At 65.4% G+C, this 57523-nt stretch carries 49 protein-coding genes and 4 tRNA genes (2 of these 53 cut by a window edge); 13 read left to right on the top strand and 40 right to left on the bottom strand.

Features of this window, described 5'->3' with window-relative positions:
• The 29 genes from mce to RHOSA_RS0113680 all read right to left on the bottom strand — a co-directional run.
• Nucleotides 1-194, bottom strand: the 5' portion of a protein-coding gene (gene mce, locus RHOSA_RS0113540; RefSeq protein ID WP_027289090.1) for a methylmalonyl-CoA epimerase. Its footprint begins 211 nt before the window's first position; 194 of the gene's 405 nt are visible here — the first part of the coding sequence; the start codon lies at nt 192-194; the stop codon falls past the left edge of the window.
• 179 nt (nt 195-373) lie between these two features.
• Complete coding sequence (locus RHOSA_RS0113545) at nt 374-2050, bottom strand: ribonuclease J (RefSeq protein WP_027289091.1); 1677 nt, start codon at nt 2048-2050, stop codon at nt 374-376.
• A gap of 24 nt (nt 2051-2074) precedes the next feature.
• A complete protein-coding gene (locus RHOSA_RS0113550; RefSeq protein ID WP_027289092.1) occupies nt 2075-2869 on the bottom strand; it encodes a type III pantothenate kinase in 795 nt (264 codons plus the stop codon).
• Nucleotides 2870-2875: 6 nt separating this feature from the next.
• Nucleotides 2876-3664, bottom strand: a complete 789-nt coding sequence (locus RHOSA_RS0113555; RefSeq protein ID WP_027289093.1) for a biotin--[acetyl-CoA-carboxylase] ligase — start codon at nt 3662-3664, stop codon at nt 2876-2878.
• Entirely contained in the window at nt 3661-5115 is a 1455-nt protein-coding gene (gene nuoN, locus RHOSA_RS0113560; RefSeq protein WP_027289094.1) for an NADH-quinone oxidoreductase subunit NuoN, read from the bottom strand. Before nuoN ends, RHOSA_RS0113555 begins: the two co-directional genes overlap by 4 nt.
• A gap of 34 nt (nt 5116-5149) precedes the next feature.
• Complete coding sequence (locus RHOSA_RS0113565) at nt 5150-6679, bottom strand: NADH-quinone oxidoreductase subunit M (protein ID WP_027289095.1); 1530 nt, start codon at nt 6677-6679, stop codon at nt 5150-5152.
• 5 nt (nt 6680-6684) lie between these two features.
• Nucleotides 6685-8613 carry an NADH-quinone oxidoreductase subunit L gene (gene nuoL, locus RHOSA_RS0113570; protein ID WP_027289096.1) on the bottom strand — a complete coding sequence of 643 codons (1929 nt, stop codon included), beginning with the start codon at nt 8611-8613 and terminating at the stop codon, nt 6685-6687.
• A gap of 7 nt (nt 8614-8620) precedes the next feature.
• A complete protein-coding gene (gene nuoK / locus RHOSA_RS0113575; protein ID WP_027289097.1) occupies nt 8621-8929 on the bottom strand; it encodes an NADH-quinone oxidoreductase subunit NuoK in 309 nt (102 codons plus the stop codon).
• 2 nt (nt 8930-8931) lie between these two features.
• On the bottom strand, nt 8932-9546 hold the full coding sequence (locus RHOSA_RS0113580) for an NADH-quinone oxidoreductase subunit J (protein ID WP_027289098.1): 615 nt from the start codon (nt 9544-9546) through the stop codon (nt 8932-8934).
• Nucleotides 9547-9764: 218 nt separating this feature from the next.
• Nucleotides 9765-10253, bottom strand: a complete 489-nt coding sequence (gene nuoI, locus RHOSA_RS0113585; protein WP_027289099.1) for an NADH-quinone oxidoreductase subunit NuoI — start codon at nt 10251-10253, stop codon at nt 9765-9767.
• Nucleotides 10254-10419: 166 nt separating this feature from the next.
• Nucleotides 10420-11430 carry an NADH-quinone oxidoreductase subunit NuoH gene (gene nuoH / locus RHOSA_RS0113590; RefSeq protein ID WP_027289100.1) on the bottom strand — a complete coding sequence of 337 codons (1011 nt, stop codon included), beginning with the start codon at nt 11428-11430 and terminating at the stop codon, nt 10420-10422.
• Entirely contained in the window at nt 11423-13486 is a 2064-nt protein-coding gene (nuoG, locus tag RHOSA_RS0113595; protein ID WP_027289101.1) for an NADH-quinone oxidoreductase subunit NuoG, read from the bottom strand. Before nuoG ends, nuoH begins: the two co-directional genes overlap by 8 nt.
• Before the next feature lie 10 nt (nt 13487-13496).
• Nucleotides 13497-14804, bottom strand: coding sequence for an NADH-quinone oxidoreductase subunit NuoF (gene nuoF / locus RHOSA_RS0113600; RefSeq protein ID WP_027289102.1), 1308 nt, complete (start codon nt 14802-14804; stop codon nt 13497-13499).
• Nucleotides 14805-14807: 3 nt separating this feature from the next.
• Nucleotides 14808-15560, bottom strand: coding sequence for a complex I 24 kDa subunit family protein (locus RHOSA_RS22545; protein ID WP_081728726.1), 753 nt, complete (start codon nt 15558-15560; stop codon nt 14808-14810).
• Nucleotides 15557-16735, bottom strand: a complete 1179-nt coding sequence (locus RHOSA_RS0113610; RefSeq protein WP_027289103.1) for an NADH-quinone oxidoreductase subunit D — start codon at nt 16733-16735, stop codon at nt 15557-15559. The genes RHOSA_RS22545 and RHOSA_RS0113610 overlap by 4 nt, the downstream gene beginning before the upstream one ends.
• The gene (locus tag RHOSA_RS0113615; RefSeq protein ID WP_027289104.1) at nt 16735-17361 is read right to left on the bottom strand and encodes an NADH-quinone oxidoreductase subunit C; all 627 of its coding nucleotides are present in this window, start codon (nt 17359-17361) and stop codon (nt 16735-16737) included. Before RHOSA_RS0113615 ends, RHOSA_RS0113610 begins: the two co-directional genes overlap by 1 nt.
• Nucleotides 17362-17462: 101 nt before the next feature.
• Nucleotides 17463-18047 carry a NuoB/complex I 20 kDa subunit family protein gene (locus RHOSA_RS0113620; protein ID WP_027289105.1) on the bottom strand — a complete coding sequence of 195 codons (585 nt, stop codon included), beginning with the start codon at nt 18045-18047 and terminating at the stop codon, nt 17463-17465.
• Nucleotides 18038-18403, bottom strand: a complete 366-nt coding sequence (locus RHOSA_RS0113625) for an NADH-quinone oxidoreductase subunit A (protein WP_027289106.1) — start codon at nt 18401-18403, stop codon at nt 18038-18040. The genes RHOSA_RS0113620 and RHOSA_RS0113625 overlap by 10 nt, the downstream gene beginning before the upstream one ends.
• 474 nt (nt 18404-18877) lie before the next feature.
• Nucleotides 18878-18954, bottom strand: a tRNA-Asp gene (locus RHOSA_RS0113630).
• A gap of 223 nt (nt 18955-19177) precedes the next feature.
• The gene (locus RHOSA_RS0113635; protein ID WP_027289107.1) at nt 19178-20116 is read right to left on the bottom strand and encodes an AEC family transporter; all 939 of its coding nucleotides are present in this window, start codon (nt 20114-20116) and stop codon (nt 19178-19180) included.
• 201 nt (nt 20117-20317) lie between these two features.
• Nucleotides 20318-20392, bottom strand: a tRNA-Val gene (locus tag RHOSA_RS0113640).
• Between the two features lie 95 nt (nt 20393-20487).
• Entirely contained in the window at nt 20488-20760 is a 273-nt protein-coding gene (locus tag RHOSA_RS0113645) for an HU family DNA-binding protein (protein WP_027289108.1), read from the bottom strand.
• Nucleotides 20761-20934: 174 nt separating this feature from the next.
• Complete coding sequence (gene lon, locus RHOSA_RS22550; protein ID WP_051432144.1) at nt 20935-23343, bottom strand: endopeptidase La; 2409 nt, start codon at nt 23341-23343, stop codon at nt 20935-20937.
• A 200-nt stretch (nt 23344-23543) separates the two neighbouring features.
• Nucleotides 23544-24809 carry an ATP-dependent Clp protease ATP-binding subunit ClpX gene (gene clpX, locus RHOSA_RS0113655; RefSeq protein ID WP_027289109.1) on the bottom strand — a complete coding sequence of 422 codons (1266 nt, stop codon included), beginning with the start codon at nt 24807-24809 and terminating at the stop codon, nt 23544-23546.
• Between the two features lie 231 nt (nt 24810-25040).
• Nucleotides 25041-25676, bottom strand: a complete 636-nt coding sequence (gene clpP, locus RHOSA_RS0113660) for an ATP-dependent Clp endopeptidase proteolytic subunit ClpP (protein ID WP_027289110.1) — start codon at nt 25674-25676, stop codon at nt 25041-25043.
• Nucleotides 25677-25772: 96 nt separating this feature from the next.
• Nucleotides 25773-27416 carry a trigger factor gene (gene tig / locus RHOSA_RS22555; protein WP_081728728.1) on the bottom strand — a complete coding sequence of 548 codons (1644 nt, stop codon included), beginning with the start codon at nt 27414-27416 and terminating at the stop codon, nt 25773-25775.
• Between the two features lie 153 nt (nt 27417-27569).
• A tRNA-Leu gene (locus RHOSA_RS0113670) sits at nt 27570-27656 on the bottom strand.
• A gap of 168 nt (nt 27657-27824) precedes the next feature.
• Entirely contained in the window at nt 27825-30284 is a 2460-nt protein-coding gene (locus RHOSA_RS0113675; RefSeq protein ID WP_081728729.1) for a thiamine pyrophosphate-binding protein, read from the bottom strand.
• A 258-nt stretch (nt 30285-30542) separates the two neighbouring features.
• Nucleotides 30543-30800, bottom strand: coding sequence for a hypothetical protein (locus RHOSA_RS0113680; RefSeq protein ID WP_027289112.1), 258 nt, complete (start codon nt 30798-30800; stop codon nt 30543-30545).
• A gap of 208 nt (nt 30801-31008) precedes the next feature.
• Here RHOSA_RS0113680 and RHOSA_RS22560 point away from each other — a divergent pair, with 208 nt between their 5' ends.
• Nucleotides 31009-31536 (top strand): hypothetical protein, encoded by a 528-nt coding sequence (locus RHOSA_RS22560; protein ID WP_051432145.1) that lies wholly within the window; start codon nt 31009-31011, stop codon nt 31534-31536.
• Between the two features lie 54 nt (nt 31537-31590).
• Here the strand turns inward: RHOSA_RS22560 and RHOSA_RS0113690 are convergent, their stop codons facing one another.
• The 5 genes from RHOSA_RS0113690 to RHOSA_RS0113710 all read right to left on the bottom strand — a co-directional run bounded on the left by RHOSA_RS0113690 (nt 31591) and on the right by RHOSA_RS0113710 (nt 36686).
• On the bottom strand, nt 31591-33078 hold the full coding sequence (locus tag RHOSA_RS0113690) for a bifunctional ADP-dependent NAD(P)H-hydrate dehydratase/NAD(P)H-hydrate epimerase (protein WP_027289113.1): 1488 nt from the start codon (nt 33076-33078) through the stop codon (nt 31591-31593).
• Nucleotides 33079-33109: 31 nt separating this feature from the next.
• On the bottom strand, nt 33110-33907 hold the full coding sequence (locus tag RHOSA_RS22565) for an HpcH/HpaI aldolase family protein (protein WP_051432146.1): 798 nt from the start codon (nt 33905-33907) through the stop codon (nt 33110-33112).
• A 65-nt stretch (nt 33908-33972) separates the two neighbouring features.
• The gene (locus tag RHOSA_RS0113700) at nt 33973-34950 is read right to left on the bottom strand and encodes a zinc metalloprotease HtpX (RefSeq protein ID WP_051432147.1); all 978 of its coding nucleotides are present in this window, start codon (nt 34948-34950) and stop codon (nt 33973-33975) included.
• A 72-nt stretch (nt 34951-35022) separates the two neighbouring features.
• Nucleotides 35023-36507 (bottom strand): AMP nucleosidase, encoded by a 1485-nt coding sequence (locus RHOSA_RS0113705; RefSeq protein ID WP_027289115.1) that lies wholly within the window; start codon nt 36505-36507, stop codon nt 35023-35025.
• A 102-nt stretch (nt 36508-36609) separates the two neighbouring features.
• A tRNA-His gene (locus RHOSA_RS0113710) sits at nt 36610-36686 on the bottom strand.
• 190 nt (nt 36687-36876) lie between these two features.
• On the opposite strand from RHOSA_RS0113710, the gene RHOSA_RS0113715 reads away from it, so the two are divergent.
• The 4 genes from RHOSA_RS0113715 (at nt 36877) to RHOSA_RS22570 (ending at nt 42276) form a co-directional block, all read left to right on the top strand.
• The gene (locus RHOSA_RS0113715) at nt 36877-38055 is read left to right on the top strand and encodes a pyridoxal phosphate-dependent aminotransferase (protein WP_027289116.1); all 1179 of its coding nucleotides are present in this window, start codon (nt 36877-36879) and stop codon (nt 38053-38055) included.
• Nucleotides 38056-38429: 374 nt separating this feature from the next.
• A complete protein-coding gene (locus RHOSA_RS0113720; RefSeq protein ID WP_027289117.1) occupies nt 38430-38768 on the top strand; it encodes a P-II family nitrogen regulator in 339 nt (112 codons plus the stop codon).
• A gap of 140 nt (nt 38769-38908) precedes the next feature.
• On the top strand, nt 38909-40318 hold the full coding sequence (gene glnA, locus RHOSA_RS0113725) for a type I glutamate--ammonia ligase (protein WP_027289118.1): 1410 nt from the start codon (nt 38909-38911) through the stop codon (nt 40316-40318).
• A gap of 302 nt (nt 40319-40620) precedes the next feature.
• The gene (locus tag RHOSA_RS22570; RefSeq protein WP_200372016.1) at nt 40621-42276 is read left to right on the top strand and encodes an FAD-dependent oxidoreductase; all 1656 of its coding nucleotides are present in this window, start codon (nt 40621-40623) and stop codon (nt 42274-42276) included.
• 56 nt (nt 42277-42332) lie between these two features.
• Here RHOSA_RS22570 and RHOSA_RS0113735 read toward each other — a convergent pair whose 3' ends face one another.
• Together RHOSA_RS0113735 and RHOSA_RS0113740 are read right to left on the bottom strand one after the other, a co-directional pair.
• Nucleotides 42333-42701 (bottom strand): hypothetical protein, encoded by a 369-nt coding sequence (locus RHOSA_RS0113735; RefSeq protein WP_027289119.1) that lies wholly within the window; start codon nt 42699-42701, stop codon nt 42333-42335.
• Nucleotides 42702-42777: 76 nt separating this feature from the next.
• Nucleotides 42778-43200 (bottom strand): acyl-CoA thioesterase, encoded by a 423-nt coding sequence (locus RHOSA_RS0113740; protein ID WP_027289120.1) that lies wholly within the window; start codon nt 43198-43200, stop codon nt 42778-42780.
• Between the two features lie 120 nt (nt 43201-43320).
• Between RHOSA_RS0113740 and parE the strand changes: the two genes are divergently transcribed.
• Complete coding sequence (gene parE, locus RHOSA_RS0113745; RefSeq protein WP_027289121.1) at nt 43321-45339, top strand: DNA topoisomerase IV subunit B; 2019 nt, start codon at nt 43321-43323, stop codon at nt 45337-45339.
• Nucleotides 45340-45402: 63 nt separating this feature from the next.
• Here parE and RHOSA_RS0113750 read toward each other — a convergent pair whose 3' ends face one another.
• Nucleotides 45403-46293, bottom strand: a complete 891-nt coding sequence (locus tag RHOSA_RS0113750; protein WP_027289122.1) for a LysR family transcriptional regulator — start codon at nt 46291-46293, stop codon at nt 45403-45405.
• A 93-nt stretch (nt 46294-46386) separates the two neighbouring features.
• On the opposite strand from RHOSA_RS0113750, the gene RHOSA_RS22575 reads away from it, so the two are divergent.
• Genes RHOSA_RS22575 through RHOSA_RS22585 form a run of 4 tightly spaced genes read left to right on the top strand, consistent with a single transcriptional unit; the run spans nt 46387 to nt 51008 of the window.
• Entirely contained in the window at nt 46387-47766 is a 1380-nt protein-coding gene (locus tag RHOSA_RS22575) for an acyclic terpene utilization AtuA family protein (RefSeq protein WP_051432148.1), read from the top strand.
• Nucleotides 47759-48118 carry an AtuA-related protein gene (locus RHOSA_RS22580; RefSeq protein WP_037256353.1) on the top strand — a complete coding sequence of 120 codons (360 nt, stop codon included), beginning with the start codon at nt 47759-47761 and terminating at the stop codon, nt 48116-48118. Before RHOSA_RS22575 ends, RHOSA_RS22580 begins: the two co-directional genes overlap by 8 nt.
• The gene (locus RHOSA_RS0113765; protein WP_027289123.1) at nt 48115-49086 is read left to right on the top strand and encodes a TAXI family TRAP transporter solute-binding subunit; all 972 of its coding nucleotides are present in this window, start codon (nt 48115-48117) and stop codon (nt 49084-49086) included. The genes RHOSA_RS22580 and RHOSA_RS0113765 overlap by 4 nt, the downstream gene beginning before the upstream one ends.
• An 8-nt stretch (nt 49087-49094) precedes the next feature.
• Nucleotides 49095-51008 (top strand): TRAP transporter permease, encoded by a 1914-nt coding sequence (locus RHOSA_RS22585; RefSeq protein ID WP_037256356.1) that lies wholly within the window; start codon nt 49095-49097, stop codon nt 51006-51008.
• Nucleotides 51009-51119: 111 nt separating this feature from the next.
• On the opposite strand, the gene RHOSA_RS0113775 is transcribed toward RHOSA_RS22585, so the two are convergent.
• Complete coding sequence (locus tag RHOSA_RS0113775) at nt 51120-51500, bottom strand: DUF6746 family protein (protein WP_027289124.1); 381 nt, start codon at nt 51498-51500, stop codon at nt 51120-51122.
• A gap of 79 nt (nt 51501-51579) precedes the next feature.
• Nucleotides 51580-52032: a pseudoazurin gene (locus RHOSA_RS0113780; protein ID WP_027289125.1), complete on the bottom strand. Its 453-nt coding sequence runs from the start codon at nt 52030-52032 to the stop codon at nt 51580-51582.
• A 441-nt stretch (nt 52033-52473) separates the two neighbouring features.
• On the opposite strand from RHOSA_RS0113780, the gene RHOSA_RS22590 reads away from it, so the two are divergent.
• A complete protein-coding gene (locus tag RHOSA_RS22590) occupies nt 52474-53586 on the top strand; it encodes a porin family protein (protein ID WP_156092738.1) in 1113 nt (370 codons plus the stop codon).
• Between the two features lie 828 nt (nt 53587-54414).
• Here the strand turns inward: RHOSA_RS22590 and RHOSA_RS0113795 are convergent.
• Nucleotides 54415-56133 carry a hypothetical protein gene (locus tag RHOSA_RS0113795; protein ID WP_027289126.1) on the bottom strand — a complete coding sequence of 573 codons (1719 nt, stop codon included), beginning with the start codon at nt 56131-56133 and terminating at the stop codon, nt 54415-54417.
• A 482-nt stretch (nt 56134-56615) separates the two neighbouring features.
• Here RHOSA_RS0113795 and RHOSA_RS0113800 point away from each other — a divergent pair, with 482 nt between their 5' ends.
• Nucleotides 56616-57122, top strand: coding sequence for a DUF4262 domain-containing protein (locus RHOSA_RS0113800; protein ID WP_027289127.1), 507 nt, complete (start codon nt 56616-56618; stop codon nt 57120-57122).
• Nucleotides 57123-57332: 210 nt separating this feature from the next.
• Nucleotides 57333-57523, top strand: the start of a protein-coding gene (locus RHOSA_RS0113805; RefSeq protein WP_037256364.1) for an alcohol dehydrogenase family protein. It continues 955 nt past the right edge of the window; only the first 191 of its 1146 coding nucleotides appear in the window; its start codon is at nt 57333-57335; its stop codon lies beyond the right edge, outside the window.

Genomic DNA, 57523 nt, shown 5'->3' on the forward strand with positions numbered 1-57523 from the left:
ATCGGGCTGTCTTCCCCCATCGGCTGCAGCAATTCGATCTTGGTGTTGTCGAGTTCGACGAACACCACGCTCACGCCGTGATCCGGTTCGTCGACCGGATCGGAAACCTTGGCCATCAACGCCTCGCGATACTGCGCGCTGGCGGCTTCCAGATCCGGCACGGCGATGGCGACGTGGTTCAGGCGACCGATCATGGCAGCATTCCTCCCGAAAGCTGGCCTCAAAGCCTACAGCTTCCGGTTTAACGCACCAACCGCGCACGCCCAAATACCGGATGACGCGGCGCAGCATCCGGAGGGCGCGCCGGCTCATCCGAATGCGAGCTGTGCAGAGAGGGAAATCCGCTGAGGCGTCATGCACAGCAGCCCGTCACCTACTCCAGGCGGACGAGATGCACCTCGGTGTGCGGCTTGCGGCCGGTTTCGCGCTGCAGAAAACGGCGCAAAGCCAGCCGGGCGGTCTCCTGGACGATCTCGTCGCGCCGGCGGTCGGCGGGACGCAGCTTTTGGACGGCCGCCTCAACGGCGTCGATCGCCGCATCGATCGCGTCGTCATCGGCTTCTTCCTCGCCGAACAAGCCAAAGGCGGAGAGTTGTGGGTCGTCCTCCAACTGGCCATCCGCATCGACCACCAGGGTCAGCACCGCCACGCCGGCGAAGCCCATCTTGCGGCGCTCGCGGATGCTGCCGCTGTCAGTGGGGAGGATCTTGGTGCCGTCGAGGGCCATCCGCCCAACCGGGACGTGATCGATGATCTCCGGCACATTGCCCGGGGCCAGACGGATCATCGACCCATCCGAGGGCACGATCGAGTGCGGCACCTGAAGACTGTCCGCCAGGCGCGCATGCGCCAGCAGGTGGCGCGGCTCGCCGTGCATCGGCACGGCGATCTTCGGGCGCACCCATTGGTACATCTGGGTCAGCTCATCCCGGCACGGATGGCCGGAGACGTGAACGAAATGGTCCTCCTCCGTCAGCACCTCGATGCCGCGCTGGACCAGGCGGTTCTGCAGGCTGTGGATCGCCTTCTCGTTGCCCGGGATGACGCGGGAGGAGAAGATCACGTGGTCGCCCGCTTCCAGCACCACGTTGGGATGCTCCTCGCGCGCGGTACGCGCCAGGGCGGAACGGCTTTCCCCCTGGCTGCCGGTCATCAGCAGCATGACATGGTCGCGCGGGAGGCTATCGAGGTCCCGCTCGGCCACCATGTCGGGCAAATCCTGCAAGTAGCCGCACTCTTGCGCCGCACGAACCATGTTGTGCATCGACCGGCCGACCAGACACAGGCTGCGCCCGGTGGCGATCGCGACCTCCGCAGCCGTCTGCAAACGGGCAACGTTGGTGGCGAAGCAGGTCATCACCACACGGTTGTCGAGCGAGCCGACCAGCTCCTTGAGCGCCGTGCGCACATCGACCTCGGAACCGGAGTGACCCGGCGCCATGGCGTTCGTGGAATCGCCGATCAACGCCAGGATATTGTCGTCCTTCAGACGTTCCAGGCGTTTCTGATCGAAGTTCGCGCCGACCAGTGGGGCGGGGTCCAGCTTCCAGTCGCCGGTGTGCAGCAGGTTGCCCATCGGCGTGCGGATCAGGATCGAACTGGGCTCCAGGATGGAGTGGGTGATGGTGATGAATTCGAGGTCGAACGGCCCGACCGTCGTCTGCCCACCAACCGGGATCTCATGCACAGGGACCTCGTCCTCCAGGCCATGCTCCGCCAACTTGCGGCGCAGCACGGAGCAGGTAAACGGCGTGCCGTAGACTGGCGCGCCCAACCGCCGCCAGAGGTAGGGCACAGCGCCCACATGATCCTCGTGCGCATGGGTGATCACGATGCCGGCCAGGCTGTCCTTGCGCTCGGCGATCCAGCGCACGTCCGGCAACAGCAGGTCGACCCCCGGGGTCGTCTCGTCGGCGAAGGAGATGCCGCAATCGACCATCATCCACTGGCCGGCGTGGCCGTAGAGGTAGAGGTTCAGGCCAACCTCGCCGGTGCCGCCCAGCGGGCAGAAGAGCAGTTCGTCGGCGCCCGGCGCCGATTCCGCGTCCATGTGTAGGGCCAAGCCTTTCTTGTATCAGGTGTCCGCGCGCGTGCGATCCGCGCCGCGATTGAGGTCGTGGACCATCTTGAGACCCCGCAGGGTCAGGTCCCGGTCGACATGGTGGATGGCGGCCGTCTCCGCTTCGAACAACGGAGCCAGACCGCCGGTGGCGATCACGGTCAACGGCTGACCGTAGTCCCGTTCGATGCGCGCCAGAAGCCCTTCGATCAGCCCGACATAGCCCCAGAAGACGCCGGAGCGCATCGCCGTCACCGTATCCTTGCCGATCGGCGACGGCGGCTTTTCCACCCCCACACGCGGCAGCTTCGCCGCGGCGTTGGTCAGCGCGTCCATCGAGCCGTGGATACCGGGCGAGATCGAGCCGCCCTCATAGGCGCCTTCGGCGCTAACGACGTCGATCGTGGTGGCCGTGCCGAAGTCGACGATGGCGAGCGGCCCGCCAAAGCGCGCATGCCCGGCGAGCGCGTTGACCAGCCGATCGGCGCCGACCTGATCGGGCCGGTCGATGTTCACCGGAACGCCGGTGATCACGCCGGGCTCGCCGATCACCAACGGCGTCCCGTTAAAGTAGCGCGAACACAGCGTCTTCAAGGCATAGGTGGCCTGCGGCACCACGTTGGCCAGCACGCTGCCCGTGATGTCCGCCGGCTTCAGGCCATCGAGCGCCATCAGTTGGCTGAGCCAGACGGCATATTCGTCCGCCGTGCGTCGCGGATCGGTGGAAGCACGCCAGCGGCCGACGATCTCCGCGCCGTCATAGACCGCGAAGACGGCGTTCGTGTTCCCGGAATCGATCACCAGCAGCATCGCCGCCTACCCCTGCGCGCCTTCGGGCGCGGCGAAGAAGACGTCGCCAACGCTCAAGCGCTCCCGCCCTCCGGCAGTATCGATGAGCAACGCGCCCGTTTCGTCCATGTCCTGGAACGTGCCATGAACCTCCCGGTTCGGCAGGCGCACGCGCAGGGGCTGGCCCGGCTGGTGGGCATAGGTCAGCCACTGCCGGCGCAGCGGGGCGAAACCATCGTCCAGCCAGCGGTTGACCCAAGCCAGGAAATGCTTCGCCCACGGCGCCAGAAGATCCTCGACGGCAACCCCGTGTCCGCTGCCTTCCCAGTGCAGCGCGGTCGCGGGAAAGGCCGTCTCGTCCGGTGCGTCCGCAACGTTGACGCCCACGCCAAGGAGCAAGGCCTGAAAGCTGCCGTCGGCCCCGATCACCGTTTCCAGCAGGATGCCGGCGACTTTCCGATCGTTCACCAGCACGTCGTTCGGCCACTTCAGCCGCACCTCGGTCAAAGGCGGCATCAGGTGACCCAGCGCGTCAACCAGCGCGAGCGCGGCGGCGAAGCCAAGTTGCGCGGCCTCTGCGACGGCGCAATCGGGGCGCAGGATAGCGGTGAGGTAGAGGTTGCCGCGCGGGCTACTCCAACTGCGTCCCCGTCGGCCACGCCCAGCGGTTTGCTCCAGCCCCCAGACGAGCGTGCCGTCCTCGGCCGCCTCTTCGAGCACCAGACGGCGCGCCTCGTCATTCGTGCTGGACAGCGCGTCGTAAGCGCGCAGCCGGTAGGCCGGCGGGAGTTTGAGCGTGCGCGACGCCTCGTTCATCCAGCCGCCAGGAGGGACGATGCCGCCGCCTCGGCTCCGGCGACGATCGGCGACGGGAAGACGAAGAACAGCAAGGTAATCACGCCCGAGGCGCCCATAATCAGGCTCATCTCCCGGCCGAACGGCTGATCGAAGCTCTCCGCCGGCTCATCGAAGTACATCAGCTTGACGATCCGCAGATAGTAGAACGCGCCGATCACGCTGGACAGCACGCCGACCACCGCAAGCGTGTACAGCTCCGCCTCGATCGCCGCGAGGAAGACGTACAGCTTGGAGAAGAAGCCGGCCAGCGGCGGGATACCCGCCATGGAGAACATGAAGATGCCCATGGCCAGCGCCATCATCGGATGCGTCCGGGAAAGGCCGCGCAGATCGTCGATGTTCTCCACCATCCGGTCCTTCTGGCGCATGCACAGAATCACCGCGAAGGTGCCAAGGTTCATGAACAGGTAGATCGCCAGGTAGATCGCCAGACCACGCACCCCGGCCTCGGTCCCGGATGCCAGACCGATCAGCGCGTAGCCGACGTGACCGATCGAGGAATAGGCCATCAGGCGCTTGATGTTGGTCTGGCTGATCGCCGCCAGCGCGCCCAACACCATCGACAATAGCGAGATCGCGACCACGACCTGCTGCCACTGTGCCACCAGATCGGCGAACGGCCCCATCAGGACGCGGACGAACAGCGCCATCGCGGCGATCTTGGGCGCACTGGCGAAGAACGCGGTGACCGGGGTAGGCGCGCCCTCGTAGACGTCCGGCGTCCACATGTGGAACGGCACGCCGCCGACCTTGAACGCCAAGCCGGCCATGATGAATACGACGCCCACGATCAGGCCGATCGACGGCACCTCGCCCGCCTGCGCGGCCTGCTGCAGAATCTCCGCCAGGGTGACGAAGTTGGTCGTGCCGGCGAAGCCGTACACCAGCGAGCTGCCGTAGAGCAGCATACCCGAGGACAGCGCCCCCAGGACGAAGTACTTCAGGCCGGACTCGGTGGAACGCAGCGTATCGCGCCGGAACGCGGCGATGACGTAGAGGCTCAGGCTCTGCAGTTCCAGGCCGATGTAGAGGCTGATCAGGTCGTTCGCCGACACCATCATCATCATGCCGACGGTGGCGAACAGCATCAGCACGGGGAACTCGAAACGGGCCATATTCTCCCGTTCGATGAACCGCCACGCCATGATCAGGCTGACCGTCGAACCGACCAGGATCAGCCCCTTCATGAAGTTGCCGAAGCCGTCGCGCACGAACAGCCCGCCGAACGCCAACTCGCGGGCGCTTGGCTGGGTCCAGACCAGCGCGAAGGTGATCACGGTCGCCAACGCCGCCAGCGACAGCACCACCCCGGTCGGGTTGCCCTGCCGGAAGACGCCCACCATCAAAAGCGCGATGGCGCTTAGCAGCAGAAACAGCTCCGGAGCGATCGTGGCCAGATCGTAGGTCATGTGCGCGTTATGCCTCTCGCCGCGATGCGGACCGTCAGTTGCCGGACCAGAGGGTGGCCAGGCTCGGGGTATCGGCGTCCGCCAGGGCCTGTTGATAGTTCGAGATCAGGTTTTCGACGCTGGGCGCCATCACGTCCAGGAAGCTGACCGGATAGATGCCCATCCACAGCACCAGCACGGCCAGGGGCGCGAACACCGCCTTCTCCCGCCAGCTCAGGTCCGTGATCTTCATCAGCTTCTCCTTGGTCAGCTTGCCGAAGATCACCCGGCGGTAGAGCACCAGCATGTAAGCCGCGCCCAGCACCATGCCGGTGGCGACCAGCAACCCGACCCAGGTGTTCACCTGGAAGGCTCCGACGATCACCAGGAACTCGCCGATGAAGCCGCTGGTTCCCGGCAGACCGACGCTGGCCAGCATGAACAGCATGAACAGCAGGGCGTAGTTCGGCATCCGGTGCACCAGCCCGCCGTAAGCGTCGATCCGGCGCGTGTGGATGCGGTCGTAGATCACGCCAACGATCAGGAACAGCGCGGCCGAGACGACGCCGTGCGAGAGCATCTGGAAGATCGCGCCCTCCATGCCCTGCTGCGTCAGGGTGAAGATGCCGGCGGTGACGTAACCCATGTGCGCCACCGAGGAGTAGGCGATCAGCTTCTTCATGTCCTCCTGCGCCAGCGCGACCAGGGAGGTGTAGATGATCGCCACCACCGACAGCGCGAAGATCAGCGGCGCGAACAGCGCGGTCGCCTCGGGCAGCATCGGCACCGAGAAGCGCAGGAACCCATAAGCGCCCATCTTCAGGAGCACGCCCGCCAGGATCACCGACCCGGCCGTCGGCGCCTCGACGTGGGCGTCCGGCAACCAAGTATGCACCGGCCACATCGGCACCTTCACCGCAAACGAGGCGAAGAAGGCAAGCCACAGCCAGAACTGCATCTCCGGCGAGATGCCGGCGCCGGCCAGCAAGGTCGGGATGTCGGTCGTGCCGGTCTGGAAGTAGATCGCCAGGATCGCCAGCAGCATCAACACCGAGCCGGCGAGCGTGAACAGGAAGAACTTGAACGCCGAGTAGACGCGCCGCGGGCCGCCCCAGACACCGATGATCAGGAACATCGGGATCAGGACGCCCTCGAAGAACATGTAGAACAGCACCAGGTCGAGTGCGCAGAACATCCCGACCATCAGCGTTTCCAGCACGAGGAAGGCGATCATGTACTCCTTCACCCGCTGCTGGATGGCGTCCCACGACGCCAGCACGCAGATCGGGGTGAGCAGCGTCGACAAGAGGACGAACATCATCGAGATGCCGTCCACGCCCATGTGATAGGTGATCCCGAATTGCGGGATCCAGGGCGCCTCTTCCACGAACTGGAAGGCCGCGGTGCCGCGATCGAACCCGAACCAGACGAACAGCGACAGTACGAAGGTGATCAGCGAAGTCCACAGCGCCACATAGCGGGCGTTGCGCGCGATCACGTCCGGTTCGCCGCGGATCATCAGGATGAAGCCCGCGCCCACCAGCGGCAAAAACGTGACGAGCGAGAGCAGTGGCCAGCCGTGCATCGCGCTTATCCGATCTGCGTGACGAGATACCAGGTGACGAACACCACGACGCCCGCGAGCATCACGAACGCGTAGTGGTAGAGATAGCCGGTCTGCAGCCGGCTGGTCCGCCGGGACAAGCGGCTGGTCAGCGCGGAGATGCCGTCCGGCCCGTAGCCGTCGATCACCGCGCCGTCACCGCTCTTCCAGAAGACGTTGCCGAGCACGCCCGCCGGGCGCACGAACAGGAAGTTGTACAGTTCGTCGAAGTACCACTTGTTGTAGACGAACAGCCACACCGGCCTGATCGCACTGACCAGACGGCCCGGCAGGTCGGGCTTGGCGATGTACATCAGGTAGGCGAGCCCGATGCCGGAGAGCCCCATCAGGAGCGGCAGGAGCTTAACCCACAGCGGCACATGGTGCGCCTCGTGGATCACGTCGTGCTCGCCCTGAACGATGCTCGCGCCCCAGAACGCCATGCGACCGTCGCCGACGAACGCCTCGTAGCCCAGCCAGCCGGCCAGCACCGCGCCGACCGAGAGCACGACCAGCGGCCCCAGCATGACCCATGGGCTCTCGTGGGCGTGGTCGAGCACCTTCTTCGGCGCGCGGCTCTTGCCGTGGAAGGTCATGAACAGCAGCCGCCAGGAGTAGAAGGCGGTCATGAAGGCGGCCAGGATGCCCATCCAGAAGGCGAACTGCCCGGCCCCGCCGTGCGCCGCCCAGGCGGCCTCCAGCACGATGTCCTTGGAGAAGTACCCGGCGAACGGCGGCAGGCCGGCGAGCGCCAGGCTGCCGATCCACATCATCGCATAGGTGTAGGGAATCACGCGCCAGATGCCACCCATCTTCCGCATGTCCTGTTCCTCGTGCATGGCGTGGATCACCGAGCCCGCGCCGAGGAACAGCAGCGCCTTGAAGAAGGCGTGCGTCATCAGGTGGAAGATCGCCGCCCCGTAAGCCGACACGCCGATCGCGAACATCATGTAGCCGAGCTGCGAGCAGGTGGAGTAGGCGATCACCCGCTTGATGTCGTTCTGCGCCATGCCGATCGTCGCAGCGAAGAACGCCGTGGCCGCGCCAACCACCGTGATCAGCGTCAGCGCCACCGGCGCGTACTCCAGGATCGGGGAGACCCGGCAGAGCATGAAGATGCCCGCCGTCACCATCGTGGCGGCGTGGATCAGCGCGGAAACCGGGGTCGGGCCCTCCATCGCGTCCGGCAGCCAGGTGTGAAGGCCGAGCTGAGCCGATTTCCCCATCGCGCCGATGAACAGCAGGATGCCGACGACGTCCAGCGCGCTCGCATCCATGCCGAGGAAGGTGAAGGTGCTGTCCGCCAAGTCTGGAGCGGCCGCGAACGCGCCGTCGAAGGTCACCGCGCCGGTCAGGAAGAACACCGCCGCGATGCCGAGCGCGAAGCCAACGTCGCCGATGCGGTTCACCAGGAAAGCCTTGATCGCCGCGGCATTGGCGCTCGGCCGGTCGTACCAGAACCCGATCAACAGGTAGGAGGCGACACCGACACCTTCCCAGCCGAAGAACAGCTGCACGAAGTTGTCCGCCGTCGCCAGCATCAGCATGAAGAAGGTGAACAGCGACAGGTAGCTGAAGAAGCGCGGCTTGGAGGGGTCGTGCTCCATGTAGCCGACGGAATAGATGTGCACCATCGCCGAGACGACGGTGACGACCGCCAGCATGACCGCGCTCAACGTGTCCATGCGCAGCGCCCAACTGAGCTCGAAGCTGCCGGAATCGATCCAGGTGAACAGCTCCGTCGTGCGCACATTGCCAGCGACCGCGACGTCGAAGAACACGATGATGGCCAGCAGCGCCGACAGCAGCATGGGTGCGATGGTCGCGATCTGGGCCCCGCGGTCGCCCAATTGGCGGGCGAACAAACCGGCGAGGATGGCCCCGATCAGCGGCAGGAAGACGGCGACGACCTCCATGGCTGCCCTAGCCCTTCATCATGTTGATGTCTTCCACCGCGATCGAGCCGCGGTTGCGGAAGTAGATCACCAGGATCGCCAAGCCGATCGCCGCCTCGGCGGCCGCCACGGTGAGCACGAACATCGCGAACACCTGTCCGACCAGATCGTTCAGATGGGTCGAAAAAGCGACCAGATTGATGTTCACCGCCAGCAGCATCAGCTCGATCGACATCAGAATGACGATCACGTTCTTGCGGTTCAGGAAGATCCCGAAGATCCCCAACGTGAACAGGATCGCCGCCACGCTGAGGTAATGCGACAGACCGATCTCCAGCATTAGACGCCGCTCCCCGACTGGACCTTCTTGACTTCCACCGATTCGTCGACTGTGCGGAAGGACTGCTCGCGCAGGTTCTGCCGGAGCACGCCCGTACGCGTCCGCAAGGTCAGCACGATCGCGCCAACCATCGCGACCAGCAGCACGAGGCCTGCGGCCTGAAACAGGTAGACGTACTTGGTGTACAGCACTTGGCCGAGCGCAGCGGTGTTCGACACCTGCTCCGGCGGCGGGGTCGGAACCTGCGCGACCTGCGCGGCTTCGGGCGAGATCGCCCAACCGCCCAACACCATGAGCAACTCGACCAGCAGCACGAGGCCAACCAACCCGCCGATCGGCAGGTACTGCAGGAAGCCCTGGCGCATTTCGGCGACGTTGATGTTCAGCATCATCACGACGAATAGGAACAGCACCGTCACCGCACCGAGGTAGACCACGACCAGCAGCATCCCCAGGAACTCGGCGCCCATCAGGACGAACAGCCCGGCGGCGTTGAAGAACGCCAGGATCAGGAAGAGCACCGAATGCACCGGGTTGCGCGACGAGATCACCATCACCGCCGAGGCGATGGCGACCGCCGAGAAGAGGTAGAAGCAGAGCGCCTGAATGACCATGAGCGAATCTCTGAACCGAGTCTCTGTGCCGGGAGCCGGAGCGGCCCCCGTCGGTGACGGTGTCTTCTAGCGCGTGCGGCCCCTGACCGTCACGCGTTCGAGGCGGATCGACGTTTCCGGAGCCCCCTGCAAGCCGCAAACGCGCACGCGGCGCACCGGCCCGGATACGTCTGCGCCGGCCCTAGCGGGCCGGCGCGGCGTCGTTCGGCCCTTCCGGATCAGCGGTAGGGCGCATCCAGCGTCAAACGCTGGGCGATCTCCTGTTCCCAGCGGTCGCCGTTCTGGAGCAGTTTCTCTTTATTGTAAAACAGCTCCTCGCGGGTCTCCGCGGCGAACTCGAAGTTCGGTCCTTCGACGATCGCATCCACCGGGCAGGCTTCCTCGCACAGCCCGCAGTAGATGCACTTCGTCATGTCGATGTCGTAGCGCGTCGTGCGGCGGCTGCCGTCCTCGCGCGGTTCGGCTTCGATGGTGATGGCGAGCGCCGGGCAGATCGCCTCGCACAGCTTGCAGGCGATACAGCGCTCTTCGCCGTTCGGGTAGCGCCGGAGCGCGTGCTCGCCGCGGAAGCGCGGGCTGATCACGCCCTTCTCGTAAGGGTAGTTCAGCGTGGTCTTGGGCTTGAACAGGTACCCGAAGGTCTTGCTCAGGCCCGAGAGCAGCTCCCACAGGAGCCAGGATCGCGCGAACCGGTCGAGGGTTGCCATAGCGTCTTCAACCTCGTCAGTTGGCCTCGCCGCCGTGCGGTGCGCCTCCAAGCGCGGTTCCGAACGGGGGACGCGGCGGCGCCTACCATAGTCAGGCGGCCCGCCCGTGCAAGGGGGCGTCTGCCTGTGCGCCCGGCGATCGCCGAGCGGCGCAGGCAGGCCGGGATTACTGCGGCAGCAGGTCGAAGGTGACCAGCACGCCAGCGGTCAGCACGACCCAGCCGAGCGATACCGGTAGGAACACCTTCCAGCCCAGCCGCATCAGCTGGTCGTAGCGATAGCGCGGCAGCGTCGCGCGCACCCAGATGAACACGAACAAGACCGCGGCGATCTTCAGCGCCAGCCAGATCTCGCCCGGCACCCAGGTGAATGGCGGTATCCACAGCGGCGGCATCCAGCCGCCCAGGAACAGGACGGAGGTGATCGCCGACAGCAGGATCATGTTCGCGTATTCGCCCAGGAAGAACAGGGCGAAGGTCATCGAGGAGTACTCGACGAAGTACCCGGCGACGAGCTCCGATTCGCCTTCCGGCAGGTCGAAGGGCGTGCGGTTCGTCTCTGCCAGGATCGAGATGAAGAAGATCACGAACATCGGCAGCAGCGGGATGGCGAACCAGAGGTTCTGCTGCGCCTCCACGATCTCCGTCAGGTTCAGCGTCCCCGCGCACAGCACGACCGAGACGATGACGAAGCCCATCGAGACTTCGTAGGACACCATCTGCGCGGCCGATCGGCAAGCGCCCAGGAACGGATACTTCGAGTTCGACGCCCAGCCGGCCATGATGATGCCGTAGACGCCGAGCGACGAAACCGCGAGGAGATAGAGCACGCCGACGTTGATGTCGGCGATCACTTGGTTCGGCCCGAAGGGAATCACCGCCCAGGCGACCAGGGCCAGCACGAAGGTCACCATCGGCGCCAGCACGAACACCACGCGGTTCGAGCCGGCCGGGAGGATGGTTTCCTTGAACAGCAGCTTGACGCCGTCGGCGAGCGGCTGCAGCAGCCCGAACGGGCCCACCACGTTGGGACCGCGGCGCAGCTGCATGCCGGCGATCACCTTACGCTCCGCGTAGGTCAGATAGGCCACTGCGATCAGCAGCGGTACCAGAATCGCGACGATCTGCAGAACGATGTAGATCGCCGGCCAGAGATAGCCTGTCCAGAGGTCAGCCATGAGTGCCCGTCGCTTCGCGTTTCGGCAGGATGAACGCTTCCGTGCAGCGCGCCATCGTCTCGGAGTTCCGGCTGATCGGGTCGGTCATGTAGAAGTTCGCGACCGGAGAACGGAAGGGCTCGCCGCCGAGCTTACCGCTCTTGCCGAACGTCCCCCACTTGGCCGGCGCCAACTGGTCGATCCGGGCGAAGGTATCCGCCGTTTCGATCAGTTTCTGGCGCACCTGACCCAGGTTGTCATAGGGCAGCGTCTTGCCGGTGTAGGCCGACAGTGCGCGTAGGATCGACCAGTCGTCGCGCGCTTCCCCGGGCGGGAATGCCGCCAGACGGCCGAGCTGCACGCGCCCTTCGGTGTTGACGTAGGTGCCGTTCTTCTCCGTGTAGGCCGCCCCCGGCAGGATCACATCGGCCGCGTGCGCGCCGGCATCGCCGTGATGGCCCTGGTAGATGACGAACGCCTTGTCCAGCCGGCTGGTATCCAGCTCGTCGGCGGCCAGCAGGTAGACGGTCTCGACCTCGCCCTGCTCGACGCCCGCCAGGATACCCTCGACGTCGCGGCCGCCCTTGCCGGGAACCAGACCGAGATCGAGCCCGGCGACCCGCGAGGCCGCGGTGTGCAGGACGTTGAAACCGTTCCACTCGTCCTGGACCATGCCGAAGTTCTCGGCGATCTCGCGGCCAAGCGCGAGCACGGCCGCGCCATCCTCACGCGCCAACGCGCCCTGCCCCAGCACGATCATCGGCTTTTCGGCGTTCTTCAGCGTCTCCGCAAACGGGTGCTTGCCGTCTGCGACCTGCTGCAGCGTCTCCGGCCCCGCCCCGAGATACTCGGTCTCATAGGTCAGGTCCATCTGCTCGCCGACCACGCCAACCTTGAAGCCGCCCTTCAGGAAGCGCTTGCGCAGGCGGGCGTTGACCATCGCCGCCTCACGCCGCGGGTTGGTGCCGACCAGCAGGCAGGCGTCCGCCTCCTCGATCCCGGCGATCGTGGTGTTGAACAGGTAGCCAGAGCGTGCCCCGTCGCCGACCTTGGCACCGTCCTGCCGGCAGTCGATGTTGGGCGAGCCCAAGGTGCCCATGAAGTCGCGCAGCGCCAACAGGCTCTCGGCGTCGCACTGATCGCCCGCGATCGCGGCGATCTGCTCACCCTTCTTGTTTTTCAGGTGCTTGGCGATCGCGGTGAACGCCTCGTCCCAACTCGCCTCTTCCAGACGGCCTTTCTTGTTGCGCACAAACGGCCGGTCGAGGCGCTGCCGGCGCAGGCCGTCGCAAGCGTGGCGCGTCTTGTCGTCGATCCACTCCTCGTTGACGTCCTCGTGCAGGCGCGGCAGCACGCGCATCACGTCACGCCCGCGAGTGTCGACGCGGATGTTGGAGCCGACCGCGTCCATGACGTCGATCGACGGTGTCTTGCGCAGCTCCCACGGCCGGGCGGAGAAGGCGTAGGGGCGCGAGGTCAGCGCACCGACCGGGCAGATGTCGACCAGATTGCCGGAGAGTTCGCTGTTGATCGCGCGCTCCAGCGTACTGATCTCCATGTGCTCGCCGCGCCCGATCGCGCCGATCTCCTCGACGCCCGCCACCTCGGCGGCGAAACGGATGCAGCGGGTACAGTGGATGCAGCGGGTCATGATCGTCTTGATCAGCGGACCCATCTCCTTCTCCGGCACCGCGCGCTTGTTCTCCTCGAAGCGCGAGCGGTCGAAGCCGTAGGCCATCGCCTGGTCCTGCAGATCGCACTCACCGCCCTGATCGCAGATCGGGCAATCCAGCGGGTGGTTGATCAGCAGGAATTCCATGACCCCGCGCCGGGCCTTCCGGACCATCTCGGTATCGGTCCAGATCTTCATGCCGTCTTGCGCCGGCATATGGCAGGACGCGATCGGCTTCGGCGAGCGCTCCATTTCCACCAGGCACATCCGGCAGTTGCCGGCGATCGACAGGCGCTCGTGGTAGCAGAAGCGCGGGATCTCCTGGCCAGCGATCTCGCAGGCCTGCAGGACGTTGACGCCCTGCGGGACCGTCACTTCCTTGCCGTCTATCTCCAGGGTAGGCATGACGTGGTCCTTACTCCGCGGCGGTGGCCATGCTGCTGGCCCGCTTGCCGTGCTTGCGCTTGTATTCGACGATCCGGTCTTCCAGTTCGGGCCGGAAGTGGCGGAGCAGCCCCTGGATCGGCCAGGCAGCCGCATCGCCCAGGGCGCAAATGGTGTGGCCCTCGACTTCCTTGCTGACGTCCCAGAGCTTGTCGATCTCGTCGATCTCGGCCCGGCCCTGCACCATCCGGGTCATCACCCGCCACATCCAGCCGGTGCCCTCCCGGCAGGGCGTGCACTGGCCGCAGCTTTCGTGCTTGTAGAACAGGGAAATCCGGCAGATTGCGTCGATGATGTCGGCGGACTTGTCGATCACAATCACCGCCGCCGTGCCGAGGCCCGTGCGCGAATCCTTCAGCGCGTCGAAGTCCATCAACTGGTTGTCGGCGATCGACTTGGGGATCAGCGGCACCGACGAGCCGCCCGGAATCACCGCCTGCAGGTTTTCCCAGCCGCCGCGCACGCCCCCGGCGTGCTTTTCGATCAGATCCTTGAGCGGAATGCTCATGGATTCCTCGACATTGCACGGCTGGTTCACATGGCCGGAGATGCAGAAGACCTTGGTCCCCGTATTCTTCGGCCGGCCGATCCCGGTCCACCACTCCACGCCGCGACGCAGGATCTCCGGGGCGACCGCGATGGTCTCGACGTTGTTGACCGTCGTCGGACAGCCATAGATCCCGACCTGCGCCGGGAACGGCGGCTTCAGGCGCGGCATGCCCTTTTTGCCTTCCAGGCTTTCCAGCAGCGCCGTCTCCTCGCCGCAGATGTAGGCGCCTGCGCCGCGATGGACGTAGATGTCGAAGGCGTAACCGGAGCCGCAAGTATTGTCGCCGATCAGGCCCGCGTCATAGGCCTCCTGGACGGCTTCTTCCAGATGATTGGCTTCAAGCCAGAACTCGCCGCGGATGTAGATGTAAGCCGCGCGCGCGCCCATGGCGAAGCCGGCGACCACACACCCCTCGAGCAGGCGGTGCGGGTCGTAGCGCATGATCTCCCGGTCCTTGCAGGTGCCGGGCTCGGATTCGTCGGCGTTGACCACAAGATAGCTGGGCCGCGGATCGTCCTTGGGCATGAACGACCACTTCATGCCGGCCGGGAAGCCGGCACCGCCGCGCCCGCGCAGTTCGGAGTCCTTGACCTTCTGCAGCAGCGTGTCGCGGCCCATGGCGAGCATGTCACCGGTGCCCATCCACACGCCGCGCTTCTTGGCGCCGGCCAGCTTCCAGTCGTACTGGCCGTACAGGTTGGTAAAGATGCGGTCCTTGTCCTGCAGCATGCTTTAGCTGCTCCCCTTCTCAGACGAGTTACCCGCCTCGTTCCCCGCCTGCGCGGCCTCGGCGCGCGCATTCTGGACCTCGGCCGGAACAAACTCGCCATTGGCATAGGGACCGTCGGCCACGCCGTACTCCTTGACGTCCTTCAGCGTGGTCAACCCGCTTTCCGGCTCCGAGCCCTTGCGGCCTTTCTGCGAGCCGCGCGTCGGCGTCTTGCCGGCGCGCCAATCGTCGATCAACCGTTCGACGATCTCCGGGGTGAGGTCCTCGAAGTATTCCTCGTTGTTCACCTGCATCATCGGCGCATTGCAGCAGGCGCCCAGGCACTCGACCTCCATCAGGGAGAACATGCCGTCCTCCGTGACCTCGCCGTCGCCGATGCCGAGCTTGGCCTTCACCGTGGAGAGAATGTCGTCGGCGCCGCGCAGCATACAGGGCGTCGTGCGGCAGATCTGCAGTTGGTACTTCCCGGGCTTCTCCAGGTTGTACATCGTGTAGAACGACGCGATCTCGTGCACGCGGATCGGCGCCATTTCCAGAATCTGCGCGACATACTCGATCGCGCCCTTGCTCAGGTGCCCCTCGTTTTGCCGTTGGGCGATCCACAGCAGCGGCATCACCGCGCTCGCCTTATGATCCGGCGGATACTTCGCGAGCGCGAACTCGGCCTCCTGCCAACTCGCCTCGGTGAAGGCGAAGCCGCCCGTTTCGGGCGGGCGGAAGGTGGTGACCTTGGGATGCGTCGTCACGCGGCTCATCGGTCGATCTCTCCGAACACGATGTCGAGCGAACCCAGAATGGCAACGCTGTCGGCCAGCATGTGGCCGTTGCAGACATAGTCCATCGACTGCAGGAAGTGGAAGCCGGGCGCGCGGATGTGGCACTTGTACGGCCGGTTGCTGCCGTCGGCGACCAGGAACACGCCGAACTCGCCCTTCGGCGCTTCGACCGCGCGATAGGTCTCTCCCGGCGGCACGTGGTAGCCCTCGGTGTACAGCTTGAAGTGGTGGATCAACGCCTCCATCGAGCGCTTCATCTCGGCGCGCTTGGGCGGCACCACCTTCTGGTCGTCGGCCCTGACCGGTCCCTCGGGCATCTTGTCCAGGCACTGGCGCATCAGGCTGACCGACTGGCGCATCTCCTCCATGCGGATGAGATAGCGGTCGAAGCAGTCGCCGTTCTTGCCTACCGGCACGTCGAACTCGAGCTCGTCGTACACCTCGTACGGCTGCGCCTTGCGCAGATCCCACGGCAAACCGGTGGAGCGCAACGCCGGCCCGGAATAGCCCCAGTCGAGCGCCTCTTCCTGGCTCATGATGCCGATGTCGACGGAGCGCTGACGGAAGATGCGGTTTTCCGTCAGCAGGTCCTCGACGTCGTCGAGCACCTTCTCGAAGTACTTGCAGAACTCGTAGATGTCGTCGACCAGCCCCGGCGGGATGTCGCGCGCGACGCCCCCAGGCCGGAAGTAGCCGGCGTGGAACCGCGCCCCGCTGGCGCGCTCATAGAACTCCAGCAGCTTTTCGCGCTCCTCGAAGAACCACAGGAACGGCGTGATCGCACCGATGTCGAGCGCGTAAGTCGAGATGTTCAGCAGATGGTTGAGAACCCGCGTGATCTCGGCGTAGAGCACGCGCACGAACTTACCCCGGCGCGGAATCTCCAGCCCCAGCAGGTCCTCGACCGCGAGCGCGTAGGCGTGCTCCTGGGCCATCGGCGAGACATAGTCCAGGCGGTCGAAATAGTGCACCGCCTGCAGGTAGGTCTTGTACTCGATCAGCTTTTCGGTGCCGCGGTGCAGCAGGCCGATGTGCGGGTCGACCCGCTCGATCACCTCGCCGTCCATCTCCAGCACCATGCGCAGCACGCCGTGCGCGGCCGGGTGCTGCGGCCCGAAGTTGAGCGTCAGTGGCTTGATCTGGGACTCGGCCATCAGCCCTTGTTCTCCTCACCGTGGCCTTCGGCCTTCTCGTCGCCCGGCAGGTGCAACATGCCTTCCCACGGGCTCATGAAGTCGAAGTTGCGGAACTCCTGGGTCAGCTTGACGGGTTCGTAGACGACGCGCTTTTCGTCCTCGTCGTAGCGCACCTCGACGAAGCCGGTCAGCGGGAAGTCCTTGCGCAGCGGATGCCCCTCGAAACCGTAGTCGGTCACGATCCGGCGCAGGTCCGGGTGATTGGCGAAGAACACGCCATACAGGTCCCAGACCTCGCGCTCGCACCAGCCGGCGTTGGAATAGACCTCGGTCACACTATCAACCGGCGTCTCTTCGCCGGCCGGGAGTTTCACTCGGACGCGCTGATTGTGCTTGAGCGACAGCAGCGAATAGACCACCTCGAACCGCTCGTCACGCTCGGGATGATCGATCGCGGTGATGTCGACCAGCTGGCGGAAGTGGCAGTTTTGATCGTCCCGCAGGAAGGACAGCACCTTCACGATCGATGGCCGGGTGACCCAGACGGTCAGTTGCTGGTTCGCGACCGCGGTCTCGGTCACCTCGTCCATCAAGGCGCTGGCGATGTATTCGCCCAGGTCTTTGAGCGCTTGCGTGTCGGCCATGTCGTCCTCTTTGGGCGCGCCCCAACTTCAGCCCAGCCCGGTCGCTAACGACTGCCAGGCGGTGGCGACGCGCGGAACTGGCATTCGGGCGCGGCGCGGCGTTACGCCGTGGTTCGGTCGAGCTGTCCTTCGCGCCGGATCTTCTTCTGCAGCTGCAACACACCATAAAGCAGCGCCTCTGCCGTCGGGGGGCAGCCGGGGACGTAGATGTCCACCGGGATGATCCGGTCGCAGCCACGCACGACCGAGTAGGAGTAGTGGTAGTAGCCGCCGCCGTTGGCGCAGGAGCCCATGGAGATGACGTAGCGCGGCTCCGCCATCTGGTCGTACACCTTGCGCAAGGCGGGCGCCATCTTGTTGCAGACGGTGCCGGCGACGATCATCACGTCAGCCTGACGCGGGCTTGCCATGAACACCGAGCCAAAGCGGTCGAGATCGTAGCGGCTGGCTCCGGCGTGCATCATCTCGATCGCGCAGCAGGCCAACCCGAAGGTCATCGGCCACATCGAACCGGAGCGTGCCCAGGCGGACAGCTTGTCCATCTGCGCCACCAGGAACCCCTTGTCCTGCAGCTCGCCGCCCAGATTGTCGAGCAGCTTGCTCTTGTCGAGATCCGCGACGTCGCGGCCACCCGGCTGGAGGGCTTGCGGGCCGCCCTCGCGTGCGAGAGACGGGTTCACTCCCATTCCAGCGCCCCTTTCTTCCACTCGTAGATGAAGCCGACGGTCAGGATCCCAAGGAACACCATCATCGACCAGAAACCAAACACCCCGATCTCGCTGAGCGAAACCGCCCAGGGAAACAGGAAGGCGACCTCAAGGTCGAAAATGATGAACAGGATCGAGACCAGATAGAAGCGCACGTCGAAGCGGCTGCGCGCGTCGTCGAACGCCTCGAAGCCGCATTCGTAGGCCGAATCCTTCTCCGGGTCCGGGCTCTGGCGGGCGACCACATAGCTGGCCCCGACCATCGCCAATGCCAGACCGATGGCGATACCGAAGAAGATCAGGATCGGCAGATACTCGATCAGCAGGCTTTCCATGCCAACGATCCTCGCCAGTGAACCGACCTCCGCCCTTTGGGTTCAGGACTGGAAGTCGGCGTTCGTTCTTTCCGGCCTGGCGTCTCGCCAAGCCGTGTGCGTGCCGTGCATCTCCGCACGGCCACGCGCTGCCAGGAGCCGGGCGCGGGCAAGGTTTGCCAGCCTAGCCCGGCGCGCGCAATGCCGCGCGTCTTATCACGATCCGGTCAGCGCGTCAGGCATTGCCACGACGCCAGCCGGCAATTTCTTACCGAACCGCGCCTTTTCACGGCGATCGTGTCGCATGCGCCACGGTCCTACTGGACCCGCGATATAGCGCTATTGCCCGGATACGGAAAGTGGTGCGCGACAGCAGATATGTAGCCGCTAACGGGCCGACTCCTGAACCCGATAGCATCGTCAGGACCACGACTCGCAGGCGTGGCGAACCATGCCCGCGATTCGACTAACAGGAACTTTCGAGAAAACGGAAAATGGCGGGAGTGACGGGACTCGAACCCGCGACCTCTGGCGTGACAGGCCAGCGCTCTAACCTACTGAGCTACACCCCCGCGAGCCCGCGCTGGGGTAGCCGTCGTGTACTGGACGGCTCCACGCATGTCAAGCAGATGAAACATCCTCTGGCCCAGCCTCTTCGAAGAGCCACGGAAGAATCGGAGAGAACACCGATTCTTACCGTATTCAGAGGAAGTTAGCAGCCTGACTGCGCGCCAGAACCTAGTCGTCTCGCCACCCGCTGTCCAGCACTGAAAACGCTTTTTTGTTCCCAGAGGCTCAGCGCACCTGGAAGAGGAACAGCAAGGCAGAAACGGTCACCAACGACAACGCGGTGGACAGAAGAACGGTCGCCGCCGCGCCCTCCCCGTTGGCGTCGTACTGCTGCCCCAGAACGTAGACGTTCACCCCGGCTGGCAGGGCGGCCATAACCACCGCAACTTCAAGCCATAGAGGATCGAGCGAGAAGACGTAGCTGCCCAACACGAACACGAGTGCCGGCATGGCGATCAGCTTGAACGCACTCAGGGTTAGTGGCTCAAGCGGCAGCCGCCCCATGCGATAGCCGACCAACGAAGCGCCCATGGCAAACAGCGCAACCGGCACAGCCGCCCGCCCCAGGGTTTTAAGCAGCGACTCCAGCGTGTCCGGCAAGGGCCAACCCGTGGCGTTCCAAAGCAGGCCCATCCCTAATCCCCACAGGATCGGGTTGCGCACCAACCCACGCGCCGTTGCGATCGGGATCTCGCGCAGCCGCTCTCCCTGCCCACGCCCAATCTCGATCACCACCGTGACCAGCGGGAACATCAAGGCGGAGTGGAAGGCCACCATCAGGAAAGCCGGCAGGCTCGCCCGCTCGCCAAAGGCCGTTAGTAGCAACGGGATGCCGAGCAGTACGGCGTTGGAATAGCTGCTGCACAAGCCGCCGATTCCCGACTCCGCAACGGTGCGCGCAAACACCAGCCGGCTTGCCACCGCCCCCACCGCAAACATCGTCACTGCGGCAATGTAGTAGGACAGCAGAAACGGCCAGGCGACCGAGCCCGCCAGGTCCATCTGCGCCATCGACCGGAACAGCAGCGCGGGAATCGCGAAAGTGAAGGCGAACGAACTCAAGCCGCGCACGCGCGCCTGATCAAACAACCCCAGCCGACCTGCCAGATAGCCGAATCCGACCAGGCCAAACACCGGGATAATGATGTCGAGCAAAATGGACATAGGGGCCCGCCGGGAAAATGGACGCGCGCACGCGTGGCGCGGCTAGGATATGCGATGGACGACGGCCACTCTTTTAGCCGCCCGTGCGCCGACTCGTCGCCCCTCGTTTGCCGATAGCCGCCCTGAAGCGCGTGCAAACCCGCCGCTGATTGGGGGCGCGGAGTTGCGGCCCAGACCTATTAACCGACACTGGCGAATATTTGGTGGGCGGTGCTGGGGTCGAACCAGCGACCTTCTGGGTGTAAACCAGACGCTCTTCCGCTGAGCTAACCGCCCTTATGAAGACGCCGGCACGCCCGCAATACGAACCGGCCGTCGAAGGCGCGTGCCCGCGACGGCCGGATCGAATTCGGCGAAAGCGCCACGCGCCTTTAGTTCAACGCGTCTTTCAAGCCTTTGCCGGCCTTGAACTTCGGCTGCTTGGTCGCCGGAATCTGGATGCGCTCACCCGTGCGCGGGTTACGGCCTTCGGAGGCCGCCCGGGTCGCAACGGAGAAGGTGCCGAAGCCAACCAGGCGAACTTCATCCCCTTGCTTGAGAGAATTCGAGATCTCTTCGAATACCCCATCGACGGCTTTAGACGTATCAGCCTTGGAAAGCCCCGACCTCTTGGCAACGGCGTCGATCAACTCGTTCTTGTTCACGTCAAACCCCCCAGTCTATTGGGTAAAGTACTGGCATCTGTTTAAGAAGCACGCTTACGAGTGGGCCGCAGTGTATAGCGCCCTAGAGCGGCCGGTCAATGTGGGAAAGCCCCGAATTCTCAGGGATACGGCCAGTTTCAGCGCCGAATCCCTGTAGCGCCCCATCGCCATTGGTTAATGCCGAATGGTTCCGGGGGCTGTGCCCGGCTCGACCGGCGTGGGCAGGGGATCCAACGACTCCGAGTCGGTAACTGGCCCCGGATCCAACGGGGCAGCAAGCGCCTGCGCCAAGGCGTGCGCGACATCGCGGACCGGCTGAATCTCCAGGCCACGCTTCAGCGTCTCGGGCAAATCCACGAGCTCGCCCGCATTGTCCTGTGGGATCAGCACCTTCCGGATACCTGCCCGCTGTGCGGCCAGCAGCTTCTCCTTCAGCCCGCCGATCGCCAAGACGCGCCCGCGCAGGGTGATCTCCCCGGTCATCGCGACATCGCGGCGAACCGGGATGCCGCTGAAGCAGGAAACGATCGCTGTGATCATCGCCAGGCCGGCTGACGGGCCATCCTTCGGCACCGCGCCTTCGGGCAGGTGAACGTGGATATTGCGCCGGGCCATCAATCCGGCGTCGAGTCCCAAGGACTCGGCGCGCGCCCGCACGAAAATGTCGGCGGCGGTGATCGATTCCTGCATCACCTCGCCCAGCTTGCCCGTTGCCGTGATCTTGCCGTTGCCGGGCACGGCGACAGCTTCGATCGTCAACAGTTCGCCGCCCACCTGCGTCCAGGCCAGACCGGTCACCGTACCGACCTTGTCCTCCGCTTCCAGCTCGGCGCTGCGATAGCGCGGCAGACCTGCATACCGGGCCAGATTGCGGCGGGTGATTGTCAGCTGCTCAGCCGTCCCCGCCTCGATGGCACGTACCGCCTTGCGGGCCAGTCCGCCGATTTCGCGCTGCAGGTTGCGCACCCCGGCCTCGCGGGTATAGCCGCGGATCAGCTCGGTGAGCGCCCCCTCGGAGATTCCCCACTGCCCATCCGTCAAACCGGTCTCGCGCGCTTGCTTGGGAATCAGATAGCGCTTGGCGATCGCCGCCTTCTCCTGCTCCGTGTAGCCCGGCAGGCGGATGATCTCCATCCGATCCAACAGCGGCCGCGGCATGTTCAGGGTGTTGGCGGTGGCGATGAACATCACCGCCGAAAGGTCGTAGGGCACGTCCAGGTAATGATCGGCGAAGGCGTTGTTCTGAGCCGGATCGAGCACCTCGAGCAAGGCAGAGGCCGGATCGCCGCGATGGTCGGCGCCGAGCTTATCAAGCTCGTCCAGCATGATCAGGGGATTGACCGTGCCGGCCCGCTTCATCGCCTGGATGATCTTGCCCGGCATCGCCCCGACATACGTGCGCCGGTGGCCGCGTACCTCCGCCTCGTCGCGGACCCCGCCCAGGCTGATCCGGACGAACTTGCGATTGGTCGCCCGCGCAAGCGACTGACCAAGCGAGGTCTTGCCCACGCCCGGCGGCCCAACCAGGCACAGGATCGGCCCCTTCAGCTTGCCCACCCGCTGCTGCACGGCAAGGTACTCGACGATCCGGTCCTTCACCTTCTCCAGGCCGAAGTGATCGGCGTCCAGAATTTCCTGCGCGCCGGCCAGATCGGTCTTGAGCCGGGCACGCTGCGCCCAAGGCAGGTCGAGCAGCCAGCCGAGATAGGTGCGCACAACGCCAGCTTCCGCGGAGGTCGGGGACATGTTGCGGAACTTCCGCAACTCGCTTTCCACCTTCTCGCGCACCTCGCGCGGCATCTTGGTACTGTGCAGCCGCTGGGCGAACTGGCTCGCCTCGTCGCCTCCGTCCTCCGCATCACCCAGCTCGCGCTGGATCGCCTTCATCTGCTCGTTCAGGAAGTAGTCGCGCTGTGTCCGCTCCATCTGCTGCTTGACCCGGCCGCGGATCCGCTTCTCCACCTCCAGAACGCCGATCTCGCCTTCCATATGGGCATAAATTGTCTCCAGCCGCCGGGCGACCGATGGCGTCTCCAGCAACGCCTGCTTGTCGGCTAGTGACAGATCGAGATGGGCGGCCAGACTATCCGCCAGACGGTCAGCGCCCTCGATCTGGTTCAGGGAGACCATCACCTCCGGCGGGATCTTCTTGTTGAGCTTGATATACTGTTCGAAGCGGCCGAGCACGGCGCGCGACAGGGTGGCCAGTTCCTTGGCATCGCTGGGCAGCTCCTGGAACGCTTCCACCTCCCCCGCCAGCCAGCGCTGTGCCTCCATGTAGGGGGTCGTGCGTACTCTTGGCCCACCTTCGACCAGCACTTTGACCGTGCCGTCTGGAAGATCGAGCAGCTGCAAAACGGTGGCGATGCAGCCAACCGTGTGGATGTCGTCCGGTGTGGGCTCATCGCAGGCGCTGTCCCGTTGCGTGAGCAGCAGGACCCGCCTGTCCTTGCGCATGGCCTCCTGCAAGGCGGCCACGGAACTCGACCGCCCGACGAACAGCGGCACGATCATGTGCGGAAAGATGACAATGTCGCGCAGGGGCAGAACAGGATAGGCGCGGAACGAGGTGGCTTCAGACATGCGACCCTCTTGGTCCGGTCACGGCACCAAGATCGGGCCGGACGCCAGGCGATTCACCGGCCCGGGCATGCGGTCATATCGCCAAGCCCACAGCCGGCAGCAGCCTCATCGGGCGGAGCTGCCCACGGGGATACGGATCACCCCGCCCTCGTCTGACACGCCCTTCGAACCGCTTGCGCGCGCCCTGTTCCGATGGGGCTTTAGGCGCTGGTCCCGAGGTCTTCGCGGCGGTCGGTATAGATATAGAGTGGCTTGGCCCGGCCTTCCACGACCTCGCGGTTGATCACCATCTCCTCGACCGACTCAAGGCCCGGCAGCTCGTACATCGGCTCCAGCAGAATACCTTCCATGATCGAGCGCAGGCCGCGCGCGCCGGTCTTGCGCGCAATCGCCTTTTCCGCGATCGCCTTGAGGGCGTCGTCCGTGAACTCCAGGCGGACATCCTCCATCTCGAACAGGCGCTGGTACTGCTTGACCAGCGCGTTCTTCGGCTTGGTCAGAATGTCGATCAGCGCGTGCTCGTCCAGGTCGTCAAGCGTCGCCAGCACCGGCACACGGCCGACGAACTCCGGGATCAGGCCGAACTTGAGCAGGTCCTCCGGCTCGACCTCGCGCAGGATCTCGCCGGTCTGGCGCTCCTCCGGCGCGCGGACGTCCGCGCCGAAACCGACCGAGGAGCCCTGATGCCGCCCGGCGATGATCTTCTCCAGCCCGGCGAAGGCCCCGCCGCAGATGAACAGGATATTGGTCGTGTCGACCTGCAGGAACTCCTGCTGCGGATGCTTGCGCCCACCCTGCGGTGGCACGGAGGCAACCGTGCCTTCCATGATCTTGAGCAGCGCCTGTTGCACGCCCTCGCCCGAGACATCGCGGGTGATCGAGGGGTTGTCCGACTTGCGCGAGACCTTATCGACCTCGTCGATGTAGACGATGCCGCGCTGCGCGCGCTCGACGTTGTAGTCGGCGGCCTGCAGCAGCTTCAGGATGATGTTCTCGACATCCTCGCCGACGTAACCGGCCTCGGTCAGGGTGGTCGCATCGGCCATCGTGAACGGCACGTCGAGGATGCGCGCCAACGTCTGCGCCAGCAGCGTCTTGCCGCAGCCGGTCGGGCCCAGCAGCAGGATGTTCGACTTGGACAGTTCGACGTCGTTCGACTTCGCCGCGTGGGCAAGGCGCTTGTAGTGGTTGTGCACCGCGACCGACAGCACGCGCTTGGCGTGCCCCTGGCCGATCACGTAATCCTCGAGGATGGTGTTGATGTCCCGCGGCGTGGGCACCCCGTCGCGCGACTTGACCAGCGTGGTCTTGTTCTCCTCGCGGATGATGTCCATGCACAGCTCGACGCATTCATCGCAGATGAACACCGTCGGCCCCGCAATCAGTTTACGGACCTCGTGCTGGCTCTTCCCGCAGAAGGAGCAGTACAGGGTGTTCTTGGAATCGCCGCCGCTCGTTTTGCTCATACCCACGCCACGTAACCCGAGTCTAACTTCAGTATGTTAGCGAAGGCGCAGCCAGCCGTACAACGCAAAAAGCCGAGCCGTTGCTGGCCGCGGCCGCCCGCGATCAGCTGGCGCGCCCCGAAATCCGGCCAAGTCTAGCCCGTCCGCGTCAAGGAAGTCTGAACACGAAAAAGCCGGGACCGGCGCCCGTTGGCACGCCGATCCCGGCTTTGGATGCGCAGGAAAGTCGCTTTAAGACTTCTTGTCGCCGCCCGAGGGAGCCGGACGTTCGGACACCACGGCGTCAATCAGGCCGAACTCCTTGGAATCCTCGGCGCTCATGAACTTGTCGCGCTCCATCGCCTCCTCGATCGTCTTGAGGGGCTGGCCGGTGTGGTGAGCGTAGATTTCGTTCAGCCGCCGGCGGGTTTCCAAGATTTCCCGGGCGTGAATTTCGATGTCGGTTGCCTGGCCCTGGAAACCACCGGAAGGCTGGTGGACCATCACCTTGGCGTTGGGCAGGGCGAACCGCTTTTCCTTGGCGCCGGCCATCAGCAGCAGCGACCCGGCGGACGCCGCCTGGCCGATGCACACCGTGGAGACGTCCGGGCGGATGTACTGCATGGTGTCGTAGATCGCCAGACCCGAGGACACCACACCACCCGGCGAGTTGATGTAGAAGCTGATGTCCTTGTTCGGGTTCTCGCTCTCCAGAAAGAGCAGCTGGGCGCAGATCAGGCTCGCAACGCTGTCGTTGATCGGCCCGGTCAGGAAGATAATCCGCTCTTTCAGAAGGCGGGAAAAGATGTCGTAGGAGCGCTCGCCCCGGTTGGTCTGCTCGACCACCATGGGGACGAGGGTGTTCATCTCGGCGTCGTTCGCGCTCATCGTCATCGCTATCCCGGTGTTGCGGGCACGCCGGGCGTTTGTGCACCCGGCGTGCGGATCTAAAGGGTCTGCTCGTCGCGCGGGCGCCGCCCGTCCTTACGAGTTCTGTTCCGCCTCGGAGCTGCCCGATTTGCTGCTGCCAGACTTGCTACCAGAGGACTTGCTGCTGGCGGACTTGGAGCCGCCGGACTTGGAACTGGAACTCTTGCTGCTAGAGCTCTTGGCGCCGCCGCTCTTGGAAGAACTGGTGCTGCTGGACCCCGATTTCGAGCCCTCAGCCTTCTTGGACGAACCGCTCTTGGAGCCGGCGCTTTTGGAGCTGGTGCTCTTGCTCTTCGAGCCACCGGACTTACTCTTGGTGCCCGACTTGCTCTCCGCGCTCTTGTCCTCACCGCCCTCGGCGCTGTCGCCGGCCTGCTCAGCCTCCAGCTCCTCGCGCAGTTGATCGGTGGTGACGGCGCGCTCCTCGGTGTTGGCGAGCTCGAGGATGTAGTCGATGACCTTATCCTCGTAGATCGGCGCCCGGAGGCTCTGCAGGGCGTCCTGGTTGTTCTGGTAGTGCTCGAACACCTCGCGCTCGCGGCCCGGATACCGCTGGACCTCTTCGATCAGCGCCTTGTTGAGCTCTTCCTGCGTGACGTCGATCTGCTCGTTGCGGCCGACCTCCGAAAGCAGCAGGCCCAGCCGCACGCGCCGTTCGGCGATGCTGCGGTACTCTTCCTTAAGCTGCTCGTCGGATTTCTCCGCGTCCTCGGCGTCGAGCTGGCCACTCTGGCGATCCTGCTCGATCTGCTGCCAGATCGCGTCGAACTCGCCATCGACCATCGACGGCGGCACGTCGAAGCTGTGCCCATCAGCAAGCTGATCGAGCAGCTGGCGCTTGGTGCGCTGGCGGGTCAGGCGCTCGTAGTCCTGACGGATCTGATCGCGCACCCGCTCCTTCAGCGTACTGAGATCTTCCTCGCCGAACTTCTGCGCGAACTCGTCGTTGATCTCGACCGGCTCGGCCTCGCGCAGTTCCTTCACCTTAACTTGGAACTGCGCGGTTTTCCCGGAGAGCTGGCTGTTCATGTACTCGTCCGGGAAGGTGACCTCGACGGTCTTTTCCTCGCCCGGCTGCACACCGATCAGCTGATCCTCGAAGCCCTCGACGAATCGGTTGGACCCGAGTTCCAGGTGATGGTCCTCGGCTTCCATGCCGGGGTGCTTCTCGCCGTCGACCTCACCGGAGAAATCGACGACCAGGATATCGCCCTTCCCCGCCGGACGCGGCTCCTCGACCGCCTTGCTCTCCTTCTGCTGGGAAGCCAGGCGTTCCAGCGCCTCGTCGACTTCGTGGTCGGGGACCTCGACCTTCTGCGTGGTCACCGAAATCTGGCTGAAGTCCATCGGCTCGATGTCGGGCAGCAGCTCCACCTTCATCCGGTAGACGAGGTCCTGCCCCTGCTCGAAGGACTCCAGGGAGATGTCCGGCTGGCCGGCGGGGCGCAGGCCGCGCTCCTGGACAACCTGCTGCGAGGAGTCGCTCACCGCGCGCTCCAACACCTCGCCCATCACGGCCTGGCCGAAGCGCTGCTTGAGGATGCTCATAGGCGCTTTACCCGGCCGGAAGCCCGGGATCTTCTGGTTCTGGCCGATCTCGCGCAGCCGGCTTTCAACCTTCTCGTCGATCTCGTTGGCTTCCAGGGTGACAACGAACTCGCGCTGGAGACCTTCGTTCTTTTCTTCAGTGACCTGCATGGACCGCTCGGTCCCTTCCTGTCGCTTGGGCTCGGTGATCGTGTGCGCGCCGGCCGCGCGCGAGGCAGCGCGCAGCGGCGGCGCGGTGATGTCTCAAATGCGCAGATTCCGGCGCGCCGGAGCCTGGGCCGGGCGATGTGGCATCTGCCGCAATGGTGCGGGCGGAGGGACTTGAACCCCCACGGGTTTTCACCCACTAGGACCTAAACCTAGCGCGTCTACCGGTTCCGCCACGCCCGCGGCAAAAGGCGCCCCCGTGCGGGTCGGACCGTTTAGACCATCGCCGCGAGGGACGCAACCGCCCCTAACCTAGCTACGCGCCGTGCGACGTTACAAGGTCTTCCCTCTCCGCCCCGTGGAGCAGGAAGATTGTGTTAAGTGATGCTCGATGAACAGCGCGCGTCCTACCTACCGCGGTGTCCCACGTCGCCGCTCGACCAGCGCGGTGGCGCAAGCGTCCAGGATGGCATCTTCGTCGATCCGGTAGGTCGTGTAGAGGTCTGAGAGCGTGCCCGACTGACCGAAATGTTCGACGCCCAGCGCCTGCACCCGGTGGCCGCGCACGGCCCCAAGCCAGGCGAGCGTCGCCGGGTGGCCGTCCAACACCGTTACCAGCGCGGCGTCGCGGGCGAGCGGGCTCAGCAGCCGCTCAACCCAGCTGGGGGCATGGCCACCGCTCTGGCGAGCCTTCTCCGCCGCCGTCCAGCCGGCGTTCAAACGGTCGGCGCTGGTCACCGCCAACAGCCCGACGCCCGGCACCTCCTCGCGGATCGCTTCGAACGCCGCTTCGGCTTGCGCCGCCGTACTCCCGGTATAAACGATCGCGAGCTCGCCGCCATTGGCAGGCGGATGACGCCAGTAGCCGCCCTGGATAATCTGGTCTTCCTGCTCGGCGCTCAACGTGCGCGCAGGCTGGTCGATCGCCCGCGTGGTCAAACGCAGATAAACGCTGCCGCCCTCGACATCGCGCAGCCAGTCGCTGGCCGCCTCGCCACTGCCATCGCGCTGCAGGTAGTCGAAGCCCCAGCGCATGATGACTTCCAACTCGTCGACGAACGCCGGCTCGAAGGCGGCGAGGCCGTCCTGACTCATGCCGATCAGCGGCGTGCCCACCGACTGGTGGGCGCCCCCTTCCGGCGCCAGCGAGATGCCGGAGGGCGTCGCCACCAGCATGAAGCGCGCATCCTGGTAGCAGGCGTAGTTCAGCGCATCGAGCCCGCGCAGGATGAACGGGTCGTACAAGGTCGCGACCGGCAGCAGGCGTTCGCCGAACAAGCTGTGCGACAGGCCGAGCGCGGCCAGCAGGGTGAACAGGTTGTTCTCCGCGATGCCCAGTTCGAGGTGCTGACCCTCCGGGCTCATGCCCCACTGGTGGGCGGAGACGACCTTTTGCTCCTTGAAGGTATCGGCGCGACGATGACGCGACCAGATGCCCCGCCGGTTCACCCAGCCGGCCAGGTTGGTGGAGACGGTGACGTCCGGCGAGGTGGTGACGATCCGTTCCGCCAGCGACCCGCTATCCTCTCCCTGGCCGGCGCGGGCGATCTCCGCCAGGATCTTGCCGAAGCCTTCCTGGGTCGACATCCGCTCGCCCTCCGGCCGCGGCAAACGGCTTGGCACCGGCACCTTGGCCGCCTGGTAGCGCCGCCGGCCCTGACGGGCGAACGGGACCGCGTCGAGGAAGGCACGTAGCTGCTCGGCCGAGGCATTGAGGCCGGCGAAACGGTCCCACTCCCGGCCCTCGGGCACGGCGTTCGCCTGCTGGAAGTCCGCCATCTGCTGGGCGTTCATGATGCCGGCATGGTTGTCCTTGTGACCGGCGAAAGGCAGCCCCTGCCCCTTGATCGTGTAGGCGATGATGCATTTCGGCCGGTCGTCGCCGTCCAGGCCGTGCAGCGTTTCCAGCACGACGTCCAGGTCGTGGCCGGCCAGGTTGGTCATCAACGCATGCAGTTCGGCGTCGTCGTATTGCGCCAGCAGGTCCGGCACGCCTGCTACCGCGCCGATGTCGCCCTGCAACTGCGCGCGCCAGGCCGCCCCACCCTGGAACACCAGGGCGGAGTAGAGCGAGTTCGGGCAGTCGTCGATCCAGGCCCGCAGGGCGTCGCCGCCAGGCTGCGCGAAGGCGGCCTGCAGCTTGCGGCCGTACTTCAGGGTGATGACGTCCCAGCCCATGGTGCGGAAGAGCTGGTCGATCTGGCCGAACAGCCGGTCGGCCACCACGCTGTCCAGGCTCTGGCGGTTGTAGTCGATGATCCACCAGACGTTCCGGACGTCGTGTTTCCAGCCTTCCAGCAGGCATTCGTAGATGTTGCCCTCGTCCAGCTCGGCGTCGCCGACCAGCGCCACCATCCGTCCGCGCGGACGTTCGGCCATCAGGCCCTTGAGCGAGACGTAGTCCTGCACCAGCCCGGCGAAAGCTGTCATCGCCACGCCCAGCCCGACCGAGCCGGTGGAGAAATCGACGTCGTCCTTGTCCTTGGTGCGCGAGGGATAGGACTGGGCACCGCCGAACGCACGGAAGTCCTGCAACGCCTGTGCGTCCTGCTGGCCGAGCAGGTACTGGATGGCGTGGAACACGGGGCTGGCGTGCGGCTTGACCGCGACCCGGTCTTCCGGGCGCAGCACGTCGAAGTAAAGCGCGGTCATCAGTGTGGTGAGGGAGGCGCAGGAGGCCTGGTGCCCGCCGACCTTGAGTCCGTCGGGATTGTCGCGCAGCAGGTTGGCGTTATGGATCGTCCAGGCGGACAGCCAGAGCACCTTGCGTTCCAGCTCCGCCAGCAGGCGCCGGCGCGCCGCCGCATCCTGCGCGATATCGTCCACCCCACGATCGCCGCGCGCGCTCAACGCCTTGCCGTCTTCGGCCATGCTGCCCCTCCCGATAACTGCACAGCCCCGCATGAAGCGGGTGGCGGCAGTGTCGCGGGTGGGTTCTGACGTGACAAGACAGGAGGCGCAGCCGCGGCGGGACATGCCCAACACAGCACTTCAAATCAGGGGTTTATATCTCTGGTTTTTAAATAAAATGCCGACCATTGGATCGACGAATAGCGCGCGGTGCAACTGCATCGACCGCAGCGAGGGTTCGAGGGTGGCGCCGCTGGTAATGACCGCGAGCGCGCGAAGTTAAGCTCCGGCGCGCTCGTGGAAACGCTCGACGAAACTGGCGAGCGAGAGGATGCGTTCCTCGTCGACGAACTTGGTGTCGCCCCGGGCGATCTGGATGTGGAAGCGGACATGGTCGATGCCCATGTCATCCTTGCCCACCGAATGAACCTCGGCCGTTTCCACTGTGTGGTCCGGCGCGCGGCGCAAGTAGGTCGAGCCGGCCTCGATGCGGGTGCGCGGACGCCGGGAAAAAATCTCGAGACGATCTGCCAGCATGACGATGTTCCTTCATGTCGGCGTGGAACCCCGGAGCAATTATCCGGCCTTTGAGCCGGTTGCCCATAAACTCAGGCTGCATGCGTCAGTTTAAGGGTCAGTTAACACGTCATGATGGCAAAGCATCAAAAGCCTCCTGGTCGAGAGGCTTAGCCTCCCCACTTACGGTGCCGTGCAATCGGCGCCGTGTAACCGAAGAGCTCTCGGTATGCCCGAAACATTCCTGATCGCCGACCTGCATTTCGGCCACGCCAACATCCTGCGTTACGAGACCACAAACCGCCCGTTCCCAGACGTGGCGACGCACGACGCGACGCTGATTGCCCGCTGGAACGCGCGCGTGGGCCCGCGCGACACCGTATGGGTGCTGGGCGACTTCGCCTGGTCGCCGGCAGCCGCCAAAGCGGCACTCCGGGCGCTTCAGGGTCGGATTCAGCTGGTGATGGGCGATCACGACCGGCGCTGGCTGGGCGGCGACGGGCTCGGGTTCGACGCGGTCGCGGAAGTTCACGGTGCGGTCAAGATCGCCAAGGACACGCTGCTAACCCACGTGCCCGCCATCCTGGGGCCGAAATACGCCCGCAACATCCACGGCCACACCCATAGCCGCGCGGTTGGCGACGGCGCGCACGTCTGCGTGTCGGTCGAGCACACCGGCTTGGCCCCGCTTACCTGGGCAGAAGTGCAGGCACGGTTCCAGGAGGACGGTCGAGGCGCAAACAGTGCCCCGTCCTGAAATACGGGCGTTGGTTCAGGCTCTTCAGATTAAGCCATTGCTTCCAAAGGAAGTTTAGGCGTCTTGCTGCAATGCCACCAACGCGGCCGGCACCCGATCCGGCAGATCATCGGCGATCAGGCCAGGGCCAAAACCGCGGGCGGCTTCCCCGTGTAGCCAGGCAGCGGCGCAGGTGCCCTCGAACGCCGGCAATCCCTGGGCCAGGGCCCCGGCAACCAGACCCGCAAGCACGTCACCCGCCCCGGCGGTGGCCAGTTCCGGCGGCGCGTTCGCGTTGATCGCGGCCCGGCCATCGGGCGCGGCGATCACGGTGTCCGCGCCCTTCAACAGCACGACCGCCCCGGTCCGCCGCGCGGCCGTGCGGGCGCGGGCCAGCTTATCGCCTTCGGTATCTGGAAACAGGCGCGCGAACTCGCCTTCATGCGGGGTCAAAACGGTCGGTCCCCACACGGCTGCCGCCAGTTCATCGCACGCCCCGGCGAAGCTGGTGAGCGCGTCGGCATCCAGCACGACTGCCCTACCAGTGGCGAGCAGCTTGTGCGCCCGATCCCGCGTCGCGTCGCCGACCCCGGCACCGGGGCCGAGCAAGAGCGCGTTCAGCCGTGCATCCGACAGCAACCGGTCAAGCTGGACGTCATCGTCGAGCGGCACGGTGATCACGGCTGCCGTTTCCTGCGCATAAATCGGCAAGGCCGTGGTCGGCGCGGCGATCGTAACCAGCCCGGCCCCGACGCGCAGCGCCGCCCGGCAGGCAAGCCGTCCCGCCCCGGTCGCGGTCGCGCCGCCCAGAACCAGGGCGTGGCCGAAACGGTACTTATGATCGCCCGTCGCGCGCCAGGGCCAGCGCTCGGCGACCAGCGCCGGCGCGTTCTCGAAGGTAGCCGGCCCGTCCGTGTCCGCGCAGGCAGTCGCGAGGACGCGCGCCGGGATGCCGATGTCCGCCAGCACCACTGGCCCACAGTAGCCGCGGCCGGGCAACAGCAGATGACCCGGCTTCTTGCGGAAGAAGGTGACCGTGCAAGCGGCCTGCACCGCAACTTCGCCCAGCACCTGTCCGTCGTCGCCGGCGAGGCCGCTCGGCACGTCGACCGCCACCGTCGGAAGCACGCGCGCGTTCAACGCTTCCACCACCGCACGCGGCGCGCCGTCCAGCGGCCGGCTGAGCCCGGCGCCGAACAGCGCATCGACGGCAACGTCCGCGCCGTCCAGCAACTCGGGGGACAGCAGCTCGACCGGGCCGTCCCATAGGCCGGCGTGATGGGCGGCGTCGCCCCGCAGCTTGTCGACCGACCCCAAAAGGCCAAGGCGTACGGTCCAGCCCATCGCCTTCAGGTGGCGCGCGGCGACAAAGCCGTCGCCGCCGTTGTTGCCCGGCCCACACAGCACGACGACCGTCCCCTGGGCGAAGCGGGTCCGCACCGCCTCCGCGACGGCGCGTCCGGCATTCTCCATCAACGTGGTCCCGGGGACGCCGCCGTCGATCGCGGCGCGGTCGGCACGTCCCATCTGGGCGACGGTGAGGAGTTCGTGCCCTTGGCTCATTGCGCTCCCGGCTCCATCGGCACTCCCCGACTCAGCTCTTGCGGTGCTTCGCCTTCAACGCCTGGAAGCTCTGCACGCTCGCTTCCGCGCCGCGGCGCAGGTGGGCAACGTCGGCATCCGGGATCAACAGGTCGTAGCCCGCCTTCATCAGTTGCTCGGGCCCGCGCTCGGGCGTGGCGATGCCGCCTAGCAGCTTGCCCGCGTCCTTGGCCGCACGCTCGATCCGCTGCACGGCCTTCTGCACCTCCGGATGGTCGGGTTGCCCCAGATAGCCGAGCTGCGCCGACAGATCGAACGGCCCGACGAACAGCATATCGACCCCGTCAACGGCCGCGATCGCCTCGACGTTGTCCAGGCCCTGCGGGCTCTCGATCTGGCAGATCAGGGTCAGGCGGTTATCGATCTCAGCTAGATAGTCCTGCCAGAAGGCGCCATAGCCGGTTGCGCGCACAACCGTCGCCGCCAGGCCGCGGCGCCCCTTCGGCGGGTAGTGACAGCCGGCGACCGCCCGTTCGGCGTCGGCCACGCTATGCACGGCCGGCACCATGACGCCGGTCACGCCGATATCCAGAATGCGCTTGAGGTAGACGGGATCGTTCGCCGGCACACGGGCGAGCGGGGCGACCGGGAAGCCGCTCAGCGCCCGCAACAGCTCCATCGTCTCACCGAACCCAACGGGGCTGTGTTCCATATCGATCATGACCGCGTCGTAGCCAGCACGCGCCACCACCTCGGTCACGGCCGTGCTGCCCAGCATCAGCCAGCAGACCAGCCCGGGCCCGTTCGTGCGCAGCGTCTGTTTCAGATCGATCCGCTGGTCCGCCGTCATATCGTCCCCTGTGTCGTGTGTTCGCCCCTATGGCCGGGGTCGAAGACGATCCTAGGGGCCGCAGGCTAGTAGCGGAAGCCGTGGAAGCGACGCTTGGGCTGTTTGGTCACGGGATCGATGTCGTCGGGCAACGGGTCGTCGCCGTGCGGCCAGTCGGGCTCATCGTTTGGCTTGGCGAGCTCGCCCAGCGCAGCAACCCGGTCTTCGGTGGTCGGGTGCGTGCGCAGCATCGACGGCTGGTTGGTCACGCCTTGCCGGCCAAACAGGTTTTCCCAGTAATGCTGCTGCTGAGTTTCCATCTTCTGCAAGGCGTTCGCCACGCCCTCCGGGTCGCCGGTCAGCATCGCCGCGCCGGCATCCGCATCGAACTCGCGCGTGCGCGACAGCGCCAACTGCAGCAGCAGCGACAGCAAAGGTGCCAGCCCCAGAAGCAGGATCACCGGCCACGGGATCACCACATCGCCCGAGCCGATCGACGGCAGGTTAAACAGAATCAACAGCATCGCAAGGAAGGCCAGCGTGCGCGTGACCTTGGTCATGAAGTCGGCAAGCGCCATCAACTTCAGGTCGCCGTTGGCGACGTGGGTCAGCTCGTGGGCCAGTACCCCGGCGATCTCCCGCCCGGTCAGGCGGCGTAGCAGTCCATCCGAAACGGCCAGGTTGACCGAGTCCGTCGACCCCGTGGTGAACGCCAGCATTAGCCGGCTGGGCACGTAATACAGGGTTGGCCGGACGGTGATCTGCGCGCGCGCACACAGCTCATCGACCGTGTCGTAGAGCAACGGCACTTCGCGCCGCGCCAGCTTCCGCGCGGAGAACATCTGCAGCATCAGTCGCTGCGACATCTGCGGCCCGAGATAGAGAATGACGGCCGCGAATCCGCCGATCCAGACCAACCCGATCGGCCCCGCGATCAGGTAGCCGATCGCCGCCAGCAGCAGCGTCAACGCGCCGATCAAGAGCGCCGCATGGACGACATTCCGCCGATGGTTCGCGGCAACCCGGTCGGGGTCGATGGTGAACTGCGAGATCATGCTGTGCATGTAGGGTCGACCCACGACACGGGGAAGGTGCCGCAACGAACCTTTCGTTGCAGATCGGCGCGCCTGACGGCGCTACTGGAAGGCCACCTCGGCGAAGGAGCGCAGCTTGCGGGAATGCAGCCGCTCGCGTTCCTGCTGCTGCAGGTTCTCCAGCGCCTTCAGGCCGATCTCCAGATGCTGCTCGACGCGCTTGCGGTAGAACTCGCCCGCCATGCCGGCCAGCTTGATCTCGCCGTGCAGCGGCTTGTCGGAGACACACAGCAGAACGCCGTAGGGCACCCGGCAGCGGTAGCCGTTCGCCGCCACGGTGGCGCTTTCCATGTCCAGCCCGACCGCACGCGATTGCGACAGGCGCCGCAACATCGCCCGGTGGTCGCCCAACTCCCAATTGCGGTTGTCGACGCTAGCGACCGTGCCGGTCCGCATCACGCTCTTGAGGTCATAGCCCGCCTGCCCGGTCACGTCCGCGACCGCCTGTTCGAGCGCCTGCTGCACCTCGGCCAGCGCCGGGACCGGGACCCAGGTGGGCAGTTCCTCGTCCAGCACGTGATCCTCGCGCGCATAGCCGTGGGCGAGCACGTAATCGCCCAGCTGCTGGGTGTTCCTGAGGCCCGCGCAGTGGCCCAGCATCAGCCAGGCGTGCGGACGCAGCACGGCGACGTGGTCGGTCATGGTGCGCGCGTTGGACGGCCCGACGCCGATGTTGATCAGGGTAATGCCGCCGCTGTCGGGAGCGACCAGATGGTAGCCCGGCATCTGCGGCAAGCGGTCGGGCGGCGTCCCCTGCCCCGCCTCGGCACCGTTCGGGGTCACCACCTCACCCGGCTCGACGAACCGGCTGTAACGCGGGTCGCCCGCCTGCATCAGGCGCCGGCCCAGGCGCACGAAGGCGTCGACGTAGAACTGGTAGTTCGTGAAGATCACGAAGTTCTGGAAGCTGTGCGGCTGGGTCCCGGTATAGTGCAGCAGGCGCTGCAGGGAGTAGTCGATCCGCGCCGCGCGGAAGGGTGCGAGCGGGCTTGGCTCGTGCTCGTCCAGATGCATCGTGCCGTCGAGGATCGCGTCGTCCATCCGGGTCAGGTCCGGGACATCGAAAAAGTCGCGCAAAGGGGTGTCCGGAACGCTTTCCTGCGCGCGCAACTCCGCGGTTTCCTGATTGATGTCGCGCTTGTAGGCGGCATGCACCGCGATCGGCTCGTGCGACTCGCCAACCTCCACCGGAACGCCGTGGTTCTCGATCAACAGCGCGATCTGTTCGCGCAGGTAGCGGCCGAACACGTCCGGCCGGGTCACGGTCGTTTCGTGCGCCCCCGGCCGGGCGACGAAGCCGTAGGACAGGCGCGAATCGACCTGCGCGTGGGAGCGCGTGGTCACCCGCACGAAGGGATAGGTGGCCCGCACCGCCTGCTTCGGCGGCTGGCCGTTCAGGTATGCTTCGAACTGCCTGCGCAGGAAAGCGGTATTGCGCTCGTAGATCTCCTCGATCCGCGCGAGCGCGGCGTCTGGATCGCGAAAACTCTCGGTCGCGAACGGCTCGGGCGTAAGCTTATCCGGCATGTTTGTCTCCGCGCTGCACATTTGGCCCGGGCGAGCTCAAGCGCGGCACCTCGGCGGCGCGCCGCGTCAAACGTATCACGGCAGGGCGGAAGAGAGGAAAACTGGGGTGGCCAGCCGGATTCGAACCGGCGACCTCATGGACCACAACCATGCGCTCTAACCGACTGAGCTATGGCCACCACAGGAAAATCGGCAGCGCGCCAGCGCGCTGCACGCCGTGTCTCTAACCCCCGGCAAGGGACGCGTCAAGCGGTTGGATGTGCGGACTTGCGAGGGGCTTGCGCTCACGGCTAGCATGCCGCGCGCCATCCGGGTCGCTCCCATGCGATCCGGCCCACCCGACAGCCAATCGAGGGATCGTTCGCCCATATGGTCACCCGCGCCGCCGCCCTGGACCGTCTTGGCACTGAAAGCGCCTTTCAGGTCCTGGCGCGCGCCAACGCCCTGGTCGCGGAAGGCCGATCGATCATCAACCTGGGAATCGGGCAACCAGACTTCCGTACGCCCGACCACGTCGTCGAAGCCGCCTGCAAGGCGCTGCGCGACGGGCATCACGGCTACACCCCCGCCAAGGGCATCCCGGAACTGCGCACAGCCGTCGCCGAGGACGTGACGGCGCGCACCGGCGCCGCGGTCGACCCGGAACACGTCCTGGTCGTGCCCGGTGGCAAGGTCACGATGTTCTTCGCGATCACCATGTTCGGCGAGCCGAGCGCGGAGATCGTCTATCCTGACCCCGGTTTCCCGATCTACGAATCGCTGGTGCGCTATTCCGGCGCGCGCCCCCGCCCCTTGGCGCTGCGCGAACGCGACGGCTTCGCGGTCACGGCCGATGCACTGGCCGAGACGATCACCCCCGACACCCGCCTGGTCATCCTGAACACCCCCGGCAACCCCACGGGCGGCGTCATCCCGCGCGCGGAGATGGACCGGATCGCCGAGGTGCTGGCGCGCAACCCGCAAACCGCGGTGCTGGCGGACGAGATCTACGGCCGTTTGATCTATGACGGACAGGAACACGTCAGCCTGCTGTCCTACCCCGACCTGCGGGATCAGGTGATCCTGCTGGACGGCTGGTCGAAGACGCATGCGATGACCGGCTGGCGGCTCGGCTTCGGTGTCTGGCCGAAGGCCCTGGTCGCGGATGCCGAACGGTTGGCGGTCAACAGCCATTCCTGCGTCAACGCCGCCGCGCAGCATGCCGGACTCGCCGCGCTGACGGGTAGCCAAGACCATGTGGCGGAGATGCACGCCGCGTTCGACGCGCGACGGCGCGCGCTGGTCGACCGGCTGAATCAGATCGACGGCATCACCTGCCCCAACCCAGGCGGTGCGTTCTACGCCTTCCCGAACATCACCGGCACCGGCTACGCTGCCAAGGAGCTGGAGACGGCGCTCTTGGAGGACGCCGGCGTCGCCACCGTCGCCGGCACCTCCTTCGGCGCGGCGGGTGAAGGGTATCTACGCCTGTCCTACGCAAACACGAAAGAGAACGTGCTGGCCGCCGCGGCGCGGATCGACGCCTGGCTGAACGGCGCGCGGGACTGACGCAGCGCCCGGCCACTGACCAATAGACGGCCCGACCGGGTGCCGCCCCGGCAGGCAACCTGCCTAGCATTTGGGCAGCCCGACTGATCAACGTCGCGCCAGGGCACCGACACGCCCGCAGCACACTGCGGAGTCACGCTGTCAGGCGCAGTTGGCACGTAGCTTGCTTAGGCTGGCGAGCGGGGGGACGCTGCGATACGGCGAGGCTGGCACGCGCACGGCTGTTGCTCCGCGCCCACCCGGTACAACCGGGCCAGAGCGCTGATCGGCCGACACCGCGGTCGACCGGCGCGCGGCACGAACGAAGGGAACCGGGACAGGCCGTCAGCGGCCAGCGCCCGGCGCCACATCCAAGAGGCAGGTCACGAGGGGCCATGAAAAAGATCGAGGCGATCATCAAACCCTTCAAACTCGACGAGGTGAAGGACGCCCTGCACGAGGTCGGGATCAAGGGCATCACGGTAACCGAGGCCAAGGGCTTCGGCCGCCAGAAAGGCCACACCGAACTCTACCGCGGGGCGGAATACGTCGTCGACTTCCTGCCCAAGGTGAAGATCGAGGTTGTGCTCGACGAGGACCAGGTTGAACGGGCCGTGGAGGCGATCCAGCAGGCCGCGCAGACCGGGCGCATCGGCGACGGCAAGATCTTCGTCTCGACCGTGGATGAGGCCATTCGCATCCGCACCGGCGAACGCGGCGGCGAAGCAGTCTAGGCCCGCTTTCGCCCGCGGCGGCCCGCACCGCCGGTTTCACCTCGCCGCCGAGCGGCGGGCGCCCGCACGCGGGCGCTTAACCGTTCGGCTCAGCCGCAATCGATAATCTGAAATCTCGACCATCGAGAACGGGGAATGACATGAGCGACGCGCAGAACGTTCTGCAAATGATCAAAGACAACGAGGTGAAGTACGTCGACTTCCGCTTCACCGACCCGCGGGGCAAGTGGATGCACATCGCCCAGCACGTCAACACGGTCGACGAAGACCTGCTGGACGAAGGCATCATGTTCGACGGCTCGTCGATCGAAGGCTGGAAGGTCATCAACGAGTCCGACATGACCCTGAAGCCGGACCTCTCGACGGCCGTGATGGACCCGTTCGCCGCCCAGCCGCAGCTGATCCTCTACTGCGACGTGCTGGAGCCCTCGACCGGTCAGCCGTACGAGCGTGATCCGCGCACCACGGCCAAGCGCGCCGAGGCCTATATGTCGCAGGCCGGCGTCGGCGACACCGCCTTCTTCGGGCCCGAGGCCGAGTTCTTCGTCTTCGACGACGTGAAGTTCGGCACCGACATGCACCACTGCTTCTACAAGTTCGACAGTGAGGAAGGCCCGTACATGTCGGGCGCCGAGTTCGAGGGCGGTAACCTCGGCCACCGGCCGCGGGTGAAGGGTGGCTACTTCCCGGTTCCCCCGGTCGACAGCGGCACCGACCTGCGCGCCGAGATGGTCACCGTGATGGAGGAGATGGGCATCAACGTCGAGAAGCACCACCACGAGGTGGCGCCCTCGCAGCACGAGCTCGGCATCTCCTTCAACACGCTGGTCAAGTGCGCCGACGACATGCAGATCTACAAGTATGTCGTCCACAACGTCGCGCACGCCTATGGCAAGACCGCGACCTTCATGCCCAAGCCGGTGTTCGGCGACAACGGCTCCGGTATGCACTGCCACCAGTCGATCTGGAAGGACGGCAAGCCGGCCTTCGCGGGCGATGGCTACGCCGGCCTGAGCGAGCAGGCGCTCTACTACATCGGCGGCATCATCAAGCACGCCCGGGCGCTGAACGCCTTCACCAACCCGACCACCAACTCCTACAAGCGTCTGGTGCCGGGCTACGAGGCGCCGGTCCTGCTGGCCTATTCCTCTCGCAACCGTTCGGCCGCTTGCCGTATCCCGCACGGCAACTCGCCGAAGTCCAAGCGCGTGGAGGTTCGCTTCCCGGATCCGACCGCGAACCCGTACCTGGCCTTCTCCGCCATGCTGATGGCCGGCCTGGACGGTATCCGCAACAAGATCCATCCGGGCGACGCGATGGACAAGAACCTGTACGACCTGCCGCCGGAGGAACTGAAGGACGTTCCGAACGTCGCCGGCTCGCTGCGCGAGGCGCTGACGGCGCTCGAGGCCGACCACGAGTTCCTGCTGCAGGGCGACGTGTTCACCAAGGACCAGATCGAGGGCTACATGGAGCTCAAGTGGGAAGAGGTCGAGACCTTCGAGACGGCCCCGCACCCGATCGAGTTCCACATGTACTACAGCGTGTAAGCGCCGGGCGGCGCGCTAGACGCCGGCCAGCCGCGGCGCCCGTGCAGGGGACGGTCGCTTGCGGCCTGGCCGGCGTCGGCCTTCCGCCTGAAGCTTTCGATCGCTCGATCACTGCGCCGTCGCGGCCACCGCGGCGGCGCGGTTTCTGTTTCAAACCGCCAAACGAGATCCGTTCAATCGGGCGGCTGCCGGATTGAACGGAACCCGCACCTGCCCTACCCCGTTCCTGCCTGTAAGACAGGTCTTAGCGCCGCGCGGTTGCCGCCCAAGCGGCTATTCCTGGTTTTCAACAAGAGGCTTGCGTGTCCGAAAAACCTCGTATCGTCGTCCTGGGCGGTGGCTTCGCCGGCATGTTCGCCGCGCGCAACCTGCGCCGGAAGCTGGGCGATAGTGCCGAGATCGAGCTGATCAACGCCGAAAATTACTTCGTCTTCCAGCCGCTCCTGCCCGAGGTTGCCGCTGGCCAGATCACCGCGCCGCACGCAGCAACCCCGCTGCGCCTATTGCTGAAGGGCGTCTTCGTGCGCAAGGCGATAGTGCACGGCATCGACTTCGAAAAACGCGAAATCACGGTCTTCCAGGGCGTGCAGCGCCGCCCGACCGTGGTGCGGTACGATCACCTGGTGCTCGCGCTCGGCCAGTCGACGGATCTTTCGATGATCACCGGCCTGTCCGAGCACGCGATGACGCTGAAGACCCTCGAGGACGGCCGGCTACTGCGCTCGCACGTGATCGAGAAGCTGGAACACGCCGAAATCACCCAGCTGCCGGAGGTCAAGCGGCAGACCCTCACCTTCACCGTGATCGGTGCCGGCTTCTCCGGCATCGAGACGGTCGGCGAGATGGCGGAGTTCATCGACCGTTCGCTCAAATACTACAAGAACGTCGACCGCTCCGAGATTCGCATCGTCGTGATCGAAATGGCGGACCGGGCGCTGGCCGAACTGCCAACCACACTCGGCACCTACGCCCGGCGCAAGCTGGAGGCCCGCGGGATCGAGTTCCAGCTCAACACCGGCGTCACGTCCGCTTCGGGCACCCACCTCGTGACCTCCAAGGGGGAATGGATCGGCACCCGCACGATCGTCGCCACGATCGGCAACGCGCCCTCGAAGCTGGTGCGCGAGCTCGGCCTGCCGCTCAAGGCTGGTAAGATCCAGGTCGACCGCTCTTTCCGGGTCCCCGAAGTGGATAACGTCTGGGCCCTGGGCGATTGCGCGCTGATCCCGATGGTCGACAGTCCGCAGGAAAAGTCCGACTACGCCCCGCCAACCGCCCAGTTCGCCGTACGCGAAGCCCGGCACTTGGTGAAATGCATCCACGCTTCTTTTCGGGGCAAGCCCCTGAAGCCGTTTTCCTACAGCTCCAAGGGCGCGCTCGCCTCGCTCGGCGCCCGTCGGGGCGTGGGCGACCTGATGGGGATCAAGATCTCCGGCTTCCCGGCCTGGCTTATCTGGCGGGCCTACTACGTCGCCTTCCTGCCGGGGATGTCGACGCGTTTCCGCGTGCTGATGAACTGGCTATTGGACATGATCACGCCGCGCAACGTCGCCCAGCTCTCCAAACCCCGCCCGCCGGGCGCGCGCCACGTGCTGTACCACGCCGGCGACCGGATCTACGAAAAGGGCAACCGGGCCGACGGTGTCTATACGGTCGTCTCCGGCGCGGTCGAGATGATCACCGAAGACCCGCAGACCGGCAAGGAGTACCGGCGCCGGCTGGGCCCCGGCGAGCACTTCGGCATGCGGTTAATCCTGGGCGAGGACCGACGCCAGGCAACCGCCCGGGCGGCCGAGCACACCCGCGTCCTGATCCTGGAGCGCGAGGAAGTGATGAAGATCGCCGACGGCATCGAGGACTTCCGCCATCACTTCGAAACGCTCATTGAACGCGAACTCGGCCATTACTGGGACTGGCGCGGGACCTCCTCGAAAAACGACGTGTCAGCGGTGGATTAACCGGCCCCGCCCATAGGCGCTTCAGCACACCGCGTGTCAACGCACCGGCCTAAGGGTTACCGGGGCACCGCGACCGTCACTGTCTTGCCGCCGCGGCCGTGAACACTGTCGCGCGCTTCGATGGTCACCTCGGTAATCCGGGGCGGAATCTCCACGCCGCCCAGCGAGCGGGTGAACGGCTGCTCGTTCTCGTGCGGGTGGTGCAACGTGCGCGTGCCCAGTACCGTCCCATCCGGCGCCAAGACGCGCCACTGGTCGGCGTAGTGGTCCCAGCCCTCGTCGGCGTGGCGCACCGTGACGCTCACGCGGTAGCGGTCGGCGCCACTCTTGATGATCTCGGCGTCCAGAACGTCCGCCTCACCCGCCGCAACGGCGCTGGCGGTCAGCAGGCTGGCGGCGACGAGCGCCGCGAACAGGTATCGCATGGGGCGCAGTCTGGCGCGGACGCGCGGTCGCGACCAGCAACGATCGTGTGAGCACGCCTAGAAAGCCATACGCGCGCTACACCTCGACCCCGCCGTCGCCGGGCGGCACCTGCCGCTTCTGCCCGCTCGGGTCGATCGCGACATAGACCAGCGTGCCCTCGGTGACGCGCACCAGGGTGGCATCGGTGCGCCGGGTCGCCCAGGTCTCGACCTTGACCGTGATCGAGCTACGCCCGACCCGGTCGATCCAGGCGTACATGCTAACGAGATCGCCGATCAGAACCGGTTTGTGGAAGCGCACGGCGTCCATCGCCACGGTGGCGATCCGCCCCTGCGCCCGCTCGGTCGCGGGCACCGAACCAGCTAGGTCCATCTGCGCCAGCACCCAGCCGCCGAAGATGTCGCCGTTCGGATTGGCGTCCGCCGGCATGGCAAGCGTGCGCAGCGCCGGCGTGATGGCGGGCGGGGAGTCGGGATCGGCGCGGTCGGGCTCGGTCATCGCACGCTCCTCGGGCTAAAAACCGGCACAACCAAAACTTTACCAGATTTGGTGCAGCCTTAGATGGGCACTACAGCATCTTCTTGCCCACCCGCAAGCACCCCGGCATAGTGCGGCCCCATGAGCGACCTTTTCCAGACTCCCGCAGATCAGAACCCCGACGCCTATTCCGCCAAGGACATCGAGGTCCTGGAGGGCCTGGAGCCGGTGCGTCGGCGCCCCGGCATGTATGTCGGCGGCACCGACGAGAAGGCGCTGCATCACCTAGTGGCCGAGCTGCTCGACAACGCCATGGACGAAGCGGTCGCCGGGCACGCCAACCGGATCGAGCTTGCCCTGAGTTCGGACCCGAGCGACGGCGCGACGGTGGTCAAGGTGCACGATAACGGCCGCGGTATCCCGGTCGACGCACACCCCAAGTACACCGACAAGTCGGCGCTGGAAGTGATCTTCACCACGCTGCACTCCGGCGCGAAGTTCGCGAACAAGGCCTACGCCACCGCCGGCGGCCTGCACGGCGTCGGTGTCAGCGTGGTCAACGCGCTCGCCGCCGAATGCACGGTCGAGGTCGCGCGCGAGCGCAAGCTCTACCGCCAGACCTTCCGCAAGGGCACGCCGGTGGGCAAGCTGGAAAACCTGGGCCAGACCCAGAACCGCCGCGGCACCACCGTCACCTTCAAGCCGGACCCGGAGATCTTCGGTCACCTGCGCTTCAAGCCGGTCTCGCTCTACCGGATGGCGCGCTCCAAGGCCTACCTGTTCAAGGGCGTGGAGATCCGCTGGTCCTGCGCGCCCGAGCTGATCCCGGAGGGCGAGCGCGGCACCAGTTGTCCGGAAAGCGCGACCCTGCACTACCCCGGCGGTCTGCGCGACGCCTTGACCGACCTCCTGGGCGGGCGCAGCAGCCTGACCCCGGAGCCGTTCGCGGGCGAGGCCAAGCTGGCCGACGACGCGGGCCGCGTGGAATGGGCGGTCACTTGGCCGGCCGACGAGGAAGGCTTCGCCTCCTCCTACTGCAACACCGTGCCGACGCCCCAGGGCGGCACCCACGAGCAGGGCCTGAAGAACGGCCTGCTGCGGGGGCTGAAGACCTATGGCGAGATGGTCGGCAACAAGAAGGCGCAGCAGGTCACGGGCGACGATCTGCTGGGCGGCTGCGCGGCGCTGCTGTCGGCCTTCATCCGCAACCCGCAGTTCCAGGGCCAGACCAAGGAGCGGCTGTCGACCCCGGAAGCCGCGAAGCTGGTCGAGCAGGCGGTCAAGGATCACTTCGACCACTGGCTGGCCGCGCATCCCGAGCGCAGCAAGGCGCTACTGGAACGCGCGATCGAGCGGGCGGAGGAGCGCCAGCGCAAGCGCAAGGAAAAGGAACTCAACCGCAAGACCGCGACCCGCAAGCTGCGCCTGCCCGGCAAGCTGGCGGACTGCGCGCGCAACCGCTCCGACGGCACCGAGGTGTTCCTGGTCGAGGGCGACAGCGCCGGCGGCTCCGCCAAGCAGGCGCGCAACCGGGAGACCCAGGCGGTGTTGCCGCTGCGCGGCAAGATCCTGAACGTCGCCAGCGCCTCGGCCGACAAGATGAAGGCCAACCAGGAGGTCAACGACATCACCCAGGCGCTCGGCTGCGGCACGCGCCGGACCTATGACCCCGACAAGCTGCGCTATGAGCGGATCATCATCATGTGCGACGCCGACGTCGACGGCGCCCACATCGCCAGCCTGCTGATGACCTTCTTCTACAAGGAAATGCCGCAGCTGATCGCCGACGGGCGTCTGTACCTCGCGCAGCCGCCGCTCTACCGCCTGTCATCCGGCGGCACGGTGCGCTACGCCCGCGACGACGCGCACAAGGACGAGTTGCTGCAGTCCGAGTTCAAGAAGCCGGAGAAGGTCGAAATCAGCCGCTTCAAGGGCCTGGGCGAGATGCCGCCGGCGCAGCTCAAGGAAACCACGATGGACCCGAAGAACCGCACGCTGCTTCGGGTCACGATCACCGACGACGAGACGCTCGACCTGGAAGCCGCACAGGAAGAGACCGAGAACCGCGTCGAGCAGTTGATGGGCCGCAAGCCCGAACGGCGTTTCGCCTTCATCCAGGATCGCGCCCGCTTCGTCGACAACGACGCGCTGGATGTTTAATCGCTGCTCGGTGCTGCCGGAAGCAGACCGTCGGGGTCCGGAGGAGCCTGTCTAACTCCTCGCTCAACCGCGCAACGCCGCCTGGGTGTCTTCCAGCAGCGACGCGGCGGCGACCGACAGCGACCGCCCGCGCGCGGTCAGCACACCGATCTCGCGTTCGACCTGCGGCTCAATAAGCGGGCGCGCGTGCAGGCCATGCACCCGCATCAGCGGCAGGCAGGCCTCCGGCACCGCCGTCAAGCCGCGGCCCTGGGCCACCAAGGTCGCGGCCGTGGACAGCTGCTCCACCTCGATCACCGGGCGTACGCCGAGATCCGCCTCCGCCACCGCCCGGTCGAATGCCTTGCGCACGCTCGACGCCCGGCTGAGCGCGATGAAGGGATGCCGGATCAGGTCCCGCGCGGTGACCTGCGCTGTGTCCGCAACCGCATGTTCCGGCGGGTGCACGACCACAAATGATTCGGTGAACAGCGGTTCGAACGCCACCTCGGGCTCGCGCTGCGGCCGTACCGATAGGCCAAAGTCGGCCCGCCCCTCGCGCACCAGCGCCAGAATGCGATCGGCGATAACGTCGAACATCTCCACGTCGATACGCGGATACCGGGCGGAATAGGCAGCGAGCACAGCCGGCATCTTGCCGGCAGCGAGGCTTGGCAAGGCCCCCAGCGTCACTCGGCCCCGCTGCATCTCGAACAGACTGCGTACGTCCTCGACCGCGACGTCCCAGTCCGCCAGCAGCCGTGCGGCCGCGGGATAGAAGGCCGCGCCCTCGCGGGTCAGTTCGAAAGCGCGGCTGTCCCGGTCGATCAGCGGACCGCCCAGACGCTCTTCCAGGCTTTTGATCGCCAAACTAAGCGCCGGCTGCGACAGGTTGATGCGCTCCCCAGCGGCGCGGAAGGACCGCGTTTCGGCAACCGCGACGAAAGCCTGCATCTGCCGATGCGTGATGGTCATTTGAATAGCAAATCATTCCTTTGGTTGTTCAAATTTTACAAATCGGAAGCCGCCTGTCGAGATAGCAATGGGGAGACATAAAGGGCCAAAACAATGGCAAAACGCCTGTTGGTCGGATGCGGCGCTGGGTTTTCCGGCGACCGTACGGACGCAGCGGTCCCGGTGGTTCGGGAAATGCTGCATCGCCGCGAACCGGCCGTGCTGTTTTTCGAATGCTTGGGCGAACGCACGCTCGCGCTGGCGCACTTGCGTCGGCGCCAGGATTTGCGCGCCGGCCATGAACCGCTGCTGGAAGATATGCTGCAGCCGGTTCTGGGCGACTGCCTGGCCGGCGGGATCGCGATCGTCGGCAACTTCGGCGCTGCCAACCCGCGTGAGGCCGCCCGCCGGATCGCCCGCCTTGCCGATGTGGCCGGCTTTTCCAATGCCCGGATCGCCGTTGTCGAGGGCGACGACGTCACCCACTTGGTGCGCGCCGGTGCGCTGGAAGCGTTGGGCATCGACCAAGGTCTGGATGACCGCCCGCTGATCTGCGCCAACGCGTACCTCGGTGCCGAGCCGATCGCCCGGGCACTCAGCGAAGGCGCCCAGGTGGTGGTGACCGGGCGCGTCGCCGACCCCGCCATGGTGGTCGGCCCTGCCGTCCAACACTTCGGGTGGTCCTGGAGCGATACCGACCGGATCGCAGCCGGCACGCTTGCCGGCCACCTGCTGGAATGCGGGTCGCAGGTCAGCGGCGGCTATTTCGCCGATCCCGGGATGAAGGACGTCCCGGACCCGGCCAACATCGGCTTCCCGATCGCCGAGATTGCCGAGGACGGCGGCATCGTCATCACCAAGCCAGCCGACACCGGCGGCCTGGTGACGCCGGCGACCGTGAAGGAGCAACTGCTCTACGAAATCCATGACCCGGCCGCCTACCTGACCCCCGACGTGGTACTCGACATCACGGGGGTGGATGTTACTCCGGTGGGCCTGGACCGTATTGCCGTAAGCGGCGCCTGCGGCCACCCACGGCCCGACCGGCTCAAGGTGACGGTAAGCGTCGAAGGCGGCTGGCTCGGCGAAGGCGAGATTTCCTATGCCGGCCCCAATGCCCGCGCCCGCGCCCAGTTGGCCATCGACATCCTCAAAGCCCGGGTGCCCGAAGGCTTGCGTGTGCGCGGCGACCTGATCGGCGTCACCAGCGTATTCGGCGCCGAAGATGGCTCCACGAACACACCCGATACCGCGGCCGAGGACGTCCGCGCCCGGATCGCCGTGGAGGCGCCGACGCGGGAACTGGCGGAGCGTGCGGTCCGCGAAGTCACGGCGCTTTTGTGCTGTGGCCCGGCAGCCGGCGGCGGCGCCCGGACGCAGGTGCGCCAACGGGTCAATACCTGGTCGGCGACGGCGCCGCGAAGCGAGGTCGAATCCGGGGTCCAGGTGATCACGCAAGGAGCCCAACAATGGGCGGAGACGGTCGATGCCTGAAATCGCACTACACCGCTTGGCGCACGGACGCGCCGGCGACAAGGGCAACCGCCTCAACGTCAGCGTGATCGCCTATGATCCCGCCAACTACGAGCTGCTGCGCGCGCAGGTGACGGCCGAACGGGTGCGTACGGCCTTCGCCGATCGCCGGCCGTCGCAGGTGCAGCGTTACGAACTGCCGCATCTCGCGGCCCTGAACTTCGTGCTCGACGATGTCCTGGAAGGCGGCGTGAACCGCAGCCTGAACCTGGACACCCATGGCAAGACGCTATCGTTCCGCGTGCTTGCCTTAACCATCGATGTCCCAAACGAACATCGTACAACCAAGAACGATTCTGGAGGTAATTCATGAAGCGCACGATGCTCGCCGCCACGGCGGCAGCCGCCATCGCCTTCACCGGGGCGGCGGCACAGGCCCAAGACGACCAGCAGTTGCTGATTGGGTCGACCTCGTCCTCGTCCAGCCACTATGGCTACTTCGTCGCCGCCACCCAGCTGATCAACGAGAACGTCGACGGCGTCTCCGCCTCCGTCGTCGAGACGGGCGCCACGGTCGACAACCTGCGACGCATTTCCCGCGGTCAGGTCGACCTCGGCCTGGTCACCACGAACATCGGCTACCAAGCCTACGCCGGCACCAATAAGTTCGAGGGCCGGCCGGTCGATACCCGTCTGCTCTGGGTCTACGCGGTCGCGCCGCAGAACGTCGTGGTCCGGAAGGACTCCGGGCTGGACGGACTTGCGGATCTTGAGGGCGTGCGCTTCAACCCGGGCATCCGCGGCTCCGCCACCGAGGCGACCTCGGAAGCCGTGCTCGAAACGCTGGGCATCCAGCCGGACTACGTGCGCGGGTCGACCTCCGACATCGTGGCCTCGATCAAGGACGGCCGGCTTGCCGGCTACGTCAAGTCTGGCGTTGGCGACAAGCTTGACGGATCCTCGCTGGACATCGCGACCTTCACCGACATCGAGGTGCTCGGCCTGAGCGACGCGCAGAAGGAAACGCTGCGTGAGGAGATGCCGGACGTTTCGCTGGTGAGCGTACCGAAGGGCGCAGGCCCGGACATCGGCGCGTTCGACACTTGGGCGTTCGGCGTCGGTGTGGTCGCGCGAACCGATCTGGACCCGGAGGTCGCCTATCAGATCACCAAGGCGATCAACGAACACGTGCCGCAGCAGGCCAGCGCCTTCGCTTCGCTGAAGGGCAAGGACATCGGTGAGATGACGATGCCGCTGGCGACCGTGCCGCTGCACCCCGGCGCGATCCGCTACTACGAGGAAGCCGGCTACGATATCCCCAGCAAGGCCCGGCCTGAGTAGCCATCCGCATGCAGGATCTTCGGACCAAAGCCTCCGTGGCGCTGGCTGCGCTGCTCGCCGCCTTCGTGATCTATACGTCGGCGCTGGGGCCATACGAAAGCCTTGTACAACGGGCGGTGTTCCTGGCGCTCACGGTGTGCCTTGGTCTGACGCTCTACCCGCTCTGGTCCGGCAGCCGGTGGCGCCCGGTCGGGCTCACGCTCGACGTCGCCGCCGCGCTGGGGACTGTGGGCTCCTGCGGCTACATCGTTCTCAACTACGAACGAATCATGGGCGCCCTGCCCTGGGCTCAGCCCTACGACATGGCCATGACGGCGCTGCTGGTCGTGGTCATTCTGGAGCTCTCGCGCCGCGCCATCGGGCTGATCTTTCCCTGCCTCGTCCTGGTCGGACTGGGCTACGCGCTCCTCGGGCAGCACCTCCCCGGCGTGCTGGGACACCGGGGTTTCGGTCCGGCGTTCGTGACCGAGACGCTGTTTCTCGGGGATCTCGGCATCTGGGGATTGCTGCTTGGCGTTGCCGCCACCACGATCGCCGCGTTCGTCGTCTTCGGCACCCTGATCCTCAACACTGGCGGTGGGCAGACCTTCATCGATCTGGCGATGCGCCTGGGCGGTCGCAGCCCGGGCGGGGCCGCCAAGATCGCGGCGATCGCCTCGGCCCTGTTCGGCATGCTGAGCGGCAGCGCCGTTGCGAACACCGCGACCACCGGCAACTTCACCATCCCGATGATGAAGCGGTTGCGCTATCCCGCCCCCCTGTCCGGCGCCGTCGAGGCGGTGGCCTCGACCGGCGGTCAGATCACCCCGCCGGTCCTGGGCGCCGCCGCCTTCGTGATGGCCGAGATTCTCGGCGTTAGCTACACGGTGATCGTCGTCGCCGCGCTATTGCCGGCAATCCTGTTCTTCGCCGGGATGTTCCTGACTATCCATGTGACCGCCGTGCGCCAGGACCTCGGTCTGGTGCCGGAATCCGAGATGCCGAGCTGGGCCGACGTCGTGCGGCCGCACCGTTTGGTGCCGGTACTGGCAGCCGTGGGCGGTCTCACCTTCGGCGTGCTCACCGGCCATTCCATCCAGACCTCCGCGTTCTACGGCATCGCCGGTCTGACCGTCGCGTTCCTGCTGTTCGCGGCGATTGCGCGCCGGCCGCTGCGCGAAGTCGGCGACCAACTGGGACGTGGGCTGGTCGACGGCGGACGCGGTCTTGTGATCATCGGCGTGCTACTCGCCGGGGCGCAGATTCTGGTATCGATGATCAACCTGACCGGTGTTGGCGTGGCGATCTCCAGCGCCGTGGCCGGCGTGGCTGGCGGCCATATCCTGCTGTTGGCGCTGATCGTGGCGGTGGTCTGCCTGATCATGGGCATGGGCATTCCCACGACGGCGGCCTACGTGCTGGTCGCCGCGGTGATGGCGCCCGCTCTGATCGAAGCTGGCGTCGCGGACATCACGGCGCACATGTTCGTGTTCTACTTCGCGACCCTATCGGTGATCACGCCGCCCGTCTGCGTGGGGGTGTTCGTCGCCGCCGGCATCGCGCGGGCGCCCTGGGGTCAGGTCGCCCGCGAGGCCTTGCGCCTGGCGAGCGTCGCCTACGTGATCCCCTTCCTCTTCATCGTGTATCCCGGCACGCTGGCCGACGGCGGTCCCCTGGCGATCCTGCACGCCGCCCTCAGTGGCTGCATCTTCGTGGGCGCCTCCGCCATGCTGTTCGGCGGCCAGCGCGTGACCGGACAGCGGTGGCTGGACCGCACGCTCTGCGCTCTGACGGCGGTAATGGCATTGGTGCACGCCTGGTACGCCACCGCCCTGGCCGTCGTGCTCATGGCGGGGCTGCTCGGGATGATCGTCTTGCGACGGCATCGAGCGGACCTTGACGGCACTCGGGAGCCCAGCCGCGGCGCACCGGAAGCCCGTTAAGACAGAGATAGGCCGTCGTTTGGAATCAATTGGGGCGGCCCGGGTCATATCCGGGCCGCCCCAACAGGCCGCCGATCGACGGCAAGATCCTTCTCTCCGGACAGCTTTCCGTTAGTTCTGTCCCAGGATCATGTTCGTGTTCTCAAGGTAAGTCTCGGCGTTGTCCTTGACCGCCTTTTCGTTACGCTTCTCGCTGGCAAGATGCATGCCCTCGAGGACGCTGGCGATGTTCTTCAGATCCTTGTCCACGCGCTGCAGGGCGTTCTCCAGCGTGTAGCTAAGCTGGTGGATCTTCTCCATATTCTCGACGGTCATCTCCTGGGAGAGAAGCTCGTCGAGTTTCTGATTGTATTCGCGCAGATTCTTGACCGCGACCTCAAGGTTCGGGGCCGGCTTGGCCTTATAGTGCTGCACTTGGCCATCGCTATCCGCCAGGGCGGGACCACCCGCGAGCAGACCAAGGGACAAGACGGCGGCTGCAAGTCGCTTCATGATGATGGCTCTCTGTGGTTTGTGAGACGGTATCTCGCCCTCGCAGAAAGATTGAGCACGAGAGGCGCTGGGCGTGCGGTTACGACCCTTCGGCGGCCAGCAGCGGTTTCAGACGCTTGCGCGCAAGATTGGGGAGATCCGAAACCTTCTTGCGCACCTCATCGAGGTTCTTCGAGGCATCGCCGACCTTCACCACGCCGACCATCCCGGAATAGACGTGCGGCAGGCACTTGTAGACGTAAGTCCCCTCGACCTCGAACGTGACCTCGAATTCTTCGTTGATCTGGCCCCCGAAACCCTCGGCTTCTTTAGGGATCATGCCGTCAACGCTCTGCGCATTGTGGCCCTTGTCGACCACCGTGAAATGGACCGTATCCCCCGGCTCGATCGAGACCGACGCAGGCTCGTAGGCCATGAAGTCACCCGTTTCGCTCTTGTTGAGCATCTTGACCTCAATCGTCTCGGCCGCGGCCGGAGCAGCAACCAGCCCCACCAACATGGCAGTAGCCAACAGCGTGTTTTTAATCGGCATTTGACCTCCCAAAGGACGTATTAACCGGCACGAACGCTTGCCAGAACTCGACGTGATCTGTTCGAGCCTGAGCGGATGTGCCGTGTCGGATGTGTTTAAATGCAACTGCACCTCATATGCAATAACAATACGCCGCCAGCGATACCTTGTCGCGGCACGCGATAACGGACCCCGCACACCCGCAGCACCACACGCTATATCGGCAGGCAGCCTCCCCTAGGTTTGGGAACGGGCCCCTGCGCTCTGCCCTCGCCGTCGTGTCGACGGTCTCCACGGGCGCGAGGATCGAACGAGAAGGACCGGCGCCAAAGCCCCATCCTCAGCTGCGTCCGATCACCGCAGTACGCCCTACTTATTGCAAATGAGTTGCAGTTGCATTCCTATCGCACCGGGATCCCCTCCGGACTCATGCGCCGGCACGCTAGGTATGAGGAGATATCAATGCCTGCATTCAGAGTTTCGAAAGCCGCCGTCACGGCCTTGCTCGCCGCCAGCGTCTATCCAATAGCTGGCCATGCCGAAGAAGATACGATCTTCCCACGCGTCGACGTTGAAATACCGATGGAGCTGGAGAACGACTATACCGCCTCATCAGAAGATGAAGACGCGGAAATAAACGATCTCTTCGCGACGATCGAGCCCGGCATCAGCGTTCGGTTTACAAAGGAGCTATCGATCGAAAGCTCCTTGGTTTTCGAGCCGGTTCAGGACCCGGATGCAGGTGACGATCGCTTCCTTGAAGATCATGGCCTTTATGCGGAGGAAATCTTCGTCAACTACGAAACCGAACGGTTTGCCGCCTATGCCGGTAAATTCAATCCGACCTTCGGGACCGCCTGGGATATCGCCCCCGGCATCTTCGGTACCGACCTTGCTGAAGATTACGAGATCACCGAGCGCATCGGCGCCGGTGGGGCCATCAAGTTCGGTGGTGACGGGTTCGGGGCCGGCGATTTCGGCGAACACCGACTCGCCCTGAACGGCTTCTTCGCGGATACCACCGCGCTCAGCGATTCCCTCATTACCAGCCGGGGCGAACTCGATCTGGACGATGGCGGCCCCAGCAACACGGAAGATCTGTCGTCCATGTCCGCCACCCTGGATGGCGGCAACATGCCGGGAGTGCCCGTCAACTACCATCTGGGCGTTCAGTTCCAGGAAGGCGGCCGCGGAACGCCGGAAGACCAGACCGGCTACGTCGTGGGCCTCAACGGCAGCTACCCCCTGACCCCCACCATTACGCTCGAACCGATGGTGGAAAACGCTTACTTCGAGGACTTCGGCGGCGTCCAGGAAAACCGCAACTACCTAACCGGCGGCGCTTCCCTGCTCTACGGCCCATGGAATGCCGCTGTTTCCTATACCAATCGGCACGTCGACCCAGAAGGCGAGGACTCGTTCAGCGACGATCAGGTGCAGGTTTCCGCAGGCTATGCGTTCGCAAATGGCCTGACCCTCGATGCCGGCTACAAATACACCGAAGATGCAGGTACGCACGCGCATGTCATCGGCGCGCTACTCACCTATAACTTCGCGTTCTCCTACCCGAACTGAAGCTGTGTAGGCCGAGCGCACTTGGGCGGACGAGCCGGACACCTGCAACCGGCTCGTCCGCCAGCGCACGCGGTTGATTTGTTAAAAGTGGGTCACGAGACCCGGACGCTGTCCCCTCATCGCCCGGGATGTTTACCGCGCCAAGCGTCTGAAGACGGCAACACTACACACACAGAAAACCGGGCGGAATGTCGCCATTCCGCCCGGCCAAAGCAGGATTCGTGCTTTGTCGTCGTTAGGCCGTCGCGGCCGCCTTGTCTGCTGGCTGGTATTCACCGCACCAGTCGTTCGCGGACACGATCGGCCAATGCGCGTTCTTGGCATCCGCAGTCGGCTGCGGGGCATACCGACGGCATTGGGTCTGCGCGGCGTGGAAGAAACGGCAGTTGTTGCACTGCATGGGAAGATACCCCCGTTAATTGGTTGGCGCGAATTCTGATTGGCGACCTTCAATATCGGCACTGAGGATGCGGAGGTCAAGTAGTTCCTGCCGATATTTTATAATTGAGAACGGTTTTCATTATTTCTTTATTGGTGAGAATGAATTTCATCTACCGCCTTTCAAAAAAGTGCCTCTGAGAACGAACTTCAGTTGCATTTTCTAGGCGAACAACACATGGACGCCGCAGGCGTGCTCGGGCACAACCCGCATGCTCTCAACGAGGGGATGGTGTGGGCGTGTCAGGACCATCGCCCGCATGCTCGGAGGGTCACCGGGGCCGTTCTGCGTCATGGCCGTCGTTCGCGGGCATCGTCGCGCACCGCCAACCGACAGGATTGGTCAGGGACGCGCGGACGTGCAAGCCTGCGGCACGCGACCGGACGGACTCAGGCAGTGACCGGGTGGCCAGCATGGGCCGGCGTCGACGATTGATCGGGGTCGCTCACGTCCAAGCCGCTGCGGATGAAGCTGCGGAAAAAGACGAAGGCACCCGCGCCGACGGCACACAGGAACCAAGCGACGTTGACCGTCTGCGGCTGGGCGAAAAAGTGCATCAGCCCACCCACGCGCAACGCCAGCAGCCAGGCATGCAGGCTCTCGGAGGTCATCAGGACAAGCGTGACGTTGAACACGGCGATCGTCAGCGCGTAAGTCGCCGAGACAGTCACCACACGCCGCGGGGCGAAGTAGACAACAGCGAACCCGGCATCGAACTCCGCCTGCCGATCCCGCTCGATCAGCTTGGCGAAGAACACCAGAATCAGGAACGGCGTGATCAGATAGGTCAGCAGATACGCCCAGTAGGAAGCATCGTCGACCGGGAAATGGGCGGCCAGGCTGCGGATCCGCTCGGTCTCGGCGATCAAGGCTGCGGCATCGACAAACGGCGCTATCACGGCTGTGCACACCACGGCAGCCCCGGCGGCGCCCACCTGCTTGGACATGCGCGGGCGGTAGCCAGACGCCGTCATGAACCACCGTCGCCGGGCGAGCTGGTGGTTCCGGCGCCAGCAATAGACCGCGAGCATCACATAGGTCGGCACCGCGAAGCTCAGCGCGTAGGTGATCCAGCGGATAACCGGCACGACTTCACCGGCCCGGGCCGGCGCAACCAAGCCGAACAGCACGTTGACAGCCGCCGAGGCGACGAACACCGCAACGCTGCCCTGGAGCGTCGCGGATAGCACGCGGTCCTGTACATAGCGACGGATGTTGCGGTTCACGACGAACCCCATCTCATCGAGAATCACGTTGACCTCGCGCTGGCGGGCCGAAGTCTCGGCAACGATCGCGCAGCTCAGCAGATAGGTCAGGAGATCGTAGGCGTCGCGGATCTCACCACGAACGCTGGGGGCGTGTGCGGCCGCCTCGTCCGATGCCTGGGCGAGATGCGTGCGCAGCGTCTCCGCGATCGCTTCCACCCGGCGCCGGCCATCCTGAAGCTTGGCATCGAAGGTGTGTGATACCCGCACGGTCACGTGATTGACCATGGGATGCTCGCTGGTGACCTGATCCAGTGCACGCACGATCAGGCAGCATTTCAGCAGATCCTTGAGCTCCCGTTCGGATATGAGTTGCCGCGCCTCATCCAGCGGCAGTTGCGCGCCCAAGTATGCCTTCAGATCGTCCTTAACGGGCTTCTTGATCTTCGCCTCGGCGATCTTGCGACGGATGTAGCTATGATCCGACGGGACGCCGGCAATTCGCTGCGCCAGGCCACGCACCGACTCTTCGGCGTGGGCCAGCAGTTGAACGTTCGGGACGATCCCGGCAAGCGCGAGCGCGAGGTAGAGCGGGAAGGTGTCTTCCGACACCGTGACGCCAAACAGCTTGTTGAGGACGTTGGGACCGAGGCTCAGCAACAGCACGTAGATCAGGGCCAGCAGCAGAAAATAGATGGCCAAGCCATGCTGAAACCGCCGAAGCGAGGTCAGATCGCTCAGTTTGAAACTTCGGAACTCCTCGGGAAACGGTTCGCCGGCGATGTCGTTGAAACGCGTCCGCAGGTTGAGCACGATGAACAGCAGCCCGACGGTAAAGGCCGTAATCGCCTGCACCGTCGGAATTTTGTCCAGCACGATCGCCATGACGTCAGAGGCTTGCATGGCCGCCCCCCCTCGCAAGCGCACAGATCGGGCAAACGCGCGGATCAGTTGTCCGCGTCTAGCACCGGCTGGGATTGCTGGTGCAGGGACTGGACTGAGCCAGGGAGACCGTCACGGGCCCCACCGCGCCGACAAGCGTGCCAGCCAGAAGTAACATTGCGATCACATGTTTCATGACCGGCTCCCAATTTTACGTGTGTGGTATTTTCTACATACCCTCGTATTCCATGCAAGTACCTCGCGCATACCTCCCTGAGGATTTCTTGAATCTATGTTGGTTCTTACGGTAGCGGCACCCTCATTCGCACTAGCGATTTAAGCTATAAGATAGAGGTACATCTAAGATATTCGGCGCACCGCGCTGCACTCCGGCACAAAATACATCGGCACGCTCCCCTCCACGCCTCGCGGGCGGGCCGATTTGCTTTGCTCGCCTGGCGGTGCCATGTGTGGTCCGCATTCCCAGGCAGAAGCGAGCCATCATGGATCTGGAAAAAATCCGCAGCGCCATCCTTTCCAACGTCGAACAGCACGGCTGGCATATCGCCGGTGTCAACGAAGACAGCCGCAACGGCTTTCCACAGTACGCCTACACGGTCGGCTTCGGGGACACGCTGAACCACCCGGAAGTGATCGTGATCGGCCTCAGCCACGAAAGCGCGGGCATGCTGCTGAACGCGGTAGGCGAACGTATCCGCCAGCACGGGCCGCTGCAGACCGAAGCACGCTATACCGACCTACTCAGCAACGGTCTCGGCCTCAGTTTCGTCGAGGCGCCGGAGGCGAAGGCACGCGATCTGATGCGGTTCGCCAACTGGTATTACGAGGCTGTCGGCGACCGGACCGACACGCGCTATGACGCGCTTCAACTGGTCTGGCCAGACGCGGACGGCCTACTGCCCTGGGAGCCTGGCTTCGACACCCGGTTCAACGATCTGCAGCCCCTGCTCCGCGACGTTCAGCAACCGCCGACCAGCAGCCTGCACTGAGACTGGTATGGATATCGTCGAAACGCGCCACAGCCCTCATTGTATCGGTCATGGCCGCGCCAGACGGATTTGGGGCTGCCATCTGCGTTGCTTGAACGCGACTTAGCCACCTCCTATACGGCGACAGGACGGATGGCCGACCGGGCGAACCGCGCGTCCGCGCACCATCCCTCCTCCCATGTTTTCGTTCGATCAGGGAGCCCGGCCACGATGTCCATTCCCGAGACCATGACGGCGATGCTGCTGACCGGCCACGGCGGGCCAGAGAAGCTGGACCTGCGCCATGACGTGCCGGTGCCCAAACCGGCCGCGGGTGAGGTGCTGGTCGAGGTCAGCGCCTGCGGCATGAACAATACCGACATCAAGGTGCGCGAGGGCTCCTACGGGGCGGAAGACGATCC

The organism is Rhodovibrio salinarum DSM 9154 (assembly GCF_000515255.1).
GTDB lineage: Bacteria > Pseudomonadota > Alphaproteobacteria > Kiloniellales > Rhodovibrionaceae > Rhodovibrio > Rhodovibrio salinarum.

Coding starts and splice junctions, on each gene's coding strand:
- RHOSA_RS0113545 (WP_027289091.1), bottom strand. CDS start 2,050: ATGGACGCGGAATCGGCGCCGGGCGCCGACGAACTGCTCTTCTGCCCG.
- RHOSA_RS0113550 (WP_027289092.1), bottom strand. CDS start 2,869: ATGCTGCTGGTGATCGATTCCGGGAACACGAACGCCGTCTTCGCGGTC.
- RHOSA_RS0113555 (WP_027289093.1), bottom strand. CDS start 3,664: ATGAACGAGGCGTCGCGCACGCTCAAACTCCCGCCGGCCTACCGGCTG.
- nuoN (WP_027289094.1), bottom strand. CDS start 5,115: ATGACCTACGATCTGGCCACGATCGCTCCGGAGCTGTTTCTGCTGCTA.
- RHOSA_RS0113565 (WP_027289095.1), bottom strand. CDS start 6,679: ATGCACGGCTGGCCACTGCTCTCGCTCGTCACGTTTTTGCCGCTGGTG.
- nuoL (WP_027289096.1), bottom strand. CDS start 8,613: ATGGAGGTCGTCGCCGTCTTCCTGCCGCTGATCGGGGCCATCCTCGCC.
- RHOSA_RS0113580 (WP_027289098.1), bottom strand. CDS start 9,546: ATGGTCATTCAGGCGCTCTGCTTCTACCTCTTCTCGGCGGTCGCCATC.
- nuoI (WP_027289099.1), bottom strand. CDS start 10,253: ATGGCAACCCTCGACCGGTTCGCGCGATCCTGGCTCCTGTGGGAGCTG.
- nuoH (WP_027289100.1), bottom strand. CDS start 11,430: ATGGCTGACCTCTGGACAGGCTATCTCTGGCCGGCGATCTACATCGTT.
- nuoG (WP_027289101.1), bottom strand. CDS start 13,486: ATGCCTACCCTGGAGATAGACGGCAAGGAAGTGACGGTCCCGCAGGGC.
- nuoF (WP_027289102.1), bottom strand. CDS start 14,804: ATGCTGCAGGACAAGGACCGCATCTTTACCAACCTGTACGGCCAGTAC.
- RHOSA_RS22545 (WP_081728726.1), bottom strand. CDS start 15,560: ATGAGCCGCGTGACGACGCATCCCAAGGTCACCACCTTCCGCCCGCCC.
- RHOSA_RS0113610 (WP_027289103.1), bottom strand. CDS start 16,735: ATGGCCGAGTCCCAGATCAAGCCACTGACGCTCAACTTCGGGCCGCAG.
- RHOSA_RS0113615 (WP_027289104.1), bottom strand. CDS start 17,361: ATGGCCGACACGCAAGCGCTCAAAGACCTGGGCGAATACATCGCCAGC.
- RHOSA_RS0113620 (WP_027289105.1), bottom strand. CDS start 18,047: ATGGGAGTGAACCCGTCTCTCGCACGCGAGGGCGGCCCGCAAGCCCTC.
- RHOSA_RS0113625 (WP_027289106.1), bottom strand. CDS start 18,403: ATGGAAAGCCTGCTGATCGAGTATCTGCCGATCCTGATCTTCTTCGGT.
- RHOSA_RS0113635 (WP_027289107.1), bottom strand. CDS start 20,116: ATGTCCATTTTGCTCGACATCATTATCCCGGTGTTTGGCCTGGTCGGA.
- lon (WP_051432144.1), bottom strand. CDS start 23,343: ATGTCTGAAGCCACCTCGTTCCGCGCCTATCCTGTTCTGCCCCTGCGC.
- clpX (WP_027289109.1), bottom strand. CDS start 24,809: ATGAGCAAAACGAGCGGCGGCGATTCCAAGAACACCCTGTACTGCTCC.
- clpP (WP_027289110.1), bottom strand. CDS start 25,676: ATGAGCGCGAACGACGCCGAGATGAACACCCTCGTCCCCATGGTGGTC.
- tig (WP_081728728.1), bottom strand. CDS start 27,416: ATGCAGGTCACTGAAGAAAAGAACGAAGGTCTCCAGCGCGAGTTCGTT.
- RHOSA_RS0113675 (WP_081728729.1), bottom strand. CDS start 30,284: ATGGCCGAAGACGGCAAGGCGTTGAGCGCGCGCGGCGATCGTGGGGTG.
- RHOSA_RS0113680 (WP_027289112.1), bottom strand. CDS start 30,800: ATGCTGGCAGATCGTCTCGAGATTTTTTCCCGGCGTCCGCGCACCCGC.
- RHOSA_RS22560 (WP_051432145.1), top strand. CDS start 31,009: ATGCCCGAAACATTCCTGATCGCCGACCTGCATTTCGGCCACGCCAAC.
- RHOSA_RS0113690 (WP_027289113.1), bottom strand. CDS start 33,078: ATGAGCCAAGGGCACGAACTCCTCACCGTCGCCCAGATGGGACGTGCC.
- RHOSA_RS22565 (WP_051432146.1), bottom strand. CDS start 33,907: ATGACGGCGGACCAGCGGATCGATCTGAAACAGACGCTGCGCACGAAC.
- RHOSA_RS0113700 (WP_051432147.1), bottom strand. CDS start 34,950: ATGCACAGCATGATCTCGCAGTTCACCATCGACCCCGACCGGGTTGCC.
- RHOSA_RS0113705 (WP_027289115.1), bottom strand. CDS start 36,507: ATGCCGGATAAGCTTACGCCCGAGCCGTTCGCGACCGAGAGTTTTCGC.
- RHOSA_RS0113715 (WP_027289116.1), top strand. CDS start 36,877: ATGGTCACCCGCGCCGCCGCCCTGGACCGTCTTGGCACTGAAAGCGCC.
- RHOSA_RS0113720 (WP_027289117.1), top strand. CDS start 38,430: ATGAAAAAGATCGAGGCGATCATCAAACCCTTCAAACTCGACGAGGTG.
- glnA (WP_027289118.1), top strand. CDS start 38,909: ATGAGCGACGCGCAGAACGTTCTGCAAATGATCAAAGACAACGAGGTG.
- RHOSA_RS0113735 (WP_027289119.1), bottom strand. CDS start 42,701: ATGCGATACCTGTTCGCGGCGCTCGTCGCCGCCAGCCTGCTGACCGCC.
- RHOSA_RS0113740 (WP_027289120.1), bottom strand. CDS start 43,200: ATGACCGAGCCCGACCGCGCCGATCCCGACTCCCCGCCCGCCATCACG.
- parE (WP_027289121.1), top strand. CDS start 43,321: ATGAGCGACCTTTTCCAGACTCCCGCAGATCAGAACCCCGACGCCTAT.
- RHOSA_RS0113750 (WP_027289122.1), bottom strand. CDS start 46,293: ATGACCATCACGCATCGGCAGATGCAGGCTTTCGTCGCGGTTGCCGAA.
- RHOSA_RS22575 (WP_051432148.1), top strand. CDS start 46,387: ATGGCAAAACGCCTGTTGGTCGGATGCGGCGCTGGGTTTTCCGGCGAC.
- RHOSA_RS22580 (WP_037256353.1), top strand. CDS start 47,759: ATGCCTGAAATCGCACTACACCGCTTGGCGCACGGACGCGCCGGCGAC.
- RHOSA_RS0113765 (WP_027289123.1), top strand. CDS start 48,115: ATGAAGCGCACGATGCTCGCCGCCACGGCGGCAGCCGCCATCGCCTTC.
- RHOSA_RS22585 (WP_037256356.1), top strand. CDS start 49,095: ATGCAGGATCTTCGGACCAAAGCCTCCGTGGCGCTGGCTGCGCTGCTC.
- RHOSA_RS0113775 (WP_027289124.1), bottom strand. CDS start 51,500: ATGAAGCGACTTGCAGCCGCCGTCTTGTCCCTTGGTCTGCTCGCGGGT.
- RHOSA_RS0113780 (WP_027289125.1), bottom strand. CDS start 52,032: ATGCCGATTAAAAACACGCTGTTGGCTACTGCCATGTTGGTGGGGCTG.
- RHOSA_RS22590 (WP_156092738.1), top strand. CDS start 52,474: ATGCCTGCATTCAGAGTTTCGAAAGCCGCCGTCACGGCCTTGCTCGCC.
- RHOSA_RS0113795 (WP_027289126.1), bottom strand. CDS start 56,133: ATGCAAGCCTCTGACGTCATGGCGATCGTGCTGGACAAAATTCCGACG.
- RHOSA_RS0113800 (WP_027289127.1), top strand. CDS start 56,616: ATGGATCTGGAAAAAATCCGCAGCGCCATCCTTTCCAACGTCGAACAG.